At 65.3% G+C, this 57,671-nt stretch carries 51 protein-coding genes, 1 pseudogene and 2 riboswitches (1 of these 54 running past the window's edge); of the genes and pseudogenes, 22 read left to right on the top strand and 30 right to left on the bottom strand.

The window, feature by feature from the left end:
* Window positions 1-352: the 5' end (the start) of an O-acetylhomoserine aminocarboxypropyltransferase/cysteine synthase family protein gene (locus EDL96_RS12465; protein ID WP_123826565.1), read on the bottom strand. It extends 1,037 nt beyond the left edge of the window; only the first 352 of its 1,389 coding nucleotides appear in the window; it begins with the start codon at window positions 350-352; the stop codon falls past the left edge of the window.
* A 49-nt stretch (window positions 353-401) separates the two neighbouring features.
* Window positions 402-511: riboswitch (SAM riboswitch) on the bottom strand.
* 34 nt (window positions 512-545) lie between these two features.
* Window positions 546-1,934 carry an acyltransferase family protein gene (locus tag EDL96_RS12460; protein WP_158609617.1) on the bottom strand — a complete coding sequence of 463 codons (1,389 nt, stop codon included), beginning with the start codon at window positions 1,932-1,934 and terminating at the stop codon, window positions 546-548.
* Between the two features lie 217 nt (window positions 1,935-2,151).
* On the opposite strand from EDL96_RS12460, the gene EDL96_RS12455 reads away from it, so the two are divergent.
* The 4 genes from EDL96_RS12455 (at window position 2,152) to EDL96_RS12440 (ending at window position 6,405) form a co-directional block, all read left to right on the top strand.
* Window positions 2,152-2,703 (top strand): alpha/beta fold hydrolase, encoded by a 552-nt coding sequence (locus EDL96_RS12455; protein WP_123826563.1) that lies wholly within the window; start codon window positions 2,152-2,154, stop codon window positions 2,701-2,703.
* 158 nt (window positions 2,704-2,861) lie between these two features.
* Window positions 2,862-4,085: an NAD-dependent epimerase/dehydratase family protein gene (locus EDL96_RS12450; RefSeq protein WP_123826562.1), complete on the top strand. Its 1,224-nt coding sequence runs from the start codon at window positions 2,862-2,864 to the stop codon at window positions 4,083-4,085.
* A gap of 7 nt (window positions 4,086-4,092) precedes the next feature.
* Window positions 4,093-5,307 carry a glycosyltransferase family 4 protein gene (locus EDL96_RS12445; protein ID WP_123826561.1) on the top strand — a complete coding sequence of 405 codons (1,215 nt, stop codon included), beginning with the start codon at window positions 4,093-4,095 and terminating at the stop codon, window positions 5,305-5,307.
* Window positions 5,308-5,496: 189 nt separating this feature from the next.
* Complete coding sequence (locus tag EDL96_RS12440; RefSeq protein WP_123826560.1) at window positions 5,497-6,405, top strand: serine hydrolase; 909 nt, start codon at window positions 5,497-5,499, stop codon at window positions 6,403-6,405.
* Window positions 6,406-6,465: 60 nt separating this feature from the next.
* On the opposite strand, the gene EDL96_RS12435 is transcribed toward EDL96_RS12440, so the two are convergent.
* The 5 genes from EDL96_RS12435 to EDL96_RS12415 form a co-directional block, all read right to left on the bottom strand.
* Window positions 6,466-7,524: a hemolysin family protein gene (locus EDL96_RS12435; RefSeq protein ID WP_123826559.1), complete on the bottom strand. Its 1,059-nt coding sequence runs from the start codon at window positions 7,522-7,524 to the stop codon at window positions 6,466-6,468.
* On the bottom strand, window positions 7,521-9,008 hold the full coding sequence (locus EDL96_RS12430) for a hemolysin family protein (protein WP_233568886.1): 1,488 nt from the start codon (window positions 9,006-9,008) through the stop codon (window positions 7,521-7,523). Before EDL96_RS12430 ends, EDL96_RS12435 begins: the two co-directional genes overlap by 4 nt.
* 366 nt (window positions 9,009-9,374) lie before the next feature.
* Entirely contained in the window at window positions 9,375-10,172 is a 798-nt protein-coding gene (locus EDL96_RS13820) for a C40 family peptidase (RefSeq protein ID WP_233568885.1), read from the bottom strand.
* A 2-nt stretch (window positions 10,173-10,174) separates the two neighbouring features.
* Window positions 10,175-10,349: riboswitch (cyclic di-AMP (ydaO/yuaA leader) on the bottom strand.
* A 326-nt stretch (window positions 10,350-10,675) separates the two neighbouring features.
* Window positions 10,676-11,434 carry a FadR/GntR family transcriptional regulator gene (locus EDL96_RS12420; RefSeq protein WP_123826558.1) on the bottom strand — a complete coding sequence of 253 codons (759 nt, stop codon included), beginning with the start codon at window positions 11,432-11,434 and terminating at the stop codon, window positions 10,676-10,678.
* Window positions 11,431-13,104, bottom strand: coding sequence for an L-lactate permease (locus EDL96_RS12415; protein ID WP_123826557.1), 1,674 nt, complete (start codon window positions 13,102-13,104; stop codon window positions 11,431-11,433). The genes EDL96_RS12420 and EDL96_RS12415 overlap by 4 nt, the downstream gene beginning before the upstream one ends.
* Before the next feature lie 149 nt (window positions 13,105-13,253).
* Between EDL96_RS12415 and EDL96_RS12410 the strand changes: the two genes are divergently transcribed.
* The 8 genes from EDL96_RS12410 to EDL96_RS12375 all read left to right on the top strand — a co-directional run bounded on the left by EDL96_RS12410 (window position 13,254) and on the right by EDL96_RS12375 (window position 20,206).
* Entirely contained in the window at window positions 13,254-14,108 is an 855-nt protein-coding gene (locus tag EDL96_RS12410) for a (Fe-S)-binding protein (protein ID WP_123826556.1), read from the top strand.
* Entirely contained in the window at window positions 14,105-15,916 is a 1,812-nt protein-coding gene (locus EDL96_RS12405) for a LutB/LldF family L-lactate oxidation iron-sulfur protein (protein ID WP_123826555.1), read from the top strand. The genes EDL96_RS12410 and EDL96_RS12405 overlap by 4 nt, the downstream gene beginning before the upstream one ends.
* A complete protein-coding gene (locus EDL96_RS12400) occupies window positions 15,913-16,542 on the top strand; it encodes a LutC/YkgG family protein (protein ID WP_123826554.1) in 630 nt (209 codons plus the stop codon). Before EDL96_RS12405 ends, EDL96_RS12400 begins: the two co-directional genes overlap by 4 nt.
* Before the next feature lie 75 nt (window positions 16,543-16,617).
* Complete coding sequence (locus EDL96_RS12395) at window positions 16,618-17,100, top strand: glutathione peroxidase (RefSeq protein WP_123826553.1); 483 nt, start codon at window positions 16,618-16,620, stop codon at window positions 17,098-17,100.
* A gap of 80 nt (window positions 17,101-17,180) precedes the next feature.
* A complete protein-coding gene (locus EDL96_RS13815; protein ID WP_123826552.1) occupies window positions 17,181-17,660 on the top strand; it encodes a helix-turn-helix domain-containing protein in 480 nt (159 codons plus the stop codon).
* Window positions 17,657-18,526, top strand: coding sequence for an IS3 family transposase (locus tag EDL96_RS12385; RefSeq protein WP_123826551.1), 870 nt, complete (start codon window positions 17,657-17,659; stop codon window positions 18,524-18,526). The genes EDL96_RS13815 and EDL96_RS12385 overlap by 4 nt, the downstream gene beginning before the upstream one ends.
* A gap of 55 nt (window positions 18,527-18,581) precedes the next feature.
* The gene (locus EDL96_RS12380; protein ID WP_123826550.1) at window positions 18,582-19,385 is read left to right on the top strand and encodes an AraC family transcriptional regulator; all 804 of its coding nucleotides are present in this window, start codon (window positions 18,582-18,584) and stop codon (window positions 19,383-19,385) included.
* Between the two features lie 197 nt (window positions 19,386-19,582).
* Window positions 19,583-20,206, top strand: a complete 624-nt coding sequence (locus EDL96_RS12375) for a LysE family translocator (RefSeq protein ID WP_123826549.1) — start codon at window positions 19,583-19,585, stop codon at window positions 20,204-20,206.
* A gap of 120 nt (window positions 20,207-20,326) precedes the next feature.
* On the opposite strand, the gene aqpZ is transcribed toward EDL96_RS12375, so the two are convergent.
* From aqpZ to EDL96_RS12350, 5 genes are all read right to left on the bottom strand, one after another.
* A complete protein-coding gene (gene aqpZ / locus EDL96_RS12370) occupies window positions 20,327-21,097 on the bottom strand; it encodes an aquaporin Z (protein ID WP_123826548.1) in 771 nt (256 codons plus the stop codon).
* Window positions 21,098-21,247: 150 nt separating this feature from the next.
* A complete protein-coding gene (locus EDL96_RS12365; RefSeq protein ID WP_123826547.1) occupies window positions 21,248-21,805 on the bottom strand; it encodes a hypothetical protein in 558 nt (185 codons plus the stop codon).
* 138 nt (window positions 21,806-21,943) lie between these two features.
* Entirely contained in the window at window positions 21,944-23,140 is a 1,197-nt protein-coding gene (galK, locus tag EDL96_RS12360; RefSeq protein WP_233568884.1) for a galactokinase, read from the bottom strand.
* On the bottom strand, window positions 23,137-24,258 hold the full coding sequence (gene galT / locus EDL96_RS12355; protein WP_233568883.1) for a galactose-1-phosphate uridylyltransferase: 1,122 nt from the start codon (window positions 24,256-24,258) through the stop codon (window positions 23,137-23,139). Before galT ends, galK begins: the two co-directional genes overlap by 4 nt.
* Entirely contained in the window at window positions 24,239-25,021 is a 783-nt protein-coding gene (locus EDL96_RS12350) for a DeoR/GlpR family DNA-binding transcription regulator (RefSeq protein WP_199732614.1), read from the bottom strand. Before EDL96_RS12350 ends, galT begins: the two co-directional genes overlap by 20 nt.
* A 136-nt stretch (window positions 25,022-25,157) precedes the next feature.
* On the opposite strand from EDL96_RS12350, the gene EDL96_RS12345 reads away from it, so the two are divergent.
* From EDL96_RS12345 to EDL96_RS12330, 4 genes are read left to right on the top strand one after another with little or no spacing between them, the layout of a single operon-like run.
* Complete coding sequence (locus EDL96_RS12345; RefSeq protein WP_233568882.1) at window positions 25,158-27,374, top strand: alpha-galactosidase; 2,217 nt, start codon at window positions 25,158-25,160, stop codon at window positions 27,372-27,374.
* 8 nt (window positions 27,375-27,382) lie between these two features.
* A complete protein-coding gene (locus EDL96_RS12340) occupies window positions 27,383-28,327 on the top strand; it encodes a carbohydrate ABC transporter permease (RefSeq protein WP_123826546.1) in 945 nt (314 codons plus the stop codon).
* Between the two features lie 27 nt (window positions 28,328-28,354).
* Window positions 28,355-29,314 (top strand): carbohydrate ABC transporter permease, encoded by a 960-nt coding sequence (locus EDL96_RS12335; RefSeq protein WP_123826545.1) that lies wholly within the window; start codon window positions 28,355-28,357, stop codon window positions 29,312-29,314.
* A gap of 12 nt (window positions 29,315-29,326) precedes the next feature.
* The gene (locus tag EDL96_RS12330) at window positions 29,327-30,754 is read left to right on the top strand and encodes an ABC transporter substrate-binding protein (RefSeq protein ID WP_123826544.1); all 1,428 of its coding nucleotides are present in this window, start codon (window positions 29,327-29,329) and stop codon (window positions 30,752-30,754) included.
* 79 nt (window positions 30,755-30,833) lie between these two features.
* Here EDL96_RS12330 and EDL96_RS12325 read toward each other — a convergent pair whose 3' ends face one another.
* Window positions 30,834-33,935 (bottom strand): glycoside hydrolase family 2 TIM barrel-domain containing protein, encoded by a 3,102-nt coding sequence (locus tag EDL96_RS12325; RefSeq protein WP_158609615.1) that lies wholly within the window; start codon window positions 33,933-33,935, stop codon window positions 30,834-30,836.
* Window positions 33,936-34,311: 376 nt separating this feature from the next.
* Between EDL96_RS12325 and EDL96_RS12320 the strand changes: the two genes are divergently transcribed.
* Together EDL96_RS12320 and EDL96_RS12315 are read left to right on the top strand one after the other, a co-directional pair.
* Window positions 34,312-35,484 carry an ABC transporter ATP-binding protein gene (locus tag EDL96_RS12320; protein ID WP_123826542.1) on the top strand — a complete coding sequence of 391 codons (1,173 nt, stop codon included), beginning with the start codon at window positions 34,312-34,314 and terminating at the stop codon, window positions 35,482-35,484.
* 463 nt (window positions 35,485-35,947) lie between these two features.
* Window positions 35,948-37,552 (top strand): AbgT family transporter, encoded by a 1,605-nt coding sequence (locus EDL96_RS12315; RefSeq protein WP_123826541.1) that lies wholly within the window; start codon window positions 35,948-35,950, stop codon window positions 37,550-37,552.
* Window positions 37,553-37,572: 20 nt separating this feature from the next.
* On the opposite strand, the gene EDL96_RS12310 is transcribed toward EDL96_RS12315, so the two are convergent.
* The 4 genes from EDL96_RS12310 to EDL96_RS12295 form a co-directional block, all read right to left on the bottom strand.
* Window positions 37,573-39,063, bottom strand: a complete 1,491-nt coding sequence (locus EDL96_RS12310) for a J domain-containing protein (RefSeq protein ID WP_123826540.1) — start codon at window positions 39,061-39,063, stop codon at window positions 37,573-37,575.
* Window positions 39,060-39,866 carry a hypothetical protein gene (locus EDL96_RS12305; RefSeq protein WP_123826539.1) on the bottom strand — a complete coding sequence of 269 codons (807 nt, stop codon included), beginning with the start codon at window positions 39,864-39,866 and terminating at the stop codon, window positions 39,060-39,062. Before EDL96_RS12305 ends, EDL96_RS12310 begins: the two co-directional genes overlap by 4 nt.
* Before the next feature lie 128 nt (window positions 39,867-39,994).
* The gene (locus EDL96_RS12300; protein WP_123826538.1) at window positions 39,995-40,705 is read right to left on the bottom strand and encodes a M50 family metallopeptidase; all 711 of its coding nucleotides are present in this window, start codon (window positions 40,703-40,705) and stop codon (window positions 39,995-39,997) included.
* A complete protein-coding gene (locus EDL96_RS12295; protein WP_199732613.1) occupies window positions 40,702-41,166 on the bottom strand; it encodes a GNAT family N-acetyltransferase in 465 nt (154 codons plus the stop codon). The genes EDL96_RS12300 and EDL96_RS12295 overlap by 4 nt, the downstream gene beginning before the upstream one ends.
* Before the next feature lie 154 nt (window positions 41,167-41,320).
* Between EDL96_RS12295 and ald the strand changes: the two genes are divergently transcribed.
* The 4 genes and pseudogenes from ald to EDL96_RS12275 all read left to right on the top strand — a co-directional run bounded on the left by ald (window position 41,321) and on the right by EDL96_RS12275 (window position 45,857).
* The gene (ald, locus tag EDL96_RS12290; RefSeq protein WP_123826537.1) at window positions 41,321-42,439 is read left to right on the top strand and encodes an alanine dehydrogenase; all 1,119 of its coding nucleotides are present in this window, start codon (window positions 41,321-41,323) and stop codon (window positions 42,437-42,439) included.
* Window positions 42,439-43,867 (top strand): annotated as a pseudogene (locus EDL96_RS12285) (thiamine pyrophosphate-binding protein). Before ald ends, EDL96_RS12285 begins: the two are co-directional and overlap by 1 nt.
* A 192-nt stretch (window positions 43,868-44,059) precedes the next feature.
* Window positions 44,060-45,367 (top strand): FAD-binding oxidoreductase, encoded by a 1,308-nt coding sequence (locus EDL96_RS12280; protein WP_233568881.1) that lies wholly within the window; start codon window positions 44,060-44,062, stop codon window positions 45,365-45,367.
* Window positions 45,368-45,422: 55 nt separating this feature from the next.
* Window positions 45,423-45,857, top strand: coding sequence for a CPBP family intramembrane glutamic endopeptidase (locus EDL96_RS12275; RefSeq protein ID WP_123826535.1), 435 nt, complete (start codon window positions 45,423-45,425; stop codon window positions 45,855-45,857).
* 9 nt (window positions 45,858-45,866) lie between these two features.
* Here EDL96_RS12275 and EDL96_RS12270 read toward each other — a convergent pair whose 3' ends face one another.
* The 13 genes from EDL96_RS12270 to EDL96_RS13810 all read right to left on the bottom strand — a co-directional run bounded on the left by EDL96_RS12270 (window position 45,867) and on the right by EDL96_RS13810 (window position 57,536).
* Window positions 45,867-46,955 (bottom strand): HoxN/HupN/NixA family nickel/cobalt transporter, encoded by a 1,089-nt coding sequence (locus tag EDL96_RS12270; protein ID WP_199732612.1) that lies wholly within the window; start codon window positions 46,953-46,955, stop codon window positions 45,867-45,869.
* A gap of 22 nt (window positions 46,956-46,977) precedes the next feature.
* A complete protein-coding gene (locus tag EDL96_RS12265) occupies window positions 46,978-47,904 on the bottom strand; it encodes an urease accessory protein UreD (RefSeq protein ID WP_167739458.1) in 927 nt (308 codons plus the stop codon).
* A gap of 4 nt (window positions 47,905-47,908) precedes the next feature.
* A complete protein-coding gene (gene ureG, locus EDL96_RS12260) occupies window positions 47,909-48,529 on the bottom strand; it encodes an urease accessory protein UreG (protein WP_123826532.1) in 621 nt (206 codons plus the stop codon).
* 64 nt (window positions 48,530-48,593) lie between these two features.
* Window positions 48,594-49,232 (bottom strand): urease accessory protein UreF, encoded by a 639-nt coding sequence (locus tag EDL96_RS12255; RefSeq protein WP_123826531.1) that lies wholly within the window; start codon window positions 49,230-49,232, stop codon window positions 48,594-48,596.
* 83 nt (window positions 49,233-49,315) lie between these two features.
* Entirely contained in the window at window positions 49,316-49,804 is a 489-nt protein-coding gene (gene ureE, locus EDL96_RS12250; protein WP_123826530.1) for an urease accessory protein UreE, read from the bottom strand.
* A 61-nt stretch (window positions 49,805-49,865) separates the two neighbouring features.
* Complete coding sequence (gene ureC, locus EDL96_RS12245) at window positions 49,866-51,590, bottom strand: urease subunit alpha (protein WP_123826529.1); 1,725 nt, start codon at window positions 51,588-51,590, stop codon at window positions 49,866-49,868.
* The gene (locus EDL96_RS12240; RefSeq protein WP_123826528.1) at window positions 51,580-52,224 is read right to left on the bottom strand and encodes an urease subunit gamma; all 645 of its coding nucleotides are present in this window, start codon (window positions 52,222-52,224) and stop codon (window positions 51,580-51,582) included. Before EDL96_RS12240 ends, ureC begins: the two co-directional genes overlap by 11 nt.
* 58 nt (window positions 52,225-52,282) lie before the next feature.
* A complete protein-coding gene (locus EDL96_RS12235) occupies window positions 52,283-52,957 on the bottom strand; it encodes an ATP-binding cassette domain-containing protein (RefSeq protein ID WP_233568880.1) in 675 nt (224 codons plus the stop codon).
* A 17-nt stretch (window positions 52,958-52,974) separates the two neighbouring features.
* A complete protein-coding gene (gene urtD / locus EDL96_RS12230; protein WP_123826526.1) occupies window positions 52,975-53,817 on the bottom strand; it encodes an urea ABC transporter ATP-binding protein UrtD in 843 nt (280 codons plus the stop codon).
* Entirely contained in the window at window positions 53,814-54,902 is a 1,089-nt protein-coding gene (urtC, locus tag EDL96_RS12225; RefSeq protein WP_233568879.1) for an urea ABC transporter permease subunit UrtC, read from the bottom strand. Before urtC ends, urtD begins: the two co-directional genes overlap by 4 nt.
* Window positions 54,903-54,973: 71 nt before the next feature.
* The gene (gene urtB / locus EDL96_RS12220) at window positions 54,974-55,858 is read right to left on the bottom strand and encodes an urea ABC transporter permease subunit UrtB (RefSeq protein ID WP_123826524.1); all 885 of its coding nucleotides are present in this window, start codon (window positions 55,856-55,858) and stop codon (window positions 54,974-54,976) included.
* Window positions 55,859-55,908: 50 nt separating this feature from the next.
* On the bottom strand, window positions 55,909-57,174 hold the full coding sequence (gene urtA, locus EDL96_RS12215; RefSeq protein ID WP_123826523.1) for an urea ABC transporter substrate-binding protein: 1,266 nt from the start codon (window positions 57,172-57,174) through the stop codon (window positions 55,909-55,911).
* A 224-nt stretch (window positions 57,175-57,398) separates the two neighbouring features.
* Complete coding sequence (locus EDL96_RS13810; RefSeq protein WP_166835251.1) at window positions 57,399-57,536, bottom strand: hypothetical protein; 138 nt, start codon at window positions 57,534-57,536, stop codon at window positions 57,399-57,401.
* Between the last annotated feature and the right edge of the window lie 135 nt (window positions 57,537-57,671).

Genomic DNA, 57,671 nt, shown 5'->3' with positions numbered 1-57,671 from the left:
CCAGGTGCTTGCCGGGCCCGGTGCTCACCAGCGCCAACAGTGCGGCGGCAACAGCGGACTGACCCGACCCCAGGGCGAGACCCGCGATCCCGCCCTCCAGATCAGCGGAGCGCGCTTCCAGAACAGCCACGGTCGGGTTACCGGTACGGGAGTAGGTGAAGCCCGGCTGGGTCTGAGCGAACATGGCCGCCGCGGAGGCGTGATCGGGGAACTCGAAGGCCGAGGACTGGTAGATCGGCACGGGAAGGGTCGCCTGGGTGGGCGAATCGGCCGAACCGCCGCGACCGGCATGGATCTGCCGAGTGGCCAACGAGGACGAGCCGTTGATGGTTGCCGAGGGCGAGAGCGTCATCTCGGTACCTCCAGTGGGTTGGTGCTCTTGACCTGCACGGTCACCCACGGAGTTGTTCGTGCGCTGCGGGCGGTGCAGGCCGCTTCGTCATCCGAACCACCCGTGAACATGGGGTTGGTGTGCGCTCAAGTCGGAGCTTGGCGAACGCATCTCGTGAAGCCCGCTCAGCCTATCCCACTTCGGCGATGTTGCGTCACATGTTTCGCCGCTGCTCAGTCTGTAGGGACGCTTCGCCTTCGGGTGCGTCGGCAGGCCGGCGCAGGTCAGGGGCCCACCGCAAGAGAACCGCGGCGGCCAAGTAGGCCACCGCACCCACGGTCACCAGGACCGGGTTGAGCAGGAACCGGATCTCCAGGACCACCGGCACTATCAGCAGAATCACCGCAAGGACGACGGCCGCGTAGTGGGGCGTGGAAGGTACGACGGCGAGCGCCCGGGCACGCGTGGCGGGCGGCAGGACCGCCGTCGTCTCCCACCGACCGAACATCCGGACGACGGCCAGCGCCCCCGCCCAGCAGATGAGCGCCAACGGTATCCGCCACAGCCACCAGCGGCCGCTGGCCGGTTCCGGTTCGGGAGCGTTCGACAACCACCACACGGACATCACCAGGACGATGACGGGCAGGTGCCACAGGTAAAGGGTCACGGGCCGGGATCCGATGAGCCAGGCCGCTGCCTGGACGGGTCGCCAAGACATGAGGCGGGACAGGGCCGGGGTCAGCGCCTGCAGGAGGCAGGCCTGGCTGAAGCCCAGCACGACAAGCGTCAGACTCGGTGGATTGAGACCGGCCAACATGTCCCGTACCCACCAGCCCGTGCTGACCAAGGCCCACAGTGCCAGGTACCCGGCGCCGGCGGCGAGGACCATGACCGGGCCGCGAGCACGCGCCGCGGTGCCGTCCGCCCGGAAATAGCCCAGTTGATGGATCGTCACCCAGACGGGCCCGAGGGACAACAGCCCCCACCAATGGTCTCCGGTGACCAACCGCGGAATCTCAGCGGCTGCACACACCACCAACAAGGCCCCCAGGCTCAGGTACGGATGGCGGCGATGCGCAGCATGGGTCAGAGGCACGAGGGCCAGGCACAGTGCGTAAGCACCCAGGAACCACAGGTGCATCCCCAACCCCGAGAGCGCCAGGCGAACCTCCCTCACCGGCGCCCCGGCCGCCAGTGCACCAGCTGTCACGACCGCCAAGGACACCCAGAGAACGGCGGCCGGTTGGGCCAGTCTGAGCAGTCGCCCCCGGATCCAGCACAGTGCCTTGGCACCGACCGAGGCACCCGGGCCGTCGGCGAACCGGGCCCAGGAGACCGCGGAGGAGAACCCACCCACCACGAAGAACAGCGGCATGATCTGGACGATCCACGAGAACCACCAGAACCACGAGTGACGGGTGGGTGCCATGGTCAGGGAAACGCCCCCGGTCCCCGGAACCGTGACCAGCGTGACCAGCAGGACGTGCGCGCAGACCACCAGGACAAGGGCTCCCACGCGGGCGGCATCGACCGCCAGGTCCCGGTCGCCCACGGGCCCGGGGACGTCCAGACCGTGAGCGGCCACACGAGTCGCCTCAGCCACGCTCGCCCTTCCTCCCGTCACGACGCCCCGCTCCAGGGCCTGCGCTGCCCCCGCCCGTCGAGGTGATTCCACCACAGCCCGGTCAACCGCCACCAACCTCCCCTGCCAGAGCACATCTTCGGCCAATCCGGTGACTGCGCTCCTGGGAAGTGCGAAACTCTAAGAACACTTACCAGCAGGGTGTCCGGGAACACTGGACGCGCAGAAGGAGCCTCACATGGTCAACCGCATTCTGTACCTGCACGGCGCAGGTGACGACGACGGCCCGGACGACGAGATCGCCCGGGAACTCCGTGCCCACTGGCCGGACGCCGAGATCATCGCCCCACAGCTCCCGCCGACCGACCGCCCGGATTCCGCGCAACTGTGGCAGCACGAAATCGCCCGTGCGATCCGTGAGCTGCCCGACGAGCCCTGGATCCTGGTGGGCCATTCCCTGGGCGGGTCCGAGGCACTGCGTTTCCTGTGCCTGCGGAGGCCAACGATGTTGCGCCGCACGGTCATCGTGGGCGCGCCCTTGTGGGAGGCGCCGGGCCCGGGCCAGGCACACGATGAATCCCACCCCTGGTGGGGCCCGGCGTGGGCCCTCCCCCTCCACGCGGACAGGGCACTGGCCGATCTGGACGTCGTGATCGTGCACTCCGAGGACGACCCCGTGGTACCCGTGGCCCACGCTCATCGGCTGGACCGGATGCTGTCCAGCGCCCGCCTGCAGATTGCTCACCGAGGAGGCCATCGCCCCGTGGACTGGATTCGGCGGGCCGCCTGAGCCGACTCCGCAGGGTGCCCCGTCCGCCAGGACAACCATCTGCCAGAATTGAGGGACTCGGTGCCCGTGGTCAACGGAGCATGGCCGGACCGCCCGCACCCAGACCGACGGCGCAGCGGGAAAGCACCGACAGGACGCACGCTAGAAACGGAGACCACGTGAAGATCGCAATCCTCGGCGGCGACGGATTCTGCGGCTGGCCGGCCGCCCTGCACCTTTCCAACAAGGGACACGACGTCGTCATCGTGGACAATCTCTCGCGGCGGCGCATCGACGACGAACTCGATGCCCAGTCCCTGACCCCGATCCGTCCCCTGGTCGAGCGGCTGCACGCCTGGACCGAGGTCACGGGCAACGTGATCGATCACGTGCACCTGGACGTGGCTCAGGACTACGAGGGGTTGCTCGACCTGCTGGTCACCCAACGCCCGGACGCCGTGGTGCACTTCGCGGAACAGCGTGCCGCTCCCTACTCGATGAAGACGCCCCGCACCAAGCGTTACACCGTGGACAACAACGTCAACGCGACCCACAACCTCCTGGCTGCCATTGTCGAATCCGACCTGGACGTTCACGTGGTGCACCTGGGCACCATGGGCGTCTACGGGTACGGCACCGCCGGGATGAAGATCCCCGAGGGCTACCTGGACGTGGAGATCCCCCACGAGGGCAGGGACAACATCGAGACGCAGATCCTGTACCCGACCAACCCGGGCTCGATCTACCACATGACCAAGTCACTGGATCAGCTGCTGTTCGCCTTCTACGCCAAGAACGACCGGGTGCGCATCACCGACCTCCACCAGGGCATCATCTGGGGCACAAACACCGCCGAAACACTGCTGGACGAACGCCTGATCAACCGCTTCGACTACGACGGCGACTACGGCACCGTGCTCAACCGCTTCCTCATGCAGGCGGCGGTCGGCTACCCCTTGACCGTGCACGGCACCGGTGGGCAGACCCGCGCGTTCATCCACGTCCAAGACATGGTCCGCTGCGTCGAGATCGCGTTGCAGAACCCACCCGCACCGGGCGACCGGGTCATGATCCTCAACCAGATGACCGAGACCCACCGGGTGCGTGATCTTGCCGAACTGGTGGCCCGCATCTCCGAGGCCGAGGTGGAAATGGTGCCCAACCCCCGCCAGGAGTCTGCCGAGAACGAACTGCACGTCACCAACGACACCTTCCTGGACCTGGGGCTGGAACCCACCACCCTGTCCGAGGGACTGCTGATGGAGGTCGAGGACACCGCCCGCCGCTACGCACACCGTGCGGACCTGTCCAAGATCCCAGCCACGTCCCTCTGGAACAGACGCACGCACGCAGGGATCCCGGCATCGATGGCCGCTTCAGCGACCACACCCGCCGAGCGCTGAGTCCTCCGTGCGCATCGCCCTCTACACCGAGGTCTTTCTGCCCAAAATCGACGGGGTGGTCACGCGCATTCTCCGTACCCTCGAACAACTCGAGGCGCTCGGGCACCAGGTCGTGATCTTCGCGCCCGGCAAACCGCCGTTGTCCTTCGCGGGACACACCGTGGTTCCGGTGCGTTCGGTCTCGTTCAAGCCCTGGTATCCCGAAATCAAGGTGGGACTGCCCACCGGGCGGATCGCCACGCACATGGCGAATTTCCAACCGGACATCGTGCACGCGGTCAACCCCATCTGGCTGGCCGCCTACGGAGTCCTCTCGGCTCGTCGTCGTGACCTGCCCCTGCTGTCCTCGTTCCACACCGATGTTCCGCACTACACCGATGCGCTGGGTCTTTCCCTTCTCCGGCACCCGTCGGAGAACTGGCTGCGCTGGCTGCACAACCAGTCCGAGGTGAATCTGTGCACCTCAGGCCCCATGGTGGAACGCGCCCGCAGCGTGGGCGTCAGGGACGTGGACCTGTGGCCCAAGGCGGTGGACACGGCCGGATACCACCCGTCCCGGGCCAGCCGAAGCATGCGTGAGCGACTGACCGGCGGGCACCCGGAGGCGCCCTTGATCGTCTACGTCGGACGGGTTTCCAAGGAGAAGAACCTGGACGACTTGGTGGAACCGATCCGCCGGTTGCCGCAGGCACGCCTGGCGATCGTGGGCTCCGGGCCCCACAAGGAGCAGCTCGAACGGGAGTTCGCCGGGACGAACACCGTGTTCACCGGGTACATGTCCGGGGAGGAACTCACCGAGGCCTACGCGTCCGCGGACGTTTTCGCCTTCCCGTCACGTTCCGAGACCTTGGGACTGGTGGCTCTGGAGGCCTTCGCCTCCGGCGTGCCCGTGGTCGGTGCCCGCGCCGGCGGCATTCCTTTCGTGATCGACGACGGCGTCACGGGGTTCCTGGCCGAGCCCGGAGACGCCGACGATTTCACGCGACGCTTGCAGGACCTTGTCGAGAACCCGCAGTTGCGCTCCTCCATGGGAGCGGCTGCGCGCCAGGAAGCCCTGCGGTACTCCTGGCGGGCTTCAACGAACCGGCTGGTCGAGTTCTACGAACTCGCCGTCCAACGCCATTGGCAGCGCCACGTGCCACCCGGCCCTTTCCTCAAGACTTTCGGATCGGCCGAGTACCGTGCGCTGCGCTTTACCCGGGCCAGGAATCGAAACTCCTAGTCGGCGTCACTGCCTGTAACACGCCGAGTCACCCTTGCATTCCCACTTGCAAAGTGAACTGATGGGGGGTGGGGTGGTGACGTGCGGCAACGTGGGACCAGGCGATCATTACTGGCGGTGTGCGCCGTGTTGGTGACCGGATGCGGCTCGGCGGAGGAACCTCCTTCCGATGCTCCGTATCCGTCGTCAATGACCACGGAACAGGCCGAGGAGACCGGGGTCGAGTACCGGATGATTCCCTCCGCTTGTCTGCTGGAGACCTCAGCGGCGGACGCCGACGTCGAACAGGCCACCGCCGACTCGGACGTATCCGCCCCGTGGCTGGCCGCCCAACCGGAGGACGACATGCAGGCCACGCTCGACAAGGCGGTGGAGGGTGCCCGGGCCGACCTGGGCATCGAAGTCGGAGTCGCCGTCCGGAACCGGGACACCGGGGAGACCGTTCTGGTCAACGACCAGCGCAGTGCCAGCGCGGCGAGCCTGTCCAAGGTGGTGGTGGCCATGAGCTTCCTGCGCCAGCAGGATGCCGCCGGCCAGGAGCTGCCGGCGGGCGACCGTGCCCTGTTGGCGGATTCGATCTCCAAAAGCGGCAACGAGTCCACTGCGGTTCTCTTCGGTCGCCTCGGGCCAGACGACGCTGCTGCCACAGATGCCCTGGCCGACACCTATGACCTCCTGGGCACCGAGGACACCGTGCCCGAACTCGGGTGGGGAGCGGAGTCCACCACGGTTTCGGACCAGTTGAAGGTTGTCGACGCGCTGGCCGACCCGCCCGACTGGCTGGGCGCGGAGGACGCCGCCCTGCTGCGTTCGCTCATGTCACCGACGCCTGGCTACCCGAGCTACTCCCAGGGCTTCGGCCTGGGGGTTCTGGCGAACCCCGCCGTCGTACCGGAGAGTTCCGTGGTGGAGGGGGTCACGGTCAAGAACGGGTGGCTTGCCGAAGACGACGGCCAGTGGTCGGTCTCTACGATCGGCCAGGCCCGCGTCGACGGGACCCCGTACGAGATCGTGTTCACCACGCACGGAGCTCCCAATTCACCCTGCGGGTTCACGCTGCTGGACGATCTCACGCTGCTGGTGGCCGACAAAGAGTGACCGATGAACGGACCCCCGAGCCGTGGAATCAGCTCGGGGGTCGCAGTTCAACCGGTTAGATCAGCGTGGACGCGGCATGTCCGTGGCGTCACGGACCTCACCCACGAGTTCCTCGAGCACGTCCTCGAGCGCAACGATCGCGCGCTGTCCCTGCGTCTCGGCCGAGCCTTCCACCAGCGCCAGGTGCGCGTTGTTGACCTGCATTCGGCGCATGACGCTCTGCAGCTTGGCTTCCTCGGGCACCGTGCCGAGCTGGTGGAGGATCGATCGATCGAAAGGCTGGTCCCGCTGTTCCGGGGCCAGACCGAGGACGTCCTTGGTGTGAACGTAACCCTGCAATTCACCGTCGGGCCCGACCACCGGGAACCGGGAGAACCCGGTTTCGGCGGTCAGCCGTTCGAGGTGGGCGTTGGTGGCGTCATGGGCCACCGTGCGCATCTGCTCGAACGGAATGGCGACGTCGGCAGCCGTCAGTCGCTCGAAGTTCAGGGCACCCGTCAGCAGGTGGATTTCATCGGAGTCCAGAAGCCCGACCCGTCCGGATTCGGCGACGAAACCGGCGACCTCGTCCGATGTGTAGGCCGAGGCCACTTCATCCTTGGGCGTTGCGCGAAAGCCGTAACGCACCACGAGGTTCGCCGTCTCGTTCATCAACCAGATCACAGGCCGCAGGACGACGACGAAGAACCGCAGGACGGGACCCAGGGCCAACGCCGAGGCGGCCGGCTGGGCAATGGCGATGTTCTTGGGCACCATCTCACCGATCACCATGTGCAGGAAGGTGACCACCAGCAGCGCGATGACCAGCGCGATCGGGTGGACCAGGAACTCGGGCACACCCACCATTTCGAACAGGGGCTCGATCAGGTGGGCGATCGCCGGCTCACCCACGGAGCCGATCAAGAGCGAACAGGCCGTGATCCCCAGCTGCGTCGCGGCGAGGGACGTGGAGACGTCCTCAATGCCCTTGAGTGCGGATCGGGCGGCTCCCGAGCCATCGGCGGCCCTGGGTTCGAGCTGGTCGCGGCGGGCCGAGACCATGGCGAATTCGGCCCCCACGAAGAAGGCGTTGCCCAGCAACAGGAGAACAAGGACCAGAACAGCAAGTGCGTCGCTCATCGTTGCTCCCCCGGTCGCAGCGCGGTGTCCAATTCAGGACCCTGCCCGTCCTCGCTGGGCCCGCTTCCGGTCGGGTCCTCAACGGTCTCGTACTGCACGGGTGGTTCGCCCGCTTCCTGGTCGTCGTCCTCCTGCGGGAGACGGTTCACGATCACCCGCTCGACGCGGTACTGGTCCATCGCCCCGACTCGCAGTGACAACCGGCCCTGGGTGGGCAGGTCGTCCTCGTCCCGGTGCTCGTGGTCGGTGCCCTCCACGGTCACTTCGTCTCCGACTTCGGGCAGGCGGTCCAGCATCTCGCCGATCAGGCCACCCAGGGTGTCCGTCTCCTCCCCCTCGGGCAGGTCGAGTTTGACGATCTCTCCGAGTTCGTCCGGCCGCAGCAGGCCGGAGACCACGATCGATCCGTCCCGCCGACGCCGGTACTTGGCCAGCGTGGTGTCCTGTTCGTCGTCGATCTCGCCGACGATCTCCTCGATGAGGTCCTCCAGGGTCACGATCCCGGCCGTTCCGCCGTATTCGTCGACGACGATTGCTATCTGCAGACCCGGCTGGCGGAGTTCACGCAGGAGGGGGTCCAGGGTCATGGATTCGGAGACCACGGTGGCCTCGCGGGCAATCTTGTGCGCCGGCGTGCTCACCCGCTCCTCGATCGGCACCCCCAGAGCGTCCTTGAAGTGCACGATGCCGATGATGTCGTCCACGCTCTCACCCATGACCGGGTACCGGGCATGCCCGGTCCGCGCGGTGAGGTCCAGGACGTCCTGCACGGATTCGTCCTCCACGAAGGTCACGCGAGGCCGGGGCATCATGACATCGGCAGCGGTGCGATCGCCGAATTCGATAGAACGTGCGACCAGTTCGGCGGTGGCCGGGTCCAGTGTTCCTTCTTCACCCGAGCGGGACACCACGGAGATGAGTTCCTCTGCCGTCCGCGCGTTGGCGACTTCCTCCTGCGGATCGAAGCCCAACAGCCGCAGGATCCCGTTGGCCGAGGAGTTGAGGATGCGGACCAGCCAGCCGAGGAGCAGCATGAAGAGATTCTGCGGACGCACCACCAGACGGGAAACCTTGATCGGTTCCGCTATGGCCCAGTTCTTGGGGACCAGTTCACCGAAGACCATCTGGACGAACGTGACGACGACGAAGGCCCCGGTGGTGCCGATCGCGGTGACCACACCGGCAGGCAGATGCGTGGTCCCGAGCCCTTCACTCAGCAGGACACCCAGGGAGGGGGCGGTCAGGTAACCGGCGACCAGACTCGAGATGGTGATACCGAGTTGGGCGCCGGAAAGGTTCGTGGAGGTCTTGGACAATGCCTTGTCCACGGCTCCCGCTATAGCGTCACCCGAGTGCACACGCTCTCGGATGGTGTTCCGATTGACCGTGAGGTAGGCGAACTCCACCGCGACGAACAACGCGTTGGCGAAGATCAGGAGAAGAAGAACGACCAGCAGGATCAGTGCCGAAACGATCGTGCTCAACGGGCGTTCACCGCCGTCGTCGTCAGGCAGCCAGTGATGTGCAGATCATGAGAGCGGGAGCTGTTGCCGTAGTGGCAACTTCGATACTCCGCATCGTCCGGTGTGGCCACGCGGCGGGCGCCGTGGGTCGTCCGGGATATGTCGTGAGGCATGAGGTCAAGTGTAAAGGGTCGGGCCAACAGGCCGCACAGCTCAGCCCCACGTACGCTGTGAGCCCAAACGCACCACTGGGCCCCTGACCCCGTACACGCCGGAGGCGGCGGACCGTGTGGTCCGCCGCCTCCGGGCAGGACGTCCAAGACTGACTCGGATGTCAGGCGCGTCACCGCGCCGAAAGGGTGATCACCGCAGTGATCGCTGCGCGAATCAGAAGGTCACGTAGCTGTCAACGCTCATGGCGTTGACCGAGTGGACCTGGGTACCCTGGCTCGGGTTCAGAGCGGAGATCATCTGACCGTTGCCCAGGTAGATGCCGACGTGGCTGCCACCGTTCTGGATGACCAGGTCGCCCGGCTGCGGGTTGGAGGTCGGGGTGCCTGCGGCACCCTGAGCAGCAGCAGTGCGGGGCAGCTCGATGCCCTGCTGAGCGTAGACGTACTGGGTGAAGCCAGAGCAGTCCCAGGCGCCCGGGGTGGTGCCGCCGTAGACGTAGCCGGAGCCCACGTAGCCCTGAGCAGCGCCGGCGATGCCGGAGGTCGAGCCGGAGCCGGTGGACTGGGTGGAGACACCCGAGGAAGCCTGAGCAGCCGGGGCCTCGTTCGAGGAGGAAGCCTGGGCGGCGGGGGCCTCGTAGGAAGCGGAAGCCGGGGCAGCCTCGTTGGAGGAAGCCTGGGCCACCGGAGCAGCGTTGGAAGCAGCAGCCGGAGCGGCGTCGGAGGACGAAGCCTGAGCGGCCGGAGCAGCGTTGGAAGCAGCAGCCGGAGCCGAGGAGGCGCCGTTGCCGTAGTTGTAGGTCGGGTTGCCGTTGGCGTCGAGGGTCCAGGAGAAGGACCAGCCGTTGGCCTCGGCAGCGGAGTAGTCCACACCATCGAAGGAGGTGGGCAGCGTGCCGGTGTAGCTCAGCTCGGGCATGGCCGAAGCGGGAGCAATGGTGGCTGCAGCGGCGACACCGGCAACTGCGATACCGAGGCCGGTGCGACGAGCAACAGTCTTGACGTTCTGCATTGGTTTTTCCTCCAGAGTGCCTGCGGGGTGAGCTGTCGGGTTCGGTTCGGAGTAAACCGGCCGAGGCTCAGTGGGTGGACCGCCTCGGCTTCACCCCAAGGTCCGACCTCCATGAGGTTCGGGCCACAGAAGTGGGTCCCTCGCTCCTGCCATGTCCGTGTTCGGGATCTTCACCGGACAGCGGCAGGATGCGGCATCCAGTCCGGCGGTGTCGCCCGTTCGAGCGGCACGACGAAAACCATAACGAACAGATCACGGATTGTCACGATCGAGTAACGCCATCGATGCCCGACAGGGACCAAACTCCATGCATATCGATGCCGATTAGGTCCGGCGGTCCCACATTTCCACTGGTCAGCGCGTTTCAAGATCGAACGAGACTCGGCGGAACGTGATCTCCAAAACATCACAAAAAAGTTCGGAGTGGTCGCCAAATTGGTCACGACGGGACAGATACGGACACTCTCGGGCAACCAGCTGGTGCCCGCCAAGGGACAGGAAGCTCAGGATTCCGTGGCCACGACGGTCGCATGAAACCCCTCGATATGGCCCCGGAGCAGCCGTGCAGCACGGGCACCGTCCTGCGCCTCGAACGACTCGAGGATCCCCCAGTGCTCACGCTGCAATCGCGCGCGCAGCCCGATCCAGTCGGGAACGCGGGCCACGGATTGCTGCACGTAACCGATCACCGCATCACGCAGGGACTGCATGACAGTGGTCAGGACGACGTTGCCCCCCAAAGTGGTGAGCTCCACGTGGAAGCGCGCGTCAAGGTCATGGAAGCGCGCATCAGGGATGCTCGGATCGTCCATCTCCTCCAAGTAGGACCGGGCCGCTACGAGGACCTCCCCCCTCTGCTCCTCCTCCACGCCCAGCCCGGTCGCCAGTGCCGCCTGCGTCTCCAGCAGGACGCGCGTGGCGACCACGTCGGCCATGGGGAGCGCCTTGGTGGCAACGTGCATGCGCAGCGCCCAGGACAGTGCGGCCGAGGGTTCCGAGACGACGACGGCACCAGCCTTGGGCCCCGAGCCCGTCCCCGAACGGACCAGGCCCATGGCCGCGAGGACCCGCACCGCTTCACGGACCGAGGCGCGAGAGATGCCGAACTCCTCGGCCAACGCACGCTCGCCGGGCAGCTTATGCCCGACCGCGAGATCGCCGCTGCGCAAACGCTCTTCGACCCATTCGAGGACGGCCGCGTACGCGGGCGCGTCGTCCTTGACGGTGCCGGAGTCCGGCTGCCCCCCGGCCCCTGGTGTCACTGCGGGGGCAGCATCCAGGCCAGCACGTTGGACTGCAGGAACACCAGTGCGCACAGCACGACCAACATGCCGAGGGACCAAGGCAGCACCTTCTTGAAGATGGTCGACTCCTGACCGGGCATGCTCACCGCGGTTGCAGCGATGGCCAGGGATTGCGGAGAGATCATCTTGCCAACAACACCGCCCGTGGTGTTAGCCGCCACCATCAGATTGGGATCCAACCCCGCACCCGTTGCCGCGGTCTGCTGCAGGTTGGAGAACAGTGCGTTGGCGGAGGTGTCGGATCCGGTCACGGCCGTACCGACCCACCCCAGGACCGGGGAGAAGAACGCGAAGGCCGCACCCAGACCCGCCACGAAGCTGCCGATGGCCAGGGTCTGACCGGAGAAGTTCATGACGTAGGCCAATGCCAGCACGGACATGATGGTCAGCGCCGAGAAGCGCATCTTGTACATGCACGCACCGATTTCCCGCAGGCCCTTGCCGATGGTCATGGGGAACTTCCCGTTGTGGTTGAACACCGTGTAGATGATCGTGACCAGCAGGCCGGTGATCAGCAGCAGCGTGCCGGGCGAGGAGAGCCAGGTGAAGGTGTACACGGTTCCGGTGATCGGTTCCCCCGTGGCGGCACTGAGCAACCGCCCGTCCAGCCCTGGCCAGGGGATCGTGAGGTCGGTCGCGGCCAGCGCCTTCGGCACGTTGACCCCGAGGGTCCACAGCTTGGCCACGCCGAACACGAACACGACCAGGACGTAGGGAACCATGGCCATCCACACGCGCACCGGCGTGAGTTCGCTGACGTTCTCGATCTCTTCGATCCCCAGGCGCTGCTTGGCCTCGGCTGCGCCCTTGGGCTTCCAGAACCGGAGCAGGATCACGGCACCGGCCACGCCCACCAGGGAGGCGACGACGTCCGTGAGTTCGTAGGAGAAGTGGGTGGCGGTCCACCACTGGGCCACGGCGAAGGAGGCGCCGATGGCGACGGCCGCCGGCCAGGCGTCCTTCACACCGCGCACTCCGTCGATCAGCAGCAGGAGGAACAGCGGAACGACGAACGCGAACAGGGGCGCCTGATGCCCGACCACGGCACCGATGTGAGCAGGATCAAGACCGGTGAGCTTGCCCGCCGTCGTGATCGGGATGGCCACGGCGCCGAAGGCGACAGGCGCCGTGTTGGCGATGAGCACGACGACGGCGGTCTTGAGCGGCTTGAGCCCGATCGCCAAGATCATCGTGGCGGTGATGGCAACCGGCGCACCGAAACCTGCGAGGGCTTCCAACAGACCACCGAAGCAGAAGGCGATCAGGATGGCTTGGATGCGGACGTCACCGCCACCGATGGAATCGAAGATCGCCCGCATGTCCTCGAAACGTCCGGCCGCGACGGTGACCTGGTAGAACCACAGCGCCATGACGACGATCCACACGATCGGGAAGAGGCCGAAGACGGCACCCTGGCTGGCCGACAGCAGGGCGAGATCGACCGGCATCTTGAAGGCCAGGACCGCCACGATGATCGCGGTGGCCAAAGCGATCAGACCGGAGAGCCACGCGCTGCGCTTGAGCCCGACCAGGGCGATGAAGAAGGCAGCCAACGGGATGATGCCGACGAGGGCCGAGAGACCCAGGCTCCCGGCCACCGCATCAACTTGGGCGGTGTATGTGTTCACGGATGACTCCTGCAGTTGAGGGACTGATTCCGCGTGGGGATCCAGGAGTCAGCCCGGAGTGCGATGTGGCTCACGGACGAGTATGGTCGAACCACATGAGGTCGTGTGAAACTGTACATGACCCGCGTCACAGAAATCGCGGAGGATCTATGAAGGTCGCACTTTTCGCCACGTGCATCGTGGACGCGATGTATCCCAAGGTCGCCTTGGCCACGGTTCGGATTCTCGAACGGCTGGGCCACCAGGTCGTGTTTCCCCCCGGCCAGGGTTGCTGCTCCCAGATGCACGTCAACAGCGGGTACATCGAGGATGCCCTACCGGTGGTGCGTAACCACGTCGAGGCGTTCACCTCCGCGGACTACGACGTCGCCGTCGCCCCCTCGGGTTCGTGCGTGGCCTCCCTGGGGCACCAGCAGCCCATGGTCGCCCGCAAGTGTGGCGACACCGCCCTGGCCGAGCGGGCCGAGGAGGTGGCCGCCAAGACCTACGAGCTCTCGGAGCTCTTGGTGGACGTCCTGGGCATCACGAACGCCGCAGAACAGTTGGGGTCCTACTTCCCCCACCGCATCACCTACCACCCGTCCTGCCACGGCCTGCGGTTGCTGGGCCTCGGCGATCGACCCACCACCCTGCTCTCGAGCGTGGAAGGCCTGGACCTCGTGGACCTGCCGGACGCCCATGAGTGCTGTGGCTTCGGCGGGACGTTCTCCTTCAAGAACCCCGATGTCTCCGGCGCCATGGTGGAGGCCAAGCTCAAGAACATCGAATCCACCGGCACCAACCTGTGCGCGGGTGGGGACGCGTCCTGCCAGTTGCACATCAGCGGGGCCGCGCGCCGCCGGGGATCCGAGGTCCGCACGGTCCACATCGCGGAGATCCTGGCCTCGACCCGCGCCAACCCGCTGGAACTGGATCAGATCGCCGAGCTGTCCATCCCCCACGGCCACGCCACTGTCGCGCCCGCCGACTCCGCGTCGGTCGCACCCTCAGGAGGTCCCCGATGAGCTCTGTCAACCTGGGAATGCCCGGGACTCGCGTTGCTTACGGGTCCGGCAATCTCTACGAGGAGACGCCGTTCCCCGAGCACGCCCGCTCAGAACTCGAGAACAAGCAGATGCGGGCCAACATCGGCCACGCGACGCACACGATCCGGACCAAGCGCGGTCGAGTGGTGGGCGAGCTCCCCGACTGGCAGGACTTGCGTGACGCAGGCTCGGCCATCAAGAAGGAGGTGGGGGCGCGACTGCCGGAACTGCTGGAGCAGTTCGAGGCCAACGTCACCGCGCGCGGCGGAGTGGTCCACTGGGCGCGCGACGCCGCTGAGGCCAATGGGATCATCACCGATCTGGTGCGCGCCAAGGGCGTAGATGAGGTCATCAAGGTCAAGTCCATGGCCACCCAGGAAATCGGGATGAACGAGCACCTGGAGGCCCAGGGCATCACGGCCCATGAAACGGACCTGGCCGAACTGATCGTGCAGTTGGCCGAGGACAAGCCCTCCCACATCCTGGTGCCTGCGATTCACAAGAACCGTGACGAGATCCGGGAGATCTTTTCCCGCCGGATGCCCGGAGCCGGCGCGGAACTGACCAACGAACCCGCTGTTCTGGCCGAGGCCGCCCGCAGCTATCTGCGGGAGAAGTTCCTGGACACCACGGTTGCGATCTCCGGTGCGAACTTCGGCATCGCCGAAACCGGAACCCTCACGGTCGTCGAATCCGAGGGCAACGGACGCATGTGCCTGACGCTGCCCAAGACCCTGATCACGGTCATGGGCATCGAGAAGCTCCTGCCTCGTTTCGCCGACCTGGAAGTCTTCACCCAGCTGCTCCCACGGTCCTCCACAGGCGAGCGCATGAACCCGTACACCTCCATGTGGACCGGGGTCACCGAGGACGACGGCCCGGAAGAGTTCCACGTGATCCTGCTGGACAACGGCCGCTCGGCCGTACTCGGCGATCCCGACGGTCGCTCGGCCCTGCACTGCATTCGGTGCTCGGCCTGCCTGAACGTGTGCCCCGTCTACGAACACGCAGGCGGTCACGCGTACGGCTCGACCTACCCGGGGCCCATCGGCGCCATCCTGTCCCCTCAGCTCACGGGTGTGGCAGCAGAACAGAACAACTCGCTGCCCTACGCGTCCTCGCTGTGTGGCCGGTGCTACGAGGTCTGCCCCGTGAAGATCGACATCCCGTCGATCCTGGTGCACCTGCGCGACGAGGACATCCGGACCAAACACGGTCAGCGGGACGATCAGGCCTCTGCCCAGCGGGCCACCGTACTCGAAGCGCGGGCGGCTGAGGCGGAAGCCTCCGGCGCACCCGTGGAACCCGCCGAGCACCCGGCGGACTTCAAGAAGAAGCGCGTTCCCTCTGAGATGGACCTGCTCATGAAGGCCGCCGGCACCGTGATGTCCTCCGGCACCAGGATGGGACTGGCCGAGCGCGCCCTGCCTGTGGGGCGCGGTGCCCTCAAGCCCTTCGGCGGACTCAAGTGGTTGCCCGGGATGGTCGGCGGCTGGACCCAGGAACGCGACATCCCCGTGCCGCCGTCGCAGTCCTTCCGGAACTGGTGGCAGAAGAACGGTGCGAACGCCGAGCAGCGCGTGGAGCGCGATCTGGGGCAGACCCACCTGCCACAGGCCGACGGCGCACCGGGCCCTACGCCGTCGTTGGCGGCCGGCATCGAGGAACATGCCGCGTGGGGAGCCGAGGCACAGGCGGTCTACCACCTGCGCGCGCAACGCCCCGACCCCGAAGGGCAGGACACCAAATCCAGTGAGGTCAACAGCACCGGGGAGGAACCGGCATGAGCCAGACAGACGCCAAGGCCACCATCCTGGCCCGGATCGGGCACGCACTGCGCGATGAACCGGCGGCACCGGAGGTCCCGCGAAACTATCGCAGGACCTCCTCGCTGAACCACGACGACGTGGTCGAGATGCTCGAGGACCGGCTGACCGACTACAAGGCAAACGTGTACCGGGAGACCACCGAAACCCTGCCGGGGCGTTTACGTGAGTTGCTGGGCGACGCATCGACCGTCGTCCCGGACGGTGTTCCGGACACCTGGCTGCCGGAAGGCATCGAGCCGGTGCGAGACGTCAACGACTCAGGGTCCGTCCTCTCGGCCCGCGAACTGGATGCGCTGGGTGCCGTGGTCACCGCATCCACCGTGTCCTGCGCAGAGACGGGGACCATCTTCCTCAACAGCCGCCCCGACGAAGGACGGCGGGCCCTGAGCCTGGTTCCGGATCATCACGTGTGCGTGGTGCCGCTGGACACGGTGGTCGAGCTGATCCCCGAAGCCTTCGAGCGCATCAACCACGCGGATCCCATCACCATGATCTCGGGCCCCTCCGCGACCTCGGACATCGAACTGGAGCGGGTCGAGGGCGTGCACGGCCCCAGGAGGCTGGACGTCGTCCTGCTCGGCTGAGCAAGAACCCGCCTGCGGTTCAGCAGACCGTACGGCAGACTGTAGGCGTCCACTCATTGCATCCGAAAGGAACTCATGAGCAACCTTCACGATTTCACCGCGGACACGATTTCCGGCTCCCAGGACGGCTTCGAACGGCTGGCGGGTCAGGTCGTCCTGATCGTCAACACGGCGAGTGAATGTGGTTTCACCCCCCAGTACGACGGTCTGGAAAAGCTCTACGAGCAGTACAAGGACCGCGGGTTCACCGTGTTGGGTTTCCCCTGCAACCAGTTCGGTGGGCAGGAGCCCGGCGCGGAGCAGGAGATCCAGGAGTTCTGCCGCACGTCCTTCGGAGTCGAGTTCCCGCTGTACAAGAAGGTGGACGTCAACGGGTTGCACACACATCCGCTGTGGGAGTGGCTCAAGACCCAGAAGCAGGGGCCCAACGGCGCGGACATCGAGTGGAACTTCACCAAGTTCCTCGTGGACCAGTCGGGTCAGGTGGTGGCCCGGTACGAACCGGCCACCGAGCCCGCCGAGATCACCGCGGACATCGAGGACCTGCTCGAGAAGTGATAACGACGACGGCGTCCCTCTGAACTGTTCCCCGGAAGTTGGACTCCGAATTTGAGTCCGACCTTCCGGGGAACAGTTCTATGCCCGAGTTATCAAGCCTCACCCCTGAACAACGAGAACAAGCGATCACCCTGTTCGAGCAAGGCCACGGTCAACGTGCGGTGGCCTACCGGCTTGGAGTTCGATATCAGGCCGTGCGGAACCTGCATGGCCGGTGGCGAGTACATGGCAGGCTGACACTTGTGCCTAGTAATACCAAGCGCGTCTACCCCGTCGAACTCAAGCTCGAGGCCGTGACCCGTCACGCTGCCGGGGAAGCTAGCACCGACCTGGCCGTTGAGCTTGGCATCAGCACGCCACGGCTGATTCAACGCTGGTCCGAGCTCTACCGCACCGGCGGGGTGAAGGCTCTAGAACCACGCAAGCGCGGTCGCCGGGCTAGCTCTGAGCAACAGCCCACTGATCAGACCGAGTACCTACGGCAGGAGAACGAACGACTGCGCGCCGAGGTCGCGTACCTGAAAAAACTTCGGGCCTTGAGACACCAAGGGCATCGGTGAGAGCCAGCATCGTCGCCAGTCTCAAGGCATCCCATCGACTCGAGCTACTCCTGCAGATCGCAGCCCTGCCCCGTTCGACGTACTTCTACCACCAACGCCGGAGTCAACGTCCTGACCGGTTCGCGCAGGTAAAAGCACGTATCCAGACCGTGTTCACCCAGGCCAAGGGCAGGTACGGGCACCGCCGGATCCACCGAGTGCTCACCACCGAGGGATACACGGTGGCCAAGAAAACCGTGCTGGCCTTAATGCATCAGCTCGGACTGCGCTGCCGGGTCCGCAGACCTCGGTACAACTCATACCCCGGTGCTGAGGGTCTCACAGCCCCGCACCTGCTCAAGCGTGAGTTCACCGCGCAGGCACCCAACCACAAGTGGGTCACAGACGTCACCGAGTTCCGCGTAGCCGGGACCCGCGTGTACTTGTCTCCGATCATCGATCTGCACGACCGGGTCGTGATCTCGCACTCGATCAGCCTGAGACCAACTACCGCCTTCACCAACGCCGCCCTGGCCAAGGCGTTGGAGTCACTGCCAACCGGTGCTGGCCCATTGGTGCATTCGGACCAGGGCTTCCAGTACCGCCACGCGTCCTGGCGGGAGTTGCTGGCCAACGCCGGAGCCATCCAATCGATGTCTCGTAAAGCCAACTGCTACGACAACGCGATCGCAGAGAACTTCTTCGGACACTTGAAGGCTGAGGCCTTCCTCGAGCGAACACCCGAGACTGTTACCGAGCTGATCGACCAGATCGAGGAATACATCCACTGGTACAACCACAACCGTATCCAAGAACGACTCGAGGGCCTGACCCCGATGCAGTATCGGAATCAGGCCCTCATGACAACGACCACCACTACGCTGTGATTACCGCTCCAACTTCCGGGGAACAGTTCACTCGGGGCGCCGTCGTCACACGCCCATGAACGAATTCACGCGCAGCACCGGTTCGCCGCACTTCGAGCTGCGGCGCTCCGAGCAGAGTCAGCGGTGCTACCGTCCGCACTTCCACGAGCGGGCGGCCCTGGGTGTGATCGACCGCGGAAGCACGCGGTTCACGGGGGCCTTTGACACCGTCGTCGACCTCCGCGCGGGCGACACCATCGTCATTCCCGCGGGTCACGTTCATGCGTGCAACCCCCATGACGGGGCCTGGAACTACCAGTTCCTGCAAATGGATCAGACCTGGGCCCGTTCCCAGATCGATTCGGTCGAACAGGGCCGAGCGGTGGAGACCTGGTTCAGCGGCATCCGGGTCTTCCGGAGCCCGCGACTGCACGAAGCGTTCACGCGCATCACCAAGATGGTTGCTGCGGACCCGCAAGACGCTGAACGCGTGGGCGCACATCTCCGGAAAGCGCTGGAGGAGTGCAGCAACATGAAGCCCGTCTGGGCCGAGCCCGAACCCGCCACCTTTTTGTCGGCCACGCGTCTGGGGTCGGTTCTCGAGCGGTTGCGGGACGACGAACGCAATCCTTCGCTGGATGAGTTGGCGCAGCTGGCGGGGATGACCCGGTACCAGCTCATCCGATCGGTCAAGTCCGCGACCGGGCTGACACCGCTGGCCTGGCGGCAGAACCAGAAGATCATTCGCGCTCGCCGCATGCTCGCCGAGGGACACGACCTGGCGGGCACCGCCCACGGCCTCGGCTTCACCGATCAGAGCCATTTCCATCGGCTCTTCCGGGCCCACGTGGCCGCCTCCCCAGGCAGCTACCGCAGCTGAATCTCCCGCGGCAGTCGGTCGCTCACTTTCGTACAAGACCAGGTTTCCCCGAGCCGGCACAGTCATGGGTACAGGCGTCATGGGCACGGGCGATCGTGGCCCTCGACGGCGTTTCCCGGGGCGGGTGTACGACCCGGGTCAGAGCTCGCGGGGAAGCGGCTTGTGTGAAACGGCTTGCGGGGAACGGAGTTGGAGCAGTGGAGCAATTCGTGGCGGTTGCTGCGGCGCATTTCCTGGCTCTGCTCATCCCGGGAGTGGACTTCTTCCTGATCGTCCGCACGTCGCTCAGACACGGCCGGGTGCCTGCCGCGATGGTGTGCGTGGGTATTGCACTGGCCAACGCGCTGTTCATCTCAGCCGCCTTCGCGGGCTTGGGATTCATCACCAATCCGGTGGTGCTCTCCGTCTTCGAACTGGTGGGTGGTGGCTTCCTGACCTATGTCGGCGTCCAGTTCTTCCGCGCGGATGCCCGGGCGACCGTACCGCTCGAAGCACAACGGTCGAGCGCTGTGAACCCGCAGCTGCGGTGGCGACTTCTGGGCACCGGCTTCGCCTCCGGGTTGCTCAATCCGAAGAATGCCCTGTTCTACGTCAGCCTGGCCGCCGCCGTTGCCCCCGCTCCAGCAGGCTCGCTGATCTTCTACGGGACGTGGATGTTCACGGTGGTCCTCACGTGGGACCTTCTGCTCGCCTTCGCATTGGGAGCGCCGCGCACGCTGGGGGCGTTGCAGAGGGTGCTGCCGTGGATCAGCGCCACGGCCGGCCTGGTTCTCGTGGCGCTCGGAGTGACGATGGTGATCCGGGGCCTGACGGCCTTGTAGGCGTGGGTCCGAAGCGGCCTTCAACTCACGGGCCTGGTCACGAAACGAAAGAACGACGGCGCCCCGTGGGGCGCCGTCGTCGTTGGTGCTGATGCAATCGGGCAGCGAGCCCGGTGACGATCAGGCGGAGGCGTAGATGTCGACGTCGTCGTCGCGCTCCAGGACGTCGTCGGTCTTGTTCGGGAAGAACGCCCGGTAGAGGATCCCGGCGATGGCAGCGCCCAGCAACGGTGCCACGAAGAACAACCACACCTGCCCCAAGGCATCCGGCACGAACCAGGCCACGGCGAGCGAACGCGCCGGGTTGACGGACGTGTTGGACACGGGGATGGAGACCAGGTGGATCAAGGTCAACGACAGGCCGATGGCCAGCGGGGCAAAGCCCAGGTTGGCGCGGTCATCCGTCACCCCCAGGATGACGAAGAGGAAGATGCAGGTCAGCACGGTTTCGGCGATGAACACGGACAGCAGGGTGTAGCCCATGGGCGACAGGTCACCGTAGCCATTGGTCGCAAAGCCACCCGCCGTGGCGGAGAAGCTCTCTTGACCGGAGGCAATCACGTAGAGGATCATCGCGCCGAGCGAGCCACCCAGGATCTGGGCAACCCAGTACGGCAGGACGGCTTTCCACTCAAAGCGACCAGCAACGGCGGCGCCCAGCGTGACGGCCGGATTGAAATGTCCGCCGGAGACCCAGCCGACTGCGTACGCCATGACCACGACGGTCAGGCCGAAGGCCAGAGCAACGCCCAGGAAGCCGATGCCCATGTTGATGGCACCGCCGGCGATGACAGATGCGGAAAGGACAGCTGCGCCGCAGCCACCCAGGACCAGGACCAGGGTTCCCAGCGCTTCAGCGAGCAGCCGGGACGGCATGGAATGAGCAGGCATGGTGATTACCTCACGATTGGGGGTTGTCGTTCAGGAGCCGAATGGTGGAGGTCGCACCCGGCCGCCACGGACCGGTCGCGGTCAGTCCATCCGTCACCGGTCGCAATAGCTCACTGCCGACCATACATGCGGTGTGAAGGAGCACACCGGTCATCGGGACGTGGTGATGGCAACACATCGTTGCAGCAGCTCACGTTGACGCCGCCTGAGCACGGCGACCAGTTCAGGGCTGTGCCACGGCGTCCAGCGCAGGTCGTCCCTGCTGCGCGCATTGATCACTGTGGCCGCCCCGGGGCGCGGGTGCGCGGTGATCGTCAGGACCGCCGGGAGACGATCCGGCCGGGTGAACACGGTGCTCGGGAGGCGGTGACCGACCCGGACGTACAGCTTGTGCTGGTCAAGGCGCACGACCCGAGCATTCTGGGCCGCGAACCACCCCGTGAGCATCTGCATGGCGTCCCGCTCTTCAGGGACCACCCAGTCGTGGGAGATCCGGGTGCGCACGTGCTTCGGCCCGCGGAGCGTCAGGAGCAGCATCGACACCACGAGCGCTCCGACCAACAGGGCGACCAGTGCACACGCGGCGACCCACCACACGAGGATTCCCGAGGACACCAGGGCCAGCAGCACCAGGAAGACAGCCGCGAAACCCAGCAGTGCGGCCAGCAGCGTCACGACCTCCGGGCGGACGACCCACTTGGTCGTCACCCGCACCCCTCCATGAGCCACGATCCACCTCACCCACCGTCAGATTTGCGATTGCATCTAGTTTACATTCGCACATCAATGGCGGTCCAGAGGGGCGGGAAAGTCCGCGGGTGTTACGCGGTGATCGTGGGCACGGCGTCAGCCCACCCGGGACGCCCCCGGCCCGGGCAACACGGTGAAGAGACGCGGGGACTGCCAACCGCGTTCATCGAATGCGGCCAGCACCTCGACCTTCACGCTTTCGAGATCATCAGCAGGGACCAGACCGATCGCTGACCCTCCGAATCCCGCGCCGGTCATCCGGGCACCCAGGGCACCCGCACCCAACATGCGTTCGACCGCGACATCGAGTTCAGGACAGGAGACCTGGTAATCGTCACGCAGCGAGTTGTGTGACTCCGTGAGTTCCTTCCCCAGTTCTGCCCACCGCCCCGCTCTCAGGTGCTCGACGCCGGCGTCCACCCGAGCACGTTCCCGGAGCACGTGACGAACCCTGGGGAGAGTGGCCTCGTCCAAATCCGAGATGTCCGCGTCAACGGGCAGATCACCCAGGGACTCGACCCCCAGCGCAGCGGCTCCGCGTTCACAGGCAGCACGACGGGCAGCGTATCCGCCGTCGTCGTTACTGTGCGCCACGCAAGTGTCAACCACCACGATCCGCAATCCCGCCTCCGCCAGCTGCAGCGGAATGTGCTCCACCTCCAGGGTCCGGCAGTCCAAGAGCGCAGCGTGGCCGGACGTGGCCAGCAGGGATGCCGATTGGTCCATGATGCCCGTGGGAGCTCCCACGAATTCGTTCTCGGCCCGCTGTGTCACCCGCGCGAGGTCGCGACGGCTCAACCCTGCGTTCGTGAGGTCATTGAGCGCCATGGCCACAGCCACCTCCACAGCGTGGGAGGAGGACAGCCCAGAACCGACGGGGACGTTGGAATCCAGCATCAGCTCGAAGGCGGGGACATGAACGCCCGCAGCCTGCTCCAGCGCCCAGGCAACGCCTGCCGGACCGCTGGCCCACCCTGACACCGAACCCGGTTGCACATCCCTGACGACAAGACGTGCACGGGCAGGCTCCCCGGTGCGGGGGTCGATCCAGGTCGACGTCAGGTCACTCTCTTCCCTGTCCGGGACCAGTCGGACGGCGACCATCGCAGAGCGGTCAATGGCAAAGGGCAGAACCAAGCCGTTGTTGTAGTCGAGGTGCTCGCCGATCAGGTTGACTCGACCGGGCGCGCGCCAAACCCCATCAGGTTCGACGTCGAAGTGCCGCTGGAACTCCCCCGCGAGCGCGCGGGCCCGGTTCGACTCGCCGCTGTGCACCATGTCTGCCTCGCTCACAACACACCTCGCAATCGTGCCGCGGTCTCCTCCGGACTGACATCCCCCACGAACGCGCCCATGGCAGCTTCGGAGCCAGCCAAGAACTTGAGCTTGTTCTCCGCCCGGCGCGGGCTGACGATCTCCAGGTGCAACCGCGAAGCCTCCCGCAATCCAGGTACCAGCGGGGCTTGGTGCCAGGCCGCAATGTACGGGGTGGGAGTGGGGTAGAGAGCGTCGAGCCGACGCAGCACGTCCTGCACCACGGCACCGAACTCATCCAACTCTTCTCCGGTGAGCGCCGCAAGATCCGGTACATGACGGTGCGGGACCACGTGCACTTCCAGCGGCCATCGGGCTGCCCAGGGAACGTATGCGCTCACGCGCTCACCCGCCAGGAGCATGCGCTCGCCGTCGGCCTGCTCCGCCTCCAACAGGTCGGCATGCAGCGTTCGCCCGGTGTTGCTCAGGTGCTGTTCGGCCCGGCGTGCCGTTTTCAGGGCAGTGGGCGTGACATAGGGGTAGGCGTAGATCTGCCCGTGCGGGTGGTGCAGCGTGGTACCGATCTGCTCACCGCGGTTCTCGAACGGAAAGACCTGCTTGACCCCCTTCAGCCGAGACAGCGCACCGGTGCGTTGCGCCAGGGCACGAACCACCAGCTGAACGCGATCGAGGTCGAGTTCCGCCAAGCTTCCCTCGTGCTCCGGGGTGTAGACCACCACCTCACACCGACCACCGGCCGGGTGGACGTGCCCGATCTCCGGCAGCTGATCCGGCCCCGGAAGCTCGACCAAATCAGGCCCCAACGAAGGAAACCGGTTCTCGAAAACAGCCACTTCGAAATTGACCGGGATCTCCGACTGCCGCCCCGGCGCGGAGGGGCACAGAGGACATTGGTCGACGGGCGGCAGGTGGGTTCGGTTCTGGCGGTGCGTGGCCAGCGCGATCCAGTCCCCGGACAACGGGTCTTGGCGCAGCTGCCCGTGCCCCGCCCGCTCTGCGGCCGGTCGTGGGTCATGAACAACGGTCGGAAGGACGTCGTCGTCGTGGCCGAAGAACGTGATTTCTCGACCGTCGGAGAGCCGATGGGAGATGTGATGCACCAACGACGCTGGCAGGTCATGCGACACGGTGGACACGGGTGATCCTTTCCTCGAGTTCGTTCAGCGCTGATTCCGGCAGCCCGGTGTCCGTGACCAGGTCGTCGACGACCTCCAGCGGCGCGAACCCGTACAGGCCCACGGTTCCCCACTTGGTCGCGTCGGCGACGACGACGCTACGGTTCGCGTGCTCCAAGAACATTCGGTTGACCTGCGCCTCGAGCATGTTGGGGGTGCTCAGGCCCGCCTCGATGTCGAAGCCGTGGACGCCCATGAAGCACACATCCGCGTGAAGCGTCTCAAGGCAACGGACGGCCAGCGGCCCCACGAGTGCATCAGAGGGAGTGCGGACGCCGCCGAGCATGACCACCTGCCCGCCGGCCGCGGGGCGATCCTCGAACACCTGCGCGATGCGCGGCGAGTTGGTCACGACGGTCAGATCCTCAACGGCCCGCAGCTCGCGAGCCAAGGCGAAGGTGGTCGTCCCGGAATTGACGAACACCGACATGCCCGGTTCGACCAGGGCCGCAGCGGCCTTCGCAACGGCGCTCTTCTGCCCCTGATGCAATCGGGACTTGCGCAGGAACCCTGGCTCCTCCGACGCCGACCCCGGGGCCGCCAGCCGCGCCCCACCGTGAACCTTGTGCAACTCCCCGTCGGTTGCAAGTTGGTCGAGGTCTCGACGCACGGTCATCTCCGAAACCCCCAACACCTGCGCCAGGTCGGCGACACGCACCGAACCTTGTGCACGAGTTTGTTCGAGGATGCGCGCACGACGCTCGGCGGGCAGTAGATCAATCACGACCATCTCCTTGCTCTCGCCTCCATGATGCCACTCACCGCGGTTCGTCATGATTGTTCTATCACTATTGATGTTCGATTATGTTCATTCTAGAGTGAGTCAGACCACATAATCGAGGGCTCGGAGGTTCGAGACCGTGAACCAGTCCACCAAGGCTGCAGTCCACACCAGTGCAGTCGCGGGTAACGCACAACAGATCCACCTGCGCGCCGGAGGCGTGTCCGTCCTGCTGAGCCGACCGGACGGGCGGATCCCGGCAATCGCCCACTGGGGAGCTGACCTGGGTGAGTTGACCTCGCACGACGCGCGGATGGTTGCCCTGTCCACCGAATCGGCTCAGGTTGCCAATTGCCCGGATGCACCCATGCACGTCGGTGTGATTCCGGAACCCCGCTGGGGCTGGGCGGGCCGCCCCGGGCTGGTGGGACACCGCGACGGTCAGGCGTGGGCCCCGGATTTCTCCGTGCAGACGACCCAGTTCCTGCCCCACGCAGCCAGCGACACCGCTGCGCAGGAGGTGGGTGACGGCTTCTCCGAGTTCGGACCCGGTCGTTTGATCGTTGATGTCGGGTCACCTGATGGCATCGACCTCACGATCACCCTGGAGCTGACGCCAGAGGGCGTGGTGCGGGCGCAGAGCACCGTGACCAACCGCATCGACGGGCACTACCGGTTGGACGACCTGAGCATGACACTGCCCGTCCCGGCGCGCGCGACGGAGTTGCAGGATTTCGCGGGGCACTGGGGACAGGAACGCCGCGCCCAGCGGGCCCCGTTCACGGTCGGCCTCCACCTCCGTGAGGGCCGGAAGGGGCGCACCGGCGCCGACGCCGCGCACCTGATGATCGCGGGTGAGTCCGGATTCGGGTTCCGCCAGGGCGAGGTCTGGGGCTTGCACACCGGCTTCTCGGGCAACCACCGGACCTGGGCCGAACGCGAGTACTCGGGTCAACGCACTCTCGGGGGTGGTGAGTTGCTCCTCCCCGGAGAAATCGTGCTGGGAAAGGACGAGTCCTACACGACCCCCTGGCTCTACGGCGCCTACGGCGTCGGCCTGGATGCCCAGGCCAACCGGCTGCATGACTGGATCCGCTCCCGGCCCCAGCACCCCAGGCGAGAGCGGCCGGCCACACTGAATGTCTGGGAGGCCGTCTACTTCGATCACCGGCTGGAGAAGCTGCAACAACTGGCGGATCTGGCCGCCCGCATCGGCATCGAAAGATTCGTCCTCGACGACGGATGGTTCGGCTCCCGACGCGACGACACCTCCGGTCTGGGTGACTGGACGGTTTCCCCGGAGGTCTGGCCCAACGGTTTGGCACCGCTGGTCCAGCACGTCACCTCACTCGGGATGGAGTTCGGGCTGTGGTTCGAACCGGAAATGATCAATGTGGACTCGGACCTTGCCCGAGCCCATCCGGACTGGATCCTCTCGCCGGAAGGTCGCCCGCCCGTGTCCAGCCGCTTCCAGCAGGTCCTGGACATCGGCAACCCACAGGCCTACGAGCACGTCCGTAACCAGATGGTCCGAGTCCTGACGGACAACGACATCGCCTACATCAAGTGGGATCACAATCGCGATCTGCTCGAGGCCGGTTCTTCGGTGGACGGCGCCCCTGGTGTCCACCGGCAGACCCTGGCCGCCTACCGGCTCATGGCTGAACTCAAGGAACGCTTTCCCCGACTGGAGATCGAGTCCTGCGCATCGGGCGGTGGACGCGTGGACCTCGGGGTCCTGGAACACACCGATCGCTTCTGGACCTCCGACTGCATCGACCCGGCCGAGCGTCAGGAGATGCACCGGTGGACCCAGCAGCTGGTCCCACCGGAACTCATGGGGAGCCACGTGGCTGCCGGGCACTCGCACGAAACCGGCCGACTGCACACGGTCAACTTCCGTGCGGGCACCGCCCTCTGGGGACATTTCGGCGTGGAATGGGATCTCACGCAGGCGTCCGAGGCGGAACTCGATGAACTCTCCGAGTGGGTCTCCCTCTACAAACAACACCGCGGACTCCTGCACCACGGGCGGTTGGTCCGGCTGGACCAGGCAGACCCCGAATGGGATGTCCACGGCGTGGTATCCGCCGATGGGCACGAGGCCATGTTCGCCGTCGTCTGCAGTGGGGTGTCCTTGACCGATCCCGTGGGCCGTCTGACCTTGGCGGGGCTGGACCCCAACACGCTGTACACGATCACGGACGTGACCCCGGCAGCTGAGGACGCCGGGTTCACCGCACCGTCCTGGTGGCCCAACGGCACCACCGCCAGAGGCAGCGTCCTGCAGCATGCGGGATTCCACACGCCGAACTTGCGCCCCGACCGTATCCGCCTGCTCCATCTCTCGGCCTAAGGAAAGTCATGACCGCTGTATCGCCCTCGACAGGGCCCCGGGCATCGTCGAGCACCGCCACGGAGGCTCAATCGCCGCCTCGAAAGCGCCGCGACGACACCCGCGTGGCGCTGATGTTCATCGCCCCCGCGGCGCTTGGCCTGGGCGTCTTCCTGCTGTGGCCCTTGATCCGTGGAATCTGGTTGAGCTTCACCGACTACAACCTGCTGACCCCGGCCGAGTTCGTCGGTTTGGCCAACTATCGACGGCTGATCGCGGATCCCATCTTCTGGGACTCCATGAAGACCACCGTCTACTACGTGGTGCTCAACATCGGCATTCAGACCGTGGTCGCCATGATCATCGCGTTGCTGATGTACCGCCTCACCCAGTCAACCCTGCTGCGCGGTCTGGTGCTGACCCCGTACCTGGTGTCCAACGTGGTGGCCGGCCTGGTGTGGGTCTGGATCCTGGACACGCAGTTCGGCGTCGGCAATCAGATTCTGAGCTGGCTCGGGATCGACCCCATCGGCTTCTTCACGGACAGCGCATGGGCCATCCCGACGATCGCCCTGGTCAATGTCTGGCGACACATGGGATACACGGCCTTGTTGATCTTTGCGGGGCTGCAGACCCTGCCGGCCAGCGTGTACGAAGCCGCCCGCCTGGACGGGGCAGGTGAGGTCCGGACCTTCTTCTCCGTGACCCTGCCGTTGCTCCGACCGATCATGGCGCTGGTCCTGATCATGACCATCATCGGCTCGTTCCAGGTTTTCGACACCGTGGCCGTGACCACTGCCGGTGGACCCGCGAACGCCACGAACGTCCTGCAGTTGTACATCTATGACATGGCCTTCGACCGCTTCCAGTTCGGTTACGCCTCCGCGATGTCCGTGGGGCTGCTGATCGTTCTGGGCATCATCACCGTCATCCAGTACCGCCTGTCCCGCGCGGACACGTCGGACATGGGCTGAAACGGCCGGACAGGAAGGAGCTGAGCCATGAGCACGACACCCGTCACACCCACGGATTCCGTTGAGCCCCTGACGAACCCGCCCGAGCGGGCCGAGGTTCGACGACGACGCAAGCTGCCGACGCCGGGCAAGGTCCTGGCGTGGGCGGTCATGATCGTGATCCTGCTGATCACCATGCTGCCGTTCTACTGGATTCTGCGAACAGCCTTGTCCACGAACCCCGGGCTGCTCAGCGAACCCGGTTCGTTGACACCACCCGAGTTCACCACGGGCGCCTTCGAACGCGTGCTGGGGATGCAGTCGACCGACGAGGCCTTGGCCGAAGGTGGCTCGGGTGCCGAGCTCAACTTCTGGCGCTACCTGTTGAACTCGGTCATGGTCGCCACGCTGGTCACCGTGTGCCAGGTCCTGTTCTCCGCGATGGCGGCCTACGCGTTCGCCCGCCTGCGCTGGAAGGGCCGGGACAAGGTGTTTGCCCTGTTCCTGGCGGGGCTCATGGTGCCGACCGTGTTCACGCTGTTGCCGAACTTCGTGTTGATCAAGCAATTGGGGTTGATCGACACCGTCCTGGGCATCGCACTGCCGACGATGTTCATGACCCCGTTCGCCGTGTTCTTCCTGCGACAGTTCTTCATGGGCATCCCGATGGAGATCGAAGAGGCTGCCCGCCTGGACGGTGCCTCAAGAATCGGGACCTTCTTCAAGGTCATCCTCCCCTTGGCCGCCTCCCCCATCGCGACCCTGTCGATCCTCACGTACATGACGGCGTGGAACGACTACTTCTGGCCGCTGATGGTCTCCTACACCGACTCGTCACGTGTCCTGACGGTGGCGCTCGGAGTCTTCCGCGCCCAGTCCCCGCAGTCAGGCACCGACTGGGCCGGGCTCATGGCGGCGTCCTTGATCGCGGCGCTGCCCATGTTCCTCCTGTTCATGGCGTTCGCCCGCCGCATCGTGAACTCGATCGGCTTCTCGGGCATCAAGTAAGGACTTCGGACCATGAAATACAGCATTTTCACCCGCACTGGCCGACCCCTGTCGACCTCGGACCCCGGCTCACGACGCACTCGACCCTCCCGGTCGCGGTGGCTCAGTACCGCCGCCATTGCCACGACGGCGGGGCTGCTCCTCAGTGGCTGCGGCCAGGAACAGGGCGACAGCAACGTGATCGACTACTGGATGTGGGACACCCAGCAGCTTCCCGCCTATCAGGAGTGCGCGGACCTGTTCGAGAAGGAAAATCCTCAGTACAAGGTCAACATCACCCAGACCGGCTGGGACGACTACTGGCAGCGGCTCACAGCCGGGTTCCTGGCCGACACGGGACCGGATGTGTTCGTGAACCATGTGTCCCGCTATCCGCAGTACGCGGATCTGGAGGTGTTGATGCCTCTGGACGAGCAGGAAGCCACTGCGGGCCAGGAGGAATCGGAGTACGCCGAGGGGCTCATGGACATCTGGACCGGCGCGGACGGCCACCAGTACGGCAGCCCCAAGGACTGGGACACCATCGCCCTGTTCTACAACGACACCGAGCTCAAGGAGGCCGGGGTCACGCCCGATGAACTGGGCAACCTCAAGTGGAACCCCCAGGACGGTGGGAGCTTCGAGGACATGGTGGCCCACCTGACCGTGGACGAAAACGGTGTCCGCGGCGACGAGCCCGGGTTCGACAAGGACAACGTGGCCGTCTACGGCCTGGGCCTGTCCGACCCCGGAGGTGGCAACTCCGGTCAGGGCCAGTGGGGGCCGTTCGCCAACGGCGCCGGGTGGGAAGCCACCGACCAACCCCTGTGGGGCACCGAGTACAACTACGACGACCCCGCCCTGCACGAAACCCTGGACTGGTATTTCGGGCTTTCGGACAAGGGCTACATGCCCAAGTACGGGCAGTTCAACCAGGACGACGGAACCTTGAGCCAGTTGATGTCCGGATCCGTGGCCATGGTGGCCGACGGGTCCTGGATGGTGCCGGCGTATGCGGGTTCAGAGGAATTCGACATCGGCACGGCCCGCATGCCTGAAGGCCCCAACGGCACGGCACCCACCGTGATCAACGGTCTGGCCGATTCGATTTCGTCTGACGCCGATGACCCGGAGGTGGCAGCCGAGTGGGTGGCCTTCCTGGGCTCCAAGAAGTGCCAGTCCGTGGTGGCCGAAGCCGGAGTGGTGTTCCCGGCGCGCAACGACTCGGTGGCGCGCACGGAGGAGATCTGGACCGAGCAGGGTTTTGACACCTCGGCCTTCACGGACCCGGTGGACGAAGGTGAAACCTTCTACCTGCCCATCACCAGCCACGGCGCGGATGTCACCGCGTTGACCACACCCGCATTCCAGGAGATCTGGTCCGACCGGCCACCGTCGGGAGAAGTCCTTGACCCGATCAACGGGGCGATCAACGACCTGTTCCTCACCGAGGAGCAGTAGCGATCCGCGGTGTGCGCTGCGGAGGCGAGCTTGTGCCCGCCCCCGCAGCGAACACCGGGCAACCAGGTCTGTCGACCTTCTAGCTCCAGCCGTTGAGCCGCACCACGATCCGGGCACGACGGGCCTCAATTCGGGCTGCCGGCGCGACGCCGACGCCGCATGATCTGCTCCCCAGCCCGCCGTAGGCCGCATCCAAGTGCAGTGTCCAAGAGGCGACAGTGGAGGGGTCCGGCAGCTCATCCGCGTGCATTGCCCGCGCCACTTGGCGATCCGTCCACGGGCTCAGCGCCCACCAGAGACCCTCCGGAGCAGGCCGCCCGTCCAGCTCGACCGCCAAGACCTGGATCTCCGCGACCTCGCCGGAACTCAGTGGCACTCGCAGGTGCCGCAGGTCCTTCCGCTCGCCACTGGATTGCGGCACGGGGTAGACCGTGGTCAGGTCTGTCGCCGCACATGCCCACTGCCCGAACTGGGAGGCCCGTGCGGAGTCAGGGGCAGCCTCACCGGGTCCGCCACCTGTCCACTCGACCGTCCCCGAAGTGTCCACGGACAGGTTCAACTCGACACCGATCCGCCCGGGTCGGGGACCTTCGTCAAGGTCGATCACCGCCTCCAGGAGTCCGGAACCGTCGGCCTCCTCGGCACAGGCGAGGCGCAGATGGCCGGTCCGCCGCGGTGACACTGCCCCGACGGGCCGCCAGGTCCTCTGCAGCACGGCGTGCTGGGAGTGTTCTTCGTCTTCTCGGTTCCGTCGCGACATCAGGCGGTCTTGGCCCGCAGCCTTCCAGCGGTCGGCCAGCGGCACCACGGCGCCTGGCTCACGCCCGTCAATCCGGTCCCGAGGGTCCGTCCCGGCCCAGGCGTCCCAGTCCACACGAGGGTCGTCACCGAACCTCTCCCTGGCCGGTTCGATGCCACCGGCGTCGTTGTCGGTGGGTGCCCGCCACACGGACAGTCGTGCCTCACGTACGAGTTCGGGCCACTGCTCGACGGACAATTTCCCAACGACCTGCGCCGCCCCAGGCAGGGGACCGGACCAGACTTCACGACGGGTACGTGACGCGCATTTCCCGCCACACACGACGTCGGCGCGTACCTCCACGCTGATCTGCTCACCGGGACGCGCCGGGGCGATCACCACCAGGTGCCTGTCTCCGGGAACCAGCTGCGCCCTTCGGTATTCAAAGGTGGACGTCTCCGGCTCCTGCCCGCGGGTGACTACGACGAGCACGTCTTCCAGCCGCGAATGGTCGTACCCGTTGCCGATGTGCACTCCGGAGTCGTCGCGCTCGATCCACAACGGGTCGATCACGGCGGCGTATTCGGTCATGCCCGGGCTCGGGCTGCCGTCCGAGAAGCACAGACCGTCGAGCACAAAGTTGCCGTCGTGCTCGAGTTCGCCGAAATCGCCGCCGTACGCAACCCGCTCTCCCCCACTCGGAGCGGCTACACGCAGTCCGTGGTCCTTGAACTCCCACACGAAGCCGCCGCACGCACGGGGGTGTGCACGGAAAACTTGCTCGTAGTCACTCAGTCCGCCCGGCCCGTTGCCCATGGCATGGGCGTACTCACACAGAACGATCGGCTGTTTGACGACTCGGGCCGCGGTGGCCGGGCCCCATGCCGGGCGCGGCAGGCCTGATGCGAGCTTCGCCCATTCCGTGGGCGTCGCGTACATCCGCGAGTGCAGGTCCGTGTAAGCGGCGTCGGCATCGCCCTCGTAATGCACCGGCAACTCGCTGCGAGCGCGCAACCAGTCCGCTGCCTCCCGGAGGTTCGCACCGGTCCCGGATTCGTTGCCGATCGAGAGCATGGCGACGCTGGGGTGGTTCTTGTCCCGGTGCCACATTCGAGCCGTTCGGTCCAGGATGGCGGTACGCCATGCCGGGTCGTTACTCGGGTTACCGGCCCAGTCCCCTGTCACGAACCCGTGGGTCTCCAGGTCGCCTTCGAGCACCACCCACAGACCCATCTCGTCCGCCAGGTCCAAGGCGTGAGCCGCGGGTGGGTAATGGCTGGTCCGAACCGCGTTGACGTGGTGGTCGACCATGGTCGAGAAGTCACGCCGCGTGTCCTCGACCGTCACAGCTCGGCCACGTTCGGGGTGCCATTCGTGTCGGTTGACCCCGCGGAATCGCAAGGCGTCGCCGTTGGCCCGCAGCACGCCGTCGTCGTCGATCCCGACACGCCTGACGCCCGCACGGAGACCTACGGTCGCGCCAGTTGCCGTGGTCAGGTCGACGTCGATCAGGGCAGGGTTTTCAGGCGACCACGGGTGAGCATCGGGCAGGACGACGTCGACCGGCTGGTCACCGCCGATGGACACCGAGACAGGTGGGAAATCAGGACGTCGAATCTCTGCGGCCACCGGGAACGCACTCGGGTCACCCTCCACACAAAAACGTAAGCGCCCCGCGCGGGTGGCCGGTTCCCAATCCGACTCGACGTGAACATCCCACACGTCGCCCGGCCGGTGAAGCAGCAAGCTGACGCCGCGGAAGATCCCCGGCAGCCACCACTGGTCCTGATCCTCAAGGTAGGAGCCCGCGCTGAACTGATGGACCAGCATTGAGATCTCGTGTTCGACGGCTGTTGGATTTGCAACAGCAGAATCGGCGGAGCCGGTGCACGAACCGAGGGCCTCCTCGCGCGCCAGGACGGCGTCGGTGACATCGAACTCGTGCGTCAGGCGCGACCCCATCGCCTGACCAACCCACTGACCGTTCACCCATACCCGGTAAGCGGATTCCACGCCCTCGAACCGAAGAATCAAGCGATCGCCGAGTCCAGGTACGGGCCGCCCGTCGCCCACGAGTTCTGCCAACTTGAACGTCCGCCGGTACCAAGCCGTGGGGTTGCGATCGGGGACTTTGGGCGGATCCACAGGGAAGGGGTACCTCACGTTCGTGTACCACGGCTTGCCGTGCACCTGAGGATCACCCAGCCGGTCCAGCACCCAGTGCGAAGGCACGGTGATCGACTCACCGAGCGGGGGCAGCGGATCCGGCCAGGAGCAGAACCGGCGAGCCGATTCCGCCGATGCAAAACTGCGGAACTCCCACTGTCCGCCCAATGCCAGGACCGGCGAGTCAGCCACCAGGTGGGAGCGCGGCGGAAGCGCCGAAGCATCACCGTTGGGCCGCTGATACCAGTCGTGATCCGGGGCCTGTGCCGATGGCACGCAGGTCGATTGCTGAAGGGGCCCGTTGGGCCCGCCGTCGGGTTCCACAGCCGCTACCTTCCGCCGCGAAGTCTGTCTGACCGACAGGCACGCTGCGATCAAATGAACATAACCGTTGAACATCCATGTTCGGTACAACACCCTACCGCCCCCACACGTGGGGCGTACACGAGCCCTGATTCAGACCCCCGGTGTTCTCAACCCCTGAAATCAGGGGCAGACCCGCAATCTGATGCCGCAAGAACCAAGTAATTTTCGAACATTTTCTACCATTCAACGCCGCCAGATGTATAGTCGATCATGTGGCCCACGCCACACCCTCTTTCCAACGGATCGTCCGGCGCGTACCTGCCGGGAAAGAAAGCGAGACATCACGATGGCTACAGTCACTTATGACCGCGTGACCTGTCAGTACCCGGGGGCCGACAGCCCCTCGGTCTCCGATCTCGATCTGGAGATTGCCGACGGCGAATTCCTGGTCCTCGTCGGCCCCTCCGGCTGCGGCAAATCCACCACGCTGCGCATGCTCGCCGGATTGGAGGACGTTACCCGCGGATCGATCCGGATCGGTGAGCGGGACGTCACCGATGTGGATCCCCGTGACCGGGACATCGCCATGGTGTTCCAGAACTACGCGCTCTACCCGCACATGACCGTGGCCGAGAACATGGGGTTCGCCCTGAAGATCGCCAAGGTCCCTGCCAACGAACGCCGCCGGCAGGTGGAGGAAGCGGCCAAGATCCTGGACCTCAGCGAATTCCTGGACCGCAAGCCGAAGGCCCTGTCCGGTGGTCAGCGCCAACGCGTCGCCATGGGGCGGGCGATCGTGCGCTCTCCGCAGGTGTTCCTGATGGACGAGCCGCTGTCCAACCTGGACGCCAAGCTACGTGTTCAGACCCGTACGCAGATCGCGTCGCTGACCCGCAAACTGGGGGTGACCACCGTGTACGTGACCCACGACCAGACCGAGGCCATGACCATGGGCGACCGCGTCGCGGTGCTCAAGGACGGGCTGCTCATGCAGGTCGACACGCCTGCCGAACTCTACGACCACCCCGCGAACGAATTCGTGGCCGGCTTCATCGGATCACCGGCCATGAACCTCTTCCGGGCCACCCCGGACAACGACGGCGTCCTCCAACTCGGCTCCACCAAGATCCGGTTGACCGAGGATCAGCGTGCGGCTGTCACGGGGAACGAAGTCACCATCGGCATCCGTCCCGAGGACCTGAAGGTCGGCGAGGAGGGCCAAGGGCTGCCGATCAGCGTCGACGTCGTCGAAGAACTGGGGGCAGATGCCTACCTCTACGGGGCGCTCGCTCCCGTCACCATGGCCAACCAGATCGTGACCACACACTCGTCCGCAGTGGAGGCCGAGACATCTGAGGAAGAGGCGTCGTCTGCGAACACCATCGTGGTACGAACTGCGGGAAGGAGCCGGGTCGCCTCCGGTGAAACCGTTTGGGCGGCCCCCGCTCCGAACCGGATCCACCTGTTCGACACGGCTTCGGGAGCACGGCTGCCGGATCAACGGTCAGCACAGGACTGAGCGTCAGTCCACCCAGGAGGCCCCAGGCCATTGGAAAAACCCGGAGGCGCGGACCCCTCTCCCAGGTCCCACGCCTCCGGGCCCAGCGCCCGGCCTCTGCCTGACCGTGCGCCGCGTCGAGGCGGCCCCAACCGCCTCGACCACCGGCCCGGTATCAGTCGCGGTGCCCACCGCCACCCACTCGGACCGGCTGCGTCAACCTCGCCGTGGCGAGGGACAACTGCATCTCTCCTGCACCGATGGTGCGAGAACCTTGTGCGGCTCTCGATGGTTAGACGGGGCACCCGGGAAATCGTGACGCGAGTTCTGCAAATTCTTCTCGAGAAATTTTCGCCGGGGAGATCAGCCCGGCTTGACCTGCCTCGAGGGTTTCTCACCCCTGTTCATCAGCACTGATACGGTCGTCCCCACGGAAGCTGCGTGCAGACGCACGCAATTGCCTCTCAACGTCTGGGTGACTGTCATGGCCACGTCCAACACATCTGCACTCAACCGAGGAGCCGGACCGGGCGGTCTCCTGGCCCGGTCGCTGACCTGGGTGGAGCGGGTGGGCAATCGCCTGCCGCACCCCTTCTGGATCTTCGTGATCCTGGCCTTCGTGGTGATCCTGCTCTCCGAGCTCCTGGCCCGCCTGGGCGTTTCGGCCACGGACCCGGCCAGCGGGGACGTCGTCACGATCACGAGTCTGCTCAACGCGCCTGGGTTCCGTCAGATCGTCGAAGGGGTGGTTCCCAACTTCGTCGAGTTCCCGCCCCTCGGTGTGGTGCTCACGGTCCTGCTGGGGGTCGCCGTCGCGGAGGGTTCCGGGCTGATCAACACCGCCCTTCGCGTGGTGGTGTCCAAGGTGTCCGCCCGCTGGCTGACCTTCGTTCTGGCCCTGGCCGGCGTGACCGGATCCATCGCCTCGGATGCGATCACCGTGGTCCTCATCCCGTTGGGGGCTGCCGCTTTCAAGGCGGCCGGCCGGTCGGCCGTGCTGGGTGGCGTGGTGGCCTTCGCCGCCTCCTCGGCCGGGTTCAACGCCTCCCTGCTGGTGAACCTCACAGATCCATTGCTGGGTGGGATCTCGACATCGGCGGCCCAGTTGGTGGATCCCGAGTACCAGGTCTCCCCAGTGGCGAACTACTTCTTCTCTGCTGCCTCCGCCGTCATGCTCGCCGTCGTGATCACCCTGGTCACGGAGTTCCTGCTGACCAAACTCACCGAGCCGATCCACCGTGCCGAGCAGGAGGCCGAGGCGCGCGGCACCACGGACATTGACGACGGCGATCGCCCCACCCTGACGCAGGAGAATCTCCGCGTCTACACGCCCCTGGAGATCAAGGGCATCAAGGCAACCGGTGTGGCCGTCGCTGTCTTCACCGCGTTGTACTTCCTGCTGCTGTTCGTACCGTTCTCTCCGCTGGCAGGTCAGGACCCGGAACTGGGCACACTGAGTTCTGTATTGATCACCGACATCTCCGGCCCGATCGGCCTCATGTTCCTGATCGCCGGCGTGGCCTACGGGGTGACCGCACGAACCATCCGTCATCCCGCAGCCGTGCCCGAACTCATGGCACAAGGCCTCAAGGACGTCACTCCCTTGCTGGTCCTGTTCTTCGCGGCCGCCCAGTTCATCGCCTATTTCGCCTGGACCAACATGGGCACGGTCCTGGCGATCCGTGGCTCCGAGTGGCTAGGAGGCGGGGACGTCCCGACCGTGGTTCTCTTCGCGGGTGTGGTGCTGGCGGTCGCCGTGCTGAACCTCCTGGTGACCTCGGGCTCAGCGCAGTACACGCTCACGGCACCCGTGATCGTGCCGATGTTCATGTACCTGGGCATCAACCCGGAGACCACTCAGATGCTGTTCCGGATCGGCGATTCGACGACGAACATCATCACGCCGCTCAACCCCTTCTTCGCCATGACGCTGGGCATGATTCAGCGCTACCTCCCCCAGGCCGGAATCGGAACCCTGTTGTCACTCACGCTGCCGCTGTCCATAGCCCTGCTGGTGGTGTGGTTCCTGTTCTTCCTGGTTTGGATCGCGCTCGGGATCCCCTTGGGGCCGGGGAGCCCGGTGCAGTAGGACACTGGACGACAGAGTGATCACGTCCATGACAATGGACGACTCAGCTGTGCAAGACGACTCACCAAGTCCTGACGAACGACTGCCGTCTCACCCTTGGCGAGCCAAGCACCGCAGGACTCCAGGAAGCCAGCCCCGTCCACCAGGGATATGGCGTGTGGGCCACGCTGAGCTGGCACGCTCGGACGCGCCCCCGGGTAGGGAACGACAACCACCCAGGTGCGAACTCGAGCTTCCGGGAAGAACCGCCGAATTAGCCCAGGAACGGCGGTGATGTCCTCCAGGATCACATCGCGGCTGCCACTAGGCGCCTGTTCCACCACGCACCTTCTGTCCCAGGACACGGTGCCGTTGGTGGCCACAGTGGCGTACACCAACGCAATCCGTCTGTGTGCAATAACGGCGAACGGCACAATCCGAGTATCCCCGTCATGCTCACCCGTTCCCAGACGCAAGACGTAGCGCACCCCCGGTATCCGAGTCCGAAGCTGCTGAATCAGATGGGACACATACCGGCAGGCTGCATCGAGTCCGGGATCGCCAACCAGTGGAGACAAAGGCATCTGGCCCCAGTGGGAGTGGTTGAGCAAGTCAGATTCGTGAATGGCCTCATCGCGCGGAAGACGCGGTCCTGGTTTGGCCCAGAGCCGACCGGCAGCCAAGTAGAGAACAAGCCCGATGCCCACCCAGATGGCCACCACGACATTGCTCAGTGACGAATCACCAAGCAGTGCTCCCGCCACGATGGCCAGCCCCAACAACGCTCCGAGGAAGTGAAATCCATTACCCAGGCACCCGCCCCTCGTGACTAGGATCCCGCCCAGGGGGATACACATCAGGACGAGAAATGAGATGCCACCCGAGAGCCCTGATACGTCCGGGGGAGTTACCAGTGCGGCGAGCGCACTGAGGAGAAGTGGGAGTAGGGCCCACACCGTCCAAGCCATGATCGCTGCAACCGTCCAAGTCGTGCGCCGCGACATCTGGAGCCACTTGGGCCGCCCTTTGGACACGCGGATCGGCCCCTCCGTCGCGGGCCAGGTGACGTCGTTGATGTCGGGTGCCACCGAACCAGGGGCGTCGCGCCAATGACTTCCGCCCGGTTCAGTCGTGCCGGGCTGCGGTGAATGGTGTCCTACCGGACGTCGCATGCGTCGCTGCTGACCCTTGGGCGGAGTTGAACCGTCCCAACTTGTGCGTCTCCCCCAGGAAGGTCGAGACGCTGGTGGCGGGTCTGCTGCGGGGCTAGCGGACTTGGGTTCCTGGGAACTGGGCTTCGTGGCCTGACCGGGCTCCGGCTTTTCGCCACAGGCAAGCGCAGCATCGTATTCCTTGCGCTTGAGAGGGTTAGCCAGCGTGTCGCGAGCAAGGTTGATCTTTACGGTTTCCTCGGCTGAACCACCGACATCCGTATGGTTCCTCCGCATGGCACGGCGGTATGCACGTTTGATTTCATCTTGTGAAGCGGTTCGGGCAACGCCGAGAACCTGATAGTGGTCTTGCGCAGTCACCGCCCGATCGCACCCGCAGCAGTCACGCCTGGAAGAGCCTCACCCACGGGGCGGACAAAGTCGTACGTGATCTGGTCGGCCTGCCACCACCCCGAACGACCCTGTGTGGATGCCATCACGACGACGGCGCGCTGACCTTGCATGGCCATTAAGTTGACCTCGTGGCGGCTGATTTGCCCTTGAGTATCCGTCCATCGCACGGCGCCTCCCACATGGAATTCAGGAGAAGGAATCGCCTGCGAGACCCCCAGACGAATCTCGTGGGGCAGGTACTGCAGGGCATCCCGTCCTGTGACCAGAATTTCGTCTGTGGCCTGCCTGTCCGTGGCAGTGGCCGCTCCCGTTGCCCCTTGCATTTTTCCCCGGTTCCCGCTGATGGAATCGTCCGGAATTTCCCCTTGGGTGCGGTCCGGGAGCCTACTCGCATCCAGGAGTTCGACGGTGGCGGGCGCCCACCCACCCACAGCGCGGAACTTGCCGTCGGCGCGTGCCTCAACCCGTCGATGTGATTCGACAACGACCACACGATCGCGCTGGGCTACCCAGCCCACTCGACGCTGCGCATAAAGAGGTGGCCCACCCCCAGGGTTGGCCAAACGGCGAACACCACGCAATGCCACCGTTGCCTGACCCAGAACGGGACCTCCACCTGGCGGTAATTGGACGAACAAATCCTCGAAACTCAGGACCTTTCCGTCCCAGTTCTCATTGCCTTGGATGTTGCGGCCGAGCCCTGCAGAAGGCTGGTGCGCCTTGTGGGGTACTGGTGTGGCGGCCACCCACTCTTCTACGTGTTTCGACATGCCAAGCGCCTTTCCCCGGGAAAATACTGGTCATCACGGTAGTTCCGTAGAACGGCTCGTCAAAACATGTTTCGGCCAACGATCCGGTACTGGCGGGACTGTCTGGCACCCAGCAAGGAGAGACCGTCTCACACCCAAGCCCCGACGATCCACAGGCCGCACAGGACGATCACGGCCAGGAGAGCCACCAGCCAGAGCCCGGCGGGCACCCCTGTTGCTTGGGCCAGGATTGCCGCATCGGATGCCAGCGGTCGACGGCGACGCCGTTGGCCGGCAAGATGGGCCCGGGTCAGGTTCAGCCAGGCCCGGAACGCGCCGATCCACAACGCCGCTCCCACGGCGAGCATGAACCACCGCCCGGGCGCCACCTCGAACCAGGCAAGAGCCAGCAGGGCGGCCGCGGTCGTCGTCGTGACGAACCACGAGAGCCACCCGCGCATCACGGCCAGGGAGACGACCAGGACCAGGGCGGAAACCACGGCCGCCAGAGGCCAGTACCCGGCGCCGACGGCTGCGGTCCACGCCGCTCCCACGAGCGCGGGGAACGGGTAACCCCAGAATGTCGACCACATGGCGGATGCGCCGCGCCCCATGGAATGTGTGACGCCGGAGTGGTCGGCTTCGATCCGGATGGTCATGATGCGGCGGCCGGTCACCAGTCCGGCGAGCGCGTGCCCGAGTTCGTGGACCACGGTGACCACCAGGCCGAACCAGCGCCACGTACCCCGCGGGATGCTGATGGCCACCGCCGCCGCAGCGCACAGGACCAGGATCCAGGTGTCGGCCGGGGACGCGGGCCTGGCTTCCAAGAGGCCGGTGACGAATTCCCCCGCGGTCACGCGTCCACGGCCTGCGGCTCACCGCGCCAGGTCATGGGGGTGTGGTCCACGCCCTCCTCCAGGAAATCCGGACCGGTGCGCTCGAATCCGAACTTCCCGTACCAGTTCTCCAGGTACGCCTGGGCGTGGATCTCCACGGGTCGGCCCGTGGCAGCAGCGCGCTGCAACGCCACGCGCATGAGTTGCTCCGAATACCCGCGACGACGGTGCCCCGCGTGGGTGGCCACCCGGCCGATCCGCACCACGGGACCGTCCAACAGGAGCCTCAGCACGGACACCGGCTCCCCCTCCACCTCGAGCCACAGGTGCACCGTTGTCTCGGCCCGGTCCAGGTCGTCGACCTCTTCGCAGATGATCCCCTGCTCTGCCACGAACACAGACACCCTCAGCTGCAGGATCCGCTGCATCTGGACGGCGGTCATGTCCTGTGCGGTGAGTTCGAATACGCGCGGTTCGGTCATGGACCCGATCCTAGGACCGGGTGCTGAAGGCGGGCCGGGAAGCTCACGTGACCCAATTGAGTCGGGCCGTGAGCTGAAGCACACTGGGGTCATCGAACCGTCCGGCCGACACCCCGGCTCCGTGGCGGTTGCCCCAGGACGAAAGGCGCACGACATGATCGTCGGCATTCCCACCGAGACCAAGAACCACGAAGACCGCGTGGCCATCACCCCGGCCGGTGTTCACCAACTGGTGCGCCACGGACACCGTGTGGTCGTGCAGGAGGGCGCCGGTTCGGGCTCACGAATCCCTGACGAGGAGTACACGGAGGCCGGGGCGGAACTGGGCTCCGCGGAGCAGGCGTGGGGAGCGGAGCTGGTCCTCAAGGTCAAGGAGCCCACCCCGTCCGAGTACCAGTACCTGCGCTCGGACCTGGTGCTGTTCACCTACCTTCACCTGGCAGCCTCGGAAGAGCTGACCCGCGCCCTGGTCGAGGCGGGAACGACGGCGATCGCCTACGAGAACGTGCAGACCGACAACGGCGCCCTGCCCCTCCTGGCGCCCATGTCCGAGGTCGCCGGGCGTATGTCGGCGCTGGTCGGAACGCACCTTCTGTTGTCCACGAGCGGAGGCCGCGGAATCCTGATGCCGGGAATCCCGGGTGTGCGGCCCGCCGTCGTAACGGTGATCGGTGCGGGGAACGCCGGATCGAACGCCTTGAGCCAACTGGTCGGGCTGGGCGCGGACGTGACCGTGCTGGACCTGTCAATCGACGCGCTGCGGCGGGTCGACGAGCAGTACGGCGGGCGAGTGCGGACCGTGGTCTCCAGCCCCTTCGAGATCGAGCGGTGCGTCCTGAAGTCCGACCTGGTCATCGGTGCGGTGCTGGTGCCCGGGCGGCGGGCCCCGAAGGTCGTGGAGCATTCCACCGTGGAACGCATGATGGAAGGTTCCGTTCTGGTGGACATTGCCGTGGACCAGGGCGGGTGCTTCGAGGGCACCCGGGCCACCTCGCACGACGACCCCACGTTCACCGTGGGCCCGGCGACGTTCTACTGCGTGGCCAACATGCCCGGCGCAGCGCCGGTGACCGCGACGTACGGGTTGACCAACGCAACCCTGCCGTACGCGCTCCAGTTGGCCGACTCCGGATGGGAAGCGGCCTGCGCCGACAATGTCGCCCTGGGCCGCGGTGTCCTGGTCGCCGGGGGCCGAATCCGGCATTCGGCGATCGCCGCGGAGTTCCCCGGAGTGCCACACCGTATTGACACTTCCCTTCCGGAGGAGCACTGATGACCACTGTTTCCGCTCGCATCGTCGAAGCCCTGTCCCCCTACGTCACCGACGTCTTCGGGCTGATGGGCAACGGGAACGCCCACTTCCTCGACGCCGTGGACTCCTCGGACATGACGTTCACGGCCGTGCGGCACGAGGCGGGTGCGGTCGCCGCGGCCGACGCCTACGGGCGGGTCTCGGGACGGTTGGCGGTAGCCACGACGACGTACGGGGCGGGATTCACCAACGCGATCACACCCCTGGCCGAAGCACGCCAGACGCGGATTCCCTTGATTCTGGTCACCGGCGAGGCTCCCACCACCGGGTGCCCGTGATCCTGGCCATCCCCTACGACCTGGCAGCCGCCGCGGCCGACCCCGAGACCCTGCAGGCACCCGAGCTACGGAGCCCTGCCCCGCACCCCACCCAGGCCGACCTTGATCGGATCGCCGCGGTGCTGAACACCGCACGGCGCCCCCTGCTGCTGGCCGGGCGAGGGGCACGCGTGTCCGATGCCGGACCGGCGTTGAACGTGCTGTCAGACCGGCTCGGTGCCCTCACCGCGACCACCGTCGCGGCCCGGAACCTGCTGAACGGCGCCGGTCATCTGGGCATCGCCGGGGGCTTCGGCAGCGACGACTGGGCTGAGCTGATGGCCGAGGCCGACGTCGTGGTGGTGTTCGGGGCCGGGCTGAATCAGTTCACCACCCGGTTCGGGCACCTCTTCGGCCCGGAGGCCACCGTGATCCAGGTCGATCTCGCCGAGCAAGCCACCCATCCTCGCGTCGACCACCACGTGTGCGCGGACGCGCGGGTGGTCGCGGAACAACTCACCGAGATGCTTGATGCACCTACACAGCAGTCCTGGCGCAAGACGGCCGCAGACCGCGTCCATCGAGCAGCACACCGTGAACCGGGTGGACCATTGGCTCCCGACGGGCGCCTGGACCCCGTTCTCTGTCCGTCGCTCTGAACCTGGTGGGCACCGCCTACCAGACGATCGGTCTGGGGCTGCCCGCAGCCGTCGGGGCCGGACGGGCCGCCCCGGAATCCACGACCGTGTTGACCACTGGTGACGGTGGGCTGCTGATGTGCCTGGCCGACCTGGAGACCGTCGTGCGCAGCGTGGCCAGTGGCGTCGTCGTGGTGTTCAACGACGCCACTTACGCCGCGGAAGTCCATCAGTACGGTCCCCTGGGACTGGCCGATGCGCCGATGCGCATCCCCGACGTCGACTTCGCCGGGATGGCCACCGCGCTCGGCGCGCACGCCGCCACCGTCCGCACGCTCGAGGACCTTCAGACCCTGAGCGATTGGACGGACGCGGGGGCCAGAGGTGTGCTCCTGCTCGACTGCAAGATCTCGGCCGACGTCATCGCCCCCTACATGAGCGAGATCCTCGCGGCCGCGCAGCGCGCCCGCTCCACCAGCCCTGCCACCCGCTGACCGAGACGACGTCGCCCAGCCCTCGAACGGTGACCGAGAGAGAGACCGATCATGCCGACCACAGAGTGAGACCACAGCCAACCCACCGACGCACTCCTCGACCAGGACCAGTCGGCCGCAACACTTCCCGGTCACCTCCGGACGGCGTCAGATGAGGCCATTAAGGAACTGGTCCGGGAGTTGGGCGACGTCGTGAGCACTGATGCCGCCGTGCTGGAAGAGCACAGCCGGGACACCTCACGAGCCGAGCCCGGGGGTCTGCCCGCTGCGGTGGTCCGGGTCCATTCGGCCACCGAGGTTCAGACGGTGTTGCGCTGGGCAACTACCCACAGGGTGCCGGTGTCCGTGCGAGGGGCCGGCACCGGGGTCAGCGGTGGGGCCCTGGCCTACCCCGGCGGATTGGTCGTGTCCCTGGCCGCCATGAATCAAGTGCTCGAGATCGATGCTCCCAACCGGATCGCCGAGGTGGATCCCGGCATCATCGTTGACCAGCTCGATCAGGCGGCGGCAGCGCACGAATTGATGTACGCACCGGACCCGGTGAGTTACCAGACCGCCACGATCGGCGGCACGGTGGACACCAACGCCGGCGGCCTGCGCTGCCTGGCCCACGGCGTCACCCGCGACGTCATTGCCGGCCTGGAAGTCGTGTTGGCTGACGGCCGGCTCATCCGGACCGGTTCGAGGACCCGAAAGAACAGCACCGGTTACGACCTCACCGGTTTGTTCATCGGTTCCGAAGGCACCCTCGGGGTGGTCACCAGGGTGATCGCCCGGCTCAAGCCCCGACCCGTCGGCGAAGCGGTCACCTTCTCGGCCCAGTTCCCGACCATGGCCGCCGCCGGGGCCGCGGTGGCGACGATCATGGCCTCCGCGACCACCCCGGAAATGCTGGAGCTCATGGACCGCAACAGCATCGACATCGTCCAGCGGCACTTTCCCTCCGCCGTCGCTGCCGAAGGGGAGGCCCTGTTGGTGGGCCAGACCATCGGTACCGACGCACAGCAACAGGCCGAAGCCGTGGTCTCCGCCTGCCGCGACGCGGGCGCTTTGCTCGCCGAAGCGGGCGGGGGTGAGGAGCTCCTGGACACGCGGCGCATGGTCAACCCCGCGCTCAACGCCGCCGGGCTTGCCCTGTCCTGTGACGTGGCCGTCCCACCTTCCCGACTGGCCGAGATGTTCGAACGCATCGACGACATCTCCGTTCAGACCGGCTACCCGGTGAACACCTGCGCCCATGCCGGGGACGGCAACATGCACCCATCGGTGCTCGCCGCGAACGACTCTGCCGAGGAGGTTGCCGCGGCCGAGCACGTCCTGACACTGATCACCGAGGCGGCGCTGGACATGGGGGGCGTGATCTCCGGCGAGCACAGAATCGGATCGCTCAAGACCGGGATGCTCGCCCAGCAGTTCGACCCTGACACCCTGGACCTGCAGCATCAGCTGAAGGGTTTCTTCGACCCCGTCGGCATCCTCAGCCCCGGACGAGCCATCTGACCGAGGCCGTCCTTTCGAAGGACGCGACAGGGATCAGCCCTCCGTATGGTCGGTCATGCCCCCATGGCAGGTGCTCCTGGTCATCACCGCATCGTTGATCATCACGGTCCTGCTCGCCGCTGCCCTGTCCGTGACACCGGCCGGAGATTCGTCGTCAACATCGGAGTTGGGCCACGGGTGGGTCCTCGCGGTGATCACCCCAGTCTTTACGGTCGTTGCTTTGCCGCTGGCCGAGGAGATCATCTTCCGCCGACTTCTGTTGGACTGGCTGCTGGCGCGAACATCCGCCGCGCTGGCGTTCATCGTCGTCACCGTGACCTTTGCGGCGATCCATGTCACCCCACCCGTCATGCTCTACATCCTGGTTTGTGAAGGCTTCTGGACCCTGCTCCGGATTTGGTACGCAAGCCTCTGGGCATCCTGGATCGCGCACATGTGCAACAACGCACTGGTGACTGGGGCGGCGCTCGTGGCGCTCCTGTCGACCTGAACTCCCACTTTAACGGTCAGCTGGGTCGGGCGGCGGGGCCGGAGCACGACTGAGGCCCATGGCCCCTCCTACCGCGATCCACGCCACCAACAGCAACCCGGCCAGAGCGAATCCCCAGGCATCTACACCGATCAATCGCGTCCAAGCGAACAGGTCAGGTATCCCGAGCCATTCGGACAAGGCCCCGGATAGCGACGCCGATCCCACCACCAACGCCACCACGACGGACACCGACGTGATTGCCACGTTGTAGGTGAGCAGCCGTTTCGGGTGGGTTTCCGCCCAACCATATGCGCGACGAGCCACCCACCCTTGAGCCAAGTCGAAGGTACTCATCCCAGCGGTGAACAGCAGCGGCAGGGTAAGTACCGCCCACCAGGGAACGGCAGCCATTCCTGCTGTACCTGCCAACAGCAAGAGACCGATTTCCGTGGCGGTGTCGAAGCCCAAACCAAACAGCAGGCCCACCAGGTACATCTGCCGCGGTGTTCGGATGCGTGCGCCGACCCCGTTGATGACCTTGGTGATCGGCCCACCCGCGAGGTCACCCACCGGAGCGGGAGAATATGTGCCGGTCTGCCCGGCACGGCCCCTCTCGGCAAGACTTCGCCGCAGTGTCAGGACGTTCAATGCCGCGATCACAAGCAGGAATAATCCCGCGATCAAAGGCCCCCACACTCCCGTGAAGTGATGCCAGGGGGAGTCCTGATCGGCCACGGGACCCATGACCGCTGACAACCCGAAAGCCAGCAGCAGACACAGACCAACCACGACACTCGAATGTCCCATGGAGAACCAGAACCCCACGGTTGCGGCCGGTCTGCCTTCGATGAGCAGCCGTCGCGTGGTGTTGTCGATGGCCGCGATGTGATCAGCGTCGAAGGCGTGGCGCACGCCCAAGAAGAACGCCGTCACGCCCAGCGTGGTGCCGAACACCGCTGCGCTGCCATCGCTTTGGATTCCAAGTCTGAGGTCCGCAGGCACCACGAAGAGCAGCAACGTCCCCCAGCCGACGGCATGCAGTAAAAGGACGGTCAGTGACACTAGGAACGTGGAACGGCGTTCGGCTCCGCGCACGTCGGCTGGTGCGGCACTCAAGCGGGTGACACTCTCCATACGGTCAGTACTTTCTCAAGTTCAGCCTGGTCTTATGCCCCCAACGACGACGCAGCGCGGCGTGGATGTCGAGCAGCAACTCGTGGAGAGGACCTGTTCCAGGGCCCATCAAGCGAACTGCCAGACCGGCTGTCTCGCGCACCTGTGGATGTGCTGCAACTGCGGAATCACGCGGCTCGGCCAGCGGCGTCACCCCACCACGTGACCCCGGAACAGTCGCTTCGTACTCCACGAGGAGGTCATGGACTTCTTCGACGGCGTCCGCGTCCAACTCTGGGGCAACGGCCAGCAACGTGCCCAAGTGGGTCCGCTCGGCAGCGAAGCCGTGCGGGTCCAGGTCGCCGGAGACCGAAAAGTTCGTGAGACTCTCGCCCCTGTACGCACCGTGCGCCATATGGACCGTGTCCCAGGCGATCAGGGCTCCTGTCGGACGCCCGATTACGGTCTTCAGCAGGACCGATTTCCACTGGTAGAGCGATCCATCTGGGGCCCACCCCGGCGTCACGATGTCTGTCATGACCAGCCTCCCCCCGCGGGCCACCGTGGCCCGCGTGCGTTGAACGTAGTCGGCGTCCCGATATGCGATCAATGGGTCCGGAACCACTTCCAGGACAGCATCCGGTTCCACCACGAACCGTTGCTTCTGCTCCACGGGCTGCCCAGGGGTCCGATAGACCTTGGTCGCGGACTGAGTGGTGACCAGGGCAGAGGACGATTCGCCCACCGAGACCCCGAGTTCGTACCGGTCTCCCCCTACATACCCCCCACCAGGATTGACCACGGTCAGACAGGGCTGGCCGGAGGAGTCCAGGTACAAGGGACGAAGCAACCGCAATCCACCGTGGTGACGCTGCGATGCGACCACGTTGCGTTCACCGTGGCGCTGGACCCCCAGCCACAGGCCACCGGTCAATGAAGCAGAGACGGACAACGGATCAGCCCGCGAGATCCATCATCAACACGTCGCGACGAATCCATTCCAACACCGTATCCAGGCCCTCGTCCGTCTTCAGATTCGTGAAAGCGAACGGTTTGTCCTTCCGGAACACCCTGGAATCGGCCTCCATCACGCTCAGGTCTGCGCCCACGTACGGGGCCAGGTCGGTCTTGTTGATCACGAAGAGGTCTGACTTGATCATGCCCTGTCCGGCCTTGCGCGGAATCTTCTCCCCTTGAGCAACGTCGATGACGTAGATCGAGAAATCCACGAGCTCCGGGGAGAACGTGGCAGACAGGTTGTCGCCCCCCGACTCCACGAAGATCACCTGCAGGTCAGGGTGCTTGTCCGTGAGGTCCCTGATCGCCGCCTCGTTCATGGATGTGTCCTCACGGATCGCCGTGTGCGGGCATCCGCCGGTTTCCAGGCCTACGATGCGGTCCTCGGAGAGCACTGAGGTTCGCGCCAGAATCTTGGCGTCCTCAATTGTGTAGATGTCATTCGTGATCGCCGCGGTGGATACCTCCCCGTCCAATGCCCGCGTAATACGTTCCACCAGTTGCGTCTTCCCCGCACCCACGGGGCCGCCCACGCCGATCCGAACCGGGTCCGTCGCCATCAGGTCCTCCTGTCTATATTGCTTTCCGCTAACCACGACGGCGAAACACGCCGTCGTCAATCTGTCAGGACATGAACATTCGAGCGCGCTGCCAGACATGACGCATTTGATCGATCTCCAAGGCGGGGCTCACGGCGCCCACGTGGTCATCGGTCATGCCGTCGATCCGTCGCACGGCAGTTTCGATCTCGTCGTGCATGCTGCGCAGCACTCTCTGCCCGGCGTTCTGCCCGATCGGAATTCCGCGTACTGCGTTCTGCGTCAAAGAGGTCAGCGAGGTGAACAGGTGAGCAGCACATGCATCACGCCAACCGGATCCGTGGTCGCGCGCGAACAATCCGATCACTACGGGCACACTGCCCGCAGCCACGCCGGTTCTGAACTCTCCGGGCTCCACCTCATCTCCACCCTTCCCAAGGACAGCCACTGCGTATCGCTCGATGTCTGGGGATGGGAAGTTCGCTCGGGCAATCTCGATCGCCCTCCTGCCCATTGCGGCGTTGCCGTCGCGCACCTCCATCGGCAGGCTCATTGCATGCAACATGGCATCCACCGTCAAGGCATCGGCGTCGTCCCGGACCAGCGTTCGGATGGCCCAGCCATCGGCCGGTACCAGTTGGTGGTGCAGGAAATGTGTGAGCCATTGCCGGAACGTGGCTTCGTCATTCACGGCGCCGTCATTGATCGCGGTCTCCAGGCCCATGGACTGGCTGAAAGCACCGGTCGGCAGCGCCGAATCGGCGAACTGAAGAACCGTGAGCAGCCCGGAATTCAGGGACACCACGATCAGTGAGTGTGCTCTGCGTGTCGGAAAGGGACCTCCATGACCCGGTCCACACGCATGAAACGCACTCCATGGTCCGTCAGGAAGTGCTCGGCCGTGTGATCGTACTGGATCACCATCACCCCGTTGTGTGGTTCCAGCCCCGCAATGGAGGTGTCCGGCCCAAAGAACTGGGCGGGTAGGTGGCGATTCCCCAGGGAATGCGCCACGAACGCAGCTTCCTGCACGGTAGCCGGCGCAATGGCCAGGACCTCCGTGGGCAGTGTGGAGACCACCACGACGTTTCGCCCGTCCCTGACCAGGATGTCCCCGTCGCGCAGTTCCCTACGATCGCTGAGACGCAGTCCGAACTCTTTGCCGTGATCCGTGGTCACTCGCTGCACCCGTTGGCGCAAGGCAGCGCCTTCCAAGGCCACGCGTTCCACATGAATGTCGGCTCGCTGGTCGGCGGGAAGCTCGTGCAGGTTGCCAAGGACTTTCTCAACGATCACGAGGGCGGGGGTCCTTTCGGTCTTGACATGAGATCACGGGCGGGTGGTCAAGGCATGGCGGTCAGAACAAGAAGTAGCGTTGCGCCATCGCGAGTTCCTGCGCGGGCTCGGCGGAGATGAGTTCACCGTCCACGCGCACTTGGTAGGTCTGCGGGTCAACTTCAATATTCGGAGTCTGGTCATTGTGCTTGAGGTCAGCCTTGGCCAGAGCACGGATCCCGCCGACCGGCAGCGTTTGTTTGGCCAGACCGTAACGGGCGCGGACGTCGTCGTCGTGCGCTGCCTGCGAGGTGAAATGCACGGAATTGTGAGCGGGAGCCTGGCCCTGGGCCCCGAAAGCATCACGCATGAGCTGTGGTTGCGGCGTGGGAATGGAGGCATTGGGGTCACCCATCACGGAGTGCACGATCTGACCGCTCTTGAGCACGGTAGTTGGTTTGACCCCGAAGAATGCGGGCTCCCACAACACGAGGTCTGCCAGCTTTCCGACTTCCACGGATCCAACGTGCTGCGCGATTCCGTGGGTGATGGCGGGGTTGATCGTGTATTTGGAGATGTAGCGCCTGATCCGGAAGTTGTCCGCATCGTGGTCCCCGGCAAGTGAACCGGTGCGCTTCTTCATCTGGTCCGCGAGTTGCCAGGTGCGCAACACGACCTCTCCCACGCGCCCCATGGCCTGGGAATCGGAAGAGGTCATGGAGAACACCCCCAAGTCGTGCAGCACATCCTCGGCCGCGATGGTTTCGGGCCGAATTCGCGAATCCGCGAAGGCCACGTCCTCCGGAATGGACGGGTTCAGGTGGTGACAAACCATGAGCATGTCCAGATGCTCTTCCGCCGTGTTCCGGGTGAACGGGAGCGTGGGATTGGTCGACGAAGGCAGCACGTTGGGCATCCCCGCCATGGCGATGATGTCCGGGGCGTGACCACCACCGGCACCTTCGGTGTGGAAGGTGTGAATCACCCGCCCGTCGATGGCCCGAATGGTGTCCTCAACAAACCCACATTCGTTGAGGGTGTCCGTATGAATGGCCACCTGAAGATCAAATCGGTCCGCGGAACTCAATGCGGCGTTGATGGACCCATGAGTTGCTCCCCAGTCTTCGTGGATCTTGAAGCCAACCACACCCGCGCGGACCTGCTCCTCGAGGGGAGCCGGATCGGCGGTATGCCCCTTGCCCAGCAGCCCGAAATTCATGGGGTACCCATCCAGAGCTTGGAACATGCGCTCGATGTGCCATGCCCCGGGGGTGACGGTCGTGGCCTTGGAGCCTTCCGCGGGTCCCGTACCACCACCGATCATGGTGGTGACGCCACTGGCCAGAGCCGTACCCACCTGATCGGAGCCGATGAAGTGGATGTGTGTGTCCACTCCCCCCGCAGTCAGAATCTTGTGCTCGCCGGCGATCACCTCCGTTGCGGCACCGATCAGGATGTTCACGTTGTCCATGGTGTCCGGGTTGCCTGCCTTGCCGATCGCACAGATTCGGCCGTCCACGATCCCCACGTCCGCTTTGTAGATCCCGGAGTGGTCGATGATCAACGCGCTGGTGATGACAGTGTCCACCACACCGTCGCCCCTGGTCAGACGGCCATTGTGGCCCATGCCGTCACGGATGACCTTACCGCCACCGAACACGACCTCATCTCCGGCAGCGGTCAGATCCTGGTTCGTCAAGTCGCGTTCTATCTCCGCGAATAGCTCCGTGTCGGCCAGCCGCACCCGATCGCCGACGGTGGGCCCGTAAAGGGACGTGTACTCGGCCCGAGTCAGCTCACGCGCCACGATCTTCTCCGTTCCATCCGACGACAACGACCTCGCCCGTCCCCGCAAAGCTCACCAACCGCACGGTCTTGCGGTCCCCGGGTTCGAAACGGACGGCCGTTCCCGCCGGCACATCGAGCCGATAGCCGTCCGTGGCATCGCGGTCAAATTCAAGCCCCGGGTTGGCCTGGGCGAACGGAAAGTGGGAGCCCACCTGCACCGGACGGTCTCCGCGGTTGACCACCTCAACTTCCACTGTGGAGCGGTCCGGATTGATGGTCACCGGGGAGTCCCGCAAGACGTATTCGCCGGGTCTCACCCTCGGTCCGCCTGGGGCCGTGGCCCCCGGGCCTGAGCGGATGGGATCGTGAACCGTGACCAGTTTGGTGCCGTCCGGGAAGGTCGCTTCCACCTGCACCGACTGGATCATTTCTGGAACACCGTCCATGACTTGCTCCGTGGAGAGAATCGTGGCGCCCCAGGACATCAGATCGGCCACAGTCCGCCCGTCCCGGGCAGCCTCCAGGAGCTCCGCAGTGATCAGAGCCACGGCCTCCGGGTGGTTCAGCCTGAGACCACGGTCCAGACGACGCCGCGCCACCTCACCAGCGGTGACGATCAGCAGCTTCTCTTGTTCCCGGGGTGTCAACTGCATGTGCCGAACGTTAGCGGCGCCACGTTACAGCCCTGTGACACGCTGATCCTGCCCGTGTCTACACGGCGAGTGCCTCCCTGGCGGCGTCGACCGCGGCTTCGTCAGCCCGGCCGGCCCGAACCACCCGCCCGGTCGCCAGGACGGCGTATTCGTCAGCGGCGTTCAGGGCAAAACCCACCTTCTGCTCGGCCAGTAGCACCTGGGTACCGGAGCGGGAGGCGAGGCCCACGATCTTCTCCTCGATTTCCTGCACCACCGACGGCTGGATGCCTTCGGACGGTTCATCCAGCACCAGCAGCCGAGGCCCGGTCAGCAGCGCACGGGCAATTGAGAGTTGCTGGCGCTGGCCCCCTGAGAGCAGACCTGCCCGACGTTCCATCAACTCCTCCAGTGCGGGGAAGAGAGCAAGGACCTCATCAAGGCGACCGCGGCCGCCGGGATGAGCTTCGGCCACCACCAGCAAATTCTCACGGGTGGTCAGAGTGCCAAATGATTGTTGTCCTTGCGGCACCCAGGCCAAACCTCTGCGCACTCTCTGGTGTGCGGACAGGCGGGTGATGTCCTCACCATCCCAGGTGATCCTCCCGGAGCGGGCTGGAAGCAGCCCCATCACGGTCTTGAGAAGTGTGGTCTTCCCAGCACCGTTGTGTCCCAGCACGGTGGTCACTCCGTCGTCAGGAACCACAAGGTCCACACCGTGCAGGACTTCCGTGCGCCCATAACCTGATCGCAAGCTTTCGAGTTTGAACATCAGTTCTTCGCCCCTTCAGGTGCACTGTCCGCGGTCACCGCATCGGGATCCAGGCCCACCAACTGTGCATCCACCCGTGCTTCTTCGAGGCTCTTGGTACCGGCAGCCCCAAGGTAAATCTCCTGGACCAGAGGACTGGCCTGGACCTCGGCTACCGTTCCTTCGGCAACGATTTTCCCCGCGGCCATCACGGTCACGGACTGGGCGTACTTGCGCAGGAACTCCATGTCGTGCTCCACCACGATCACCACGTGCCGTTCGGCCAATGCAGCCAGTAGGTCCCCCGTGGCATCGCGTTCATCCTGGCTCATGCCTGCCACGGGTTCGTCCAACAGCAGCACGGTGGCGTCCTGGACGATCAACATGCCGATCTCCAGCCACTGCTTCTGCCCGTGGGACAGTACCCCTGCCTTTGTCTCCTGGTGATCCGTGAGCCCGATGGCCTCCAGAACCTCCTGGATCCGCGGGGACACGCCACGACGGCTGCGCACCATGTCCCGCATACGTCGCCGCAGCCCGGCTGCAATGTCCAGGTTCTGCACCACCGTCAGGTCCTCGAACACGCTGGCGGTCTGGAAAGTTCGGCCGACCCCGTAACGCACGATCTTGTGAGTTTTGCGCCCCACCAGCTCGTGGCCGTTGTGATTGATGGAACCCTGCGCCGGAGCCAAGGCGGTGACAGCATCGATGGTCGTGGTCTTGCCGGCGCCGTTCGGCCCGATGAGGAACCGCAGATCCCCTTGGTCCACGCGCAGGTCCACGCCGTCCACGGCCACGAACCTGTCGAACACCACGCGCAGGTTCCGAATTTCCAAGTAACTGGGCCGGTGGTCGCGGTTCATCGTGTTACCTCCATTTCGATGGTTTCCGATGTCTTCCGGCGGCGCAGAAATCCGGTGACGGACGCCAAACCACCGGGCAGGAAACCTATGACCAGGATGAACAGGAGACCTTGGAAGTAGACCCAGAACGACGGGAAGACAGACGCCAACTGGGTTCCGGCAAAGGACACCGCGATGGAACCCAGGACGGGGCCCAACCACGTGGCCCGACCTCCGATGGCCACGCCGATCAGGAACGCGATGGAGGGGACCACCCCGATGTCGGCCGGTGAAATGATGCCAACCACGGGTACGAACAGAGCTCCGCCGATAGCTGCGAACAGGGCGGCGATCATGTAGGCGACGGTCTTGACCAGGGCCGGGTCATAGCCCAGGAAGCGGACGCGCTCCTCCTGGTCACGGACCGCTACCAGCAGTTCACCGAATCGGGAGCGGTACAACTGCCAGGTTACTGCGAGCATGGTCAGCAGAACGGCGGCCACAACGAGGAACAGGATCGTGCGGTTGGTGGAATCGGAGAGGTCCCAGCCAAACAACGAGTGGAAGTTGGACAGGCCGTTGGAGCCGTTGGTCAGCACCGGTTGGCCGATGATCAGAACGGCGAAAGCCGCGGCCAGCGCCTGGGACAGGATCGCAAAGTACGCGCCCTTGACCCGTCGAGAGAAAATGGCCCAGCCCAGCAACCCGGCCACCCCCGTGGGCACCAACACCACTGCGGCCACCGCGACCACAGGGTGCTGCACTATGCCCCACAGTTCAGGCAGGCGATCCACACCGTTCTGGCGCATGAAGGTGGGGATGGATTCACCCTCCAGCGTCGTGTCCGCCAGGGTCATGTGCATGGCCATGATGTAGGCACCCAGACCGAAGTAGACGCCCTGGCCCATCGCCAGCATGCCGCCGCGGCCCCAGACGAGGCCGATTCCCACCGCCACCATGGCCATGCACAGGTAGCGACCGAGCAGGTCCAACCCGAACCCGCTCAGGGTCATCGGGGCAACCACCAGGAGCAGGATCGCGCCGACTCCCAGGCCCAGCAGGGCCCCCCGAGGTCCGGTGGTCCACACCCCCGCACCCTCCGTCACCGCAGGTAAGGTGCGGGTCCCGGCGGGTGTGGGCGTCGTCGATGTTGACGGAGTTGATGGTGCTGCGGCGCTCATGCCAACCCCCTGGTGCGCGTGGCCACGATGCCCTGCGGGCGGATCTGAAGGAAGGCAACCACAATCACCAGGACAATCACCTTGGCGATTGAGGCGGTGGTGCCGAACTCGAAGAACACCTGCAACAGGCCGAGGCCCGCGGCGGCGATCACGGCGCCGCGGATCTGTCCGATGCCTCCGGCCACCACCACCAGAAAGGCATCGACGATATAGGTGGTACCCAGTGTGGGGCTGGTAGAGCCGATCAACGTGATGGCCACCCCAGCCACGCCCGCCAGCCCGGAGCCCACGAAAAAGGTCAGGGCATCGGTACGGCGCGAGGAGATGCCTGAGGCCTCGGCGAGATCACGGGACTGTACGACGGCACGGGTCCTGCGCCCCAGGGACGACTTGTTCATCACCAGGGACAGGCCTGCCACCACTAACACGGTCAAGACCAGAATGAAGACCCGCGCCGCCGGAACCGGGGTCCCCATGATCGTCACGGGACCGGACAGCAGCTCGGGCAGCCTCACGTCCACGGACGGGGCACCGAAGATGTCCCGGGCCAGCTGCTGCAGGATCAGACTGACGCCGAAAGTCACCAGAAGTGTGTCCAGTGGACGGTGATACATGTGGCGCAACAGCGCGATCTCCAGGATGAGCCCCAAGGCGCCGCCCACTAGGAAAGCCACGGGGATACTGGCCAATAGCGACCACCCGGCACTACCAAGAATCTGTTGGACCGTGAAAGCTGTGTATGCCCCAGCCATGATGAATTCACCGTGAGCCATGTTGATCACGCCCATTTGACCGAAAGTCAAAGACAACCCTACCGCTGCCAGCAGCAGGACCGAGCCCAAGCTCAAACCCGCAAAGAGCTGGCTGATCAGAATCTCCATGAGACCCCCCTTCTCGAAATGTTGTGGTGCTCGATTGATATACGGAAGATTCAGGCTCCGTTGATGGAACCTGCCCAGGAATAGGTGTCCAGGAACGGATCCGGTGCCACGGGCTCCGGTGCCTGCCACACTGTGTCGATCAGCCCGTCCTCGCGGATCCGGCCGATGCGAGGAGTCTTGGAAATGTGCTGGTTCTCGCCGTCCACGCTCACCTGCCCCTCTGGGGCGTCGAACTCACTCCCGCCTGTGTCCGCGGCTTCCTGCACGGCGGCGACATCGAAGGAACCCGCTTCTTCCACCATGTCCTTCCACAGGTAAACCGAGGTATAGGCGGCTTCCATGGGATCGGACGTGACCTGGTCTTGGCCGTAGCGGTCCTTGAAGTTGGTGACGAACTCCTGGTTGTCGGGGCTGTCCACGGTCTGGTAGTAGTCCCAGGCCACGTACTGGCCTTCCAGGTTGTCCACGCCGATCCCCGGCACTTCCTCCTCGGCGATGGACACGGACATCACAGGCAGGGACTGGGCGTCCAAGCCCACCGCGTTGTACTGACGGAAGAAGGCCACATTGGAATCACCGTTGAGCGTGTTGAACACCGCATCCGCATCGGACGCCATGGCCTTGTTGACGATCGTGGAGAACTCGGTGGAGCCCAGGGGTACGTACTCCTCCCCCACGACCTCCATGTCATGCGCTTCGGCATATGCGTTGATGATCCGGTTCGCCGTCCGTGGAAAGACGTAATCGGAACCCACCAGGAAAATCTTCTTGTGCCCCTGTTCCCTCATCCAGTCCAGAGCCGGGATGATCTGCTGGTTGGTGGTTGCCCCCGTATAGAAGATGTTGGGAGATGCTTCCAGACCTTCGTACTGGACCGGATAGAACAGCAGGGAGTTCTGGGCCTCGAACACGGGGAGCATGGCCTTGCGGGAGGCCGAGGTCCAACCACCGAAGGTGGCAGCCACGCAGTCCTGACGGATCAGTTTGCTCGCCCGTTCAGCAAAGATCGTGGGTTCGCTGGCACCGTCCTCCGTGACCGGTTCAATCTGTTTGCCCAAAACACCACCGTCGGCGTTGATTTCGTCGATCGCCATGTTGAGGGATCGATTAACGGTGGTTTCGCTGACAGCCATGGTCCCGGACAAGGAATTGAGCAGACCCACTTTGACGGTGTCACCTTCGGTGTCGACACAAGACTCTGGTGAAATCTGTTGGGCTGCCGCTTCAGCCTCAGGGTCGTAACGCTCACCGCATCCTGTCAGGACCAAAACTGCAATCAACGGGAGAACGGCACTCAGGGTGGCGCGCGGGGACACGGCGGCTCCTCTGTACAGGCGGGAGGGCCCGCTGCGGTCAAGGCAGACCTGACATTAGAGAGGCCGTGTTTCCTGGGCTTTGCGCTTTATTTCTGATGTGTGCAGAGTTCGTTGCAGGAATGTGTCCTAATGCAGCCCACCCTGGGCTGACCCGCTGTAACAGTGGCGAAATTCCTCTTTCGTCCATTCCGATTTCCGTGAACACGGTGGCCGGGGTGCCCTTCTCAAGCAGTGAGCTGCAACAACCTCCGCGCCGCCTTTGCAGCCTGCCCGGAGCCTCTGAACCCTTCGAGCCAGACGCGCAACACCGGATCCTGCACGCCGCACTCGGCACGGATGCAACCGTCCAGAAGCAGATTCATGAGCCCACCTAGGGCGTGTCTCTTAAGGTCGTGGAGGTTGGAGGTCTGACGGTGGGTGGGCTTGGATGCCTCGAGCCCGGGGCACTCGACGCGCCAAAGTCCGCGGCCGCCGGTCTGGATCGCTCACAGGTCACC

The organism is Kocuria soli (assembly GCF_003797835.1).
In the GTDB taxonomy this organism is placed as follows: Bacteria; Actinomycetota; Actinomycetes; order Actinomycetales; family Micrococcaceae; genus Kocuria; species Kocuria soli.
This window is presented reverse-complemented; position numbering and strand designations above follow the sequence as displayed.

Excerpts from the sequence above, each read along its gene's own strand:
- EDL96_RS12410 (WP_123826556.1), top strand. The coding sequence starts at position 13,254 with ATGAAGGTCGCACTTTTCGCCACGTGCATCGTGGACGCGATGTATCCC.
- aqpZ (WP_123826548.1), bottom strand. The coding sequence starts at position 21,097 with ATGCCTGCTCATTCCATGCCGTCCCGGCTGCTCGCTGAAGCGCTGGGA.
- EDL96_RS12395 (WP_123826553.1), top strand. The coding sequence starts at position 16,618 with ATGAGCAACCTTCACGATTTCACCGCGGACACGATTTCCGGCTCCCAG.
- urtB (WP_123826524.1), bottom strand. The coding sequence starts at position 55,858 with ATGGAGATTCTGATCAGCCAGCTCTTTGCGGGTTTGAGCTTGGGCTCG.
- EDL96_RS12455 (WP_123826563.1), top strand. The coding sequence starts at position 2,152 with ATGGTCAACCGCATTCTGTACCTGCACGGCGCAGGTGACGACGACGGC.
- EDL96_RS12295 (WP_199732613.1), bottom strand. The coding sequence starts at position 41,166 with ATGACCGAACCGCGCGTATTCGAACTCACCGCACAGGACATGACCGCC.
- urtD (WP_123826526.1), bottom strand. The coding sequence starts at position 53,817 with ATGAACCGCGACCACCGGCCCAGTTACTTGGAAATTCGGAACCTGCGC.
- EDL96_RS12380 (WP_123826550.1), top strand. The coding sequence starts at position 18,582 with ATGAACGAATTCACGCGCAGCACCGGTTCGCCGCACTTCGAGCTGCGG.
- EDL96_RS12335 (WP_123826545.1), top strand. The coding sequence starts at position 28,355 with ATGAGCACGACACCCGTCACACCCACGGATTCCGTTGAGCCCCTGACG.
- EDL96_RS12320 (WP_123826542.1), top strand. The coding sequence starts at position 34,312 with ATGGCTACAGTCACTTATGACCGCGTGACCTGTCAGTACCCGGGGGCC.
- EDL96_RS12240 (WP_123826528.1), bottom strand. The coding sequence starts at position 52,224 with ATGCAGTTGACACCCCGGGAACAAGAGAAGCTGCTGATCGTCACCGCT.
- EDL96_RS12400 (WP_123826554.1), top strand. The coding sequence starts at position 15,913 with ATGAGCCAGACAGACGCCAAGGCCACCATCCTGGCCCGGATCGGGCAC.
- EDL96_RS13815 (WP_123826552.1), top strand. The coding sequence starts at position 17,181 with ATGCCCGAGTTATCAAGCCTCACCCCTGAACAACGAGAACAAGCGATC.
- EDL96_RS13820 (WP_233568885.1), bottom strand. The coding sequence starts at position 10,172 with ATGCAGAACGTCAAGACTGTTGCTCGTCGCACCGGCCTCGGTATCGCA.
- EDL96_RS12275 (WP_123826535.1), top strand. The coding sequence starts at position 45,423 with ATGCCCCCATGGCAGGTGCTCCTGGTCATCACCGCATCGTTGATCATC.
- EDL96_RS12315 (WP_123826541.1), top strand. The coding sequence starts at position 35,948 with ATGGCCACGTCCAACACATCTGCACTCAACCGAGGAGCCGGACCGGGC.
- EDL96_RS12330 (WP_123826544.1), top strand. The coding sequence starts at position 29,327 with ATGAAATACAGCATTTTCACCCGCACTGGCCGACCCCTGTCGACCTCG.
- EDL96_RS12340 (WP_123826546.1), top strand. The coding sequence starts at position 27,383 with ATGACCGCTGTATCGCCCTCGACAGGGCCCCGGGCATCGTCGAGCACC.
- EDL96_RS12435 (WP_123826559.1), bottom strand. The coding sequence starts at position 7,524 with ATGAGCGACGCACTTGCTGTTCTGGTCCTTGTTCTCCTGTTGCTGGGC.
- EDL96_RS12255 (WP_123826531.1), bottom strand. The coding sequence starts at position 49,232 with ATGGGCCTGGAGACCGCGATCAATGACGGCGCCGTGAATGACGAAGCC.
- ureG (WP_123826532.1), bottom strand. The coding sequence starts at position 48,529 with ATGGCGACGGACCCGGTTCGGATCGGCGTGGGCGGCCCCGTGGGTGCG.
- ald (WP_123826537.1), top strand. The coding sequence starts at position 41,321 with ATGATCGTCGGCATTCCCACCGAGACCAAGAACCACGAAGACCGCGTG.
- EDL96_RS12305 (WP_123826539.1), bottom strand. The coding sequence starts at position 39,866 with ATGTCGAAACACGTAGAAGAGTGGGTGGCCGCCACACCAGTACCCCAC.
- EDL96_RS13810 (WP_166835251.1), bottom strand. The coding sequence starts at position 57,536 with ATGAATCTGCTTCTGGACGGTTGCATCCGTGCCGAGTGCGGCGTGCAG.
- EDL96_RS12405 (WP_123826555.1), top strand. The coding sequence starts at position 14,105 with ATGAGCTCTGTCAACCTGGGAATGCCCGGGACTCGCGTTGCTTACGGG.
- EDL96_RS12440 (WP_123826560.1), top strand. The coding sequence starts at position 5,497 with ATGACCACGGAACAGGCCGAGGAGACCGGGGTCGAGTACCGGATGATT.